The sequence below is a fragment of the Streptomyces sp. MBT65 genome (genome assembly GCF_016612545.1).
Lineage (GTDB): Bacteria > Actinomycetota > Actinomycetes > Streptomycetales > Streptomycetaceae > Streptomyces.
In genome coordinates this window covers 1-57,401 of the sequence record NZ_JAENRY010000008.1, presented here as the reverse complement: position 1 = coordinate 57,401, position 57,401 = coordinate 1, and the positions used below count along the sequence as shown (strand labels likewise).

The window sequence follows — 57,401 nt, the reverse complement described above, 5'->3', positions numbered from 1 at the left end:
AGGACAGACAAGGAAGTTGAGGCCACCGAGCCTGAGCCCGGGTCGATACCAGAGCCCGAGTCGGCGCCAGACCTCGAGCCCGAGCCGGTGCGAGCCCCTGAGTCAGAGTCCGAGCCGGTGCCGGACCCGGAGTCCGAGCCCGACCCCAAGCCGCTGCCGTTGCCAGAGCCAGCCCCCGAGCCGGTGCCAGTGCCGGACCCCGCCCCCGAGGTGAGACCGGGCGGACCTCGGCGTCCATCCCCCGCTCCGACGGGTTCCTCCGCATCTACGGCTCCCCCACGCGGCATCGCCCACCGGTCACTGGCCCGCCACCGCCACCCGGCCTCACCGGGTCCCAGTGCACCGCCGCCGGCGCTTCCGCGGGTAGCCACCACCCGCTTCCGATCCGATTCCGACGCCGCTGGGCATGGCTCAGGGCATCGGCGGGTTCGGCGGCTGCCACTCCCGAATCTCGGCCTCCGCCCCCGCCACCTCGGCGTCCGCCTCCGGCACACCACCGAGAGCCACGACAGGCACCTCCGTCACCAGCAGCTTGCCGCGCCAGAGACTGAGCCCCGTCAACTGCCGTACGACCTTGGCGACATCGAGCACCTGGGCACCGGGATCGATGACGAGCTCACCGCCGCCAAGGCGAGTCCCGAGCGCCCCAACCGCCCTCCCCAGCAGGCGACAACAGCCCTTGGCAACGGCCCCCACCCCCTGTCACGATCAAGCCATGGTCGACTTTTCGACAGTCATGCGGCGTCTGGACCTCCTCCTTGACCTGATGGGGCCGGTGGTGGGTGTCCTGCTGCTGGTGATGGGGGTCCAGACCTATCGCGAGGGGGGCTCCGTCGGCTGGCCTGTCGCGGGAGGGGCGGTGCTGCTGGTCAACCTCTATGTGGCGGGGCGCCGGTTCGCCCGGCATCGGAAATCGGCGTCGGCACCTACGTCGTCCACGCCCACGCCTGAATGACGCGAATGGCGATGCCCCGCTTATTTCTTGTCATTACGTAGATAGGGGATGTGACCGGGCGAGAGGATGAGCGCTCGGCGCAGTTCATACGCACTCTCGGGGGGAAGAGCACCCATGGCGAACCAATACCCCGGCCCACCGCCGGAACAGCCGCCCGGACAGAACCCGTACAGCGGGCCGTCCAGCGGTCCCTACGCCGAGGGTGGGTACGGTTACCCGCAGGCCGTGCCGCCTCAGCCGCAGTCGTATCCGCAGGCCCAAGTTCCTTACAGCGCCCCGATGTTGACCCTTGGGGACATCGCGATCAACGGTGACACCATCGTGAGTCCGGCCGGGCCGATGCCGCTCAGAGGGGCGGTGTGGACGGCTACCGACATGTCGCGTACCGAGGAACGGATTCCGCCGCACGCGATCGTGCTCGCGGTGGTCTTCTTCCTGCTCTGCTTCGTCGGGCTGCTGTTTCTTCTCATGAAGGAACGCGTCACCACCGGCTTCGTGCAGGTCAGCGTCAACAGCGGTGGCCGGCACCACTCCACGATGATCCCGGTGCAGTCCCGCGAGCAGGTCGTGTACGTGCTGAACCAGGTCACGTACGCCCAGTCGATCAGCATGTGAGGACGACGGTGAACACGCGGACGGCCCAGGTGCGCGAGCACCCGGGCCGTCGAACGCGTGCCGCGTCAGCGATACCTCAGCGTCGCCAACTCGCCTTCGCCAGCGCCGGAACGAACCGCAGCGCGTCCACCGTGCCCACGCCCGTCGCCATGTCGTAGCCGTTGACCGCCGTGTAACCGGTCACGCCCGCGTACGTGTTGTTCGTGCCGTCGTTCACATCCACGATGCCGTTGCTCTTGGCGCCGTGCCGAGCGAGCGCGTACAGCGCCGAGTTGATGTTGCCCACCCGGTGTCCCGCCGCCTGGTCCGCGAGGGCGATGATGCCCGAGAAGAGCGGGCTGGCCTCGCTCGTGCCGCCGTAGACGTCCCAGCCGATCGCCGTCGGGTCGAAGCTGGAGTACGTCCACGCACCGCCGTTGACCGCCGCGGCCATCGACACGTCGGGCGTGGCGCGCTGGGTGCCGACGACGCTCTTCACGCCGTTCTGGAAGGACGGGCGCGCGAACACGTGGGACTGGCCGCCGCCGCCCGCGCCGTAGTCGTTGTAGACGCTGTCCGGCGTGACCCGGTCGCCCTTGTCGTTCAGGTGGAGCTGCGTGCCGCCGATCGACGTCACCAACGGGTCGGAGGAAGGCCAGGAGTTGACCGGCTTGTCGTAGAAGGCCGAGCCGTCCAGGTTGTAGTCGGTGGCGCCGCCGTCGCCGGAGGAGGCGAGGACGGTGACGTGCTTGCGGTTGGCGTCCTCGAAGGCGTAGCGGAGCTTCTTGATGCTGGAGAAGTCGCCCTGGTCGAAGCCGGGGAAGGTGTTCTCCGTGGCGCCGAAGCTCTGCGTGATGACGTCGCCGACACCGTGGTCGATCAGGTGCTTCTCGGCGTCCATCATCTCCGGCAGACCGGTCACGCCCTCGGTCTCGGCGACCGCCGTCTCCACCAGCACGATCTTCGCGTCGGGCGCGACCGCGTGGGCCATCTCGACGTCCAGCGTTGTCTCGCCGGCCCAGCCGGTCATGTCCGCGTTGGTGGGGTCGAAGACGGGGACGTTGCCCCACTTGACCACGTTGACCTTGGCGCTCTTCAGGCCGAACTGCTTGCTGTAGACGTCGAGATCGTGCTGGATCGTCGGCGACCCGAACGAGTCGACGATGACGATCGTCCGCCCCTTGCCCGTAATGCCCTTCTTGTAAAGCGAGTTGAGGTTGTACGCGGTGCGGTACTGCAACGGGTTGTAGCACGCGATCTGCCACTTGGCCTCGCACTGCTCGCTGGTGAGCGGGCTGGGCACGTCACGCGCGAGGGTGTGCCCGGTGATGGCCGGGATCACCTTCGTCTGCGGTACGGCGGCGGGCGCGGCGGCGCTGATGCCGGCCAGCGGCGCGGTCGCCAGCGCGGCGGCGGCGAGGGCGGCGATGGCGGCCGTAGAAGCCGCTATGGCACGTCTGTTGTGGGCTGTGCGCATGAATGCCCCCTGGGTGGTCACGAGTTGCACGCAATGGTCTGCGTGCATCTCACCCAGTGAGACATGCACAGGACAAGACAGTTGAACTGCCGATGCCGAACCCTTTGCCCAAACAGCACTCAATGCACGAACGGCCCTGACGATCGGCCCTCTTGACTCAGACGGCGGACCCGGCGAGGCGCTGGAACGCCTCCGTGGTGCGGGGGTGCGCGATCTCGTCCAGCACGTGCCGCCACTCGGGGTCGCCCGCGGCGGGGTGCGCCAGGTCCCACGCGGCCAGCAGCGGCGCGAGGGCGTTCTCGCCGGGGACCGTGGTGGAGTCCGCGTTCGTGAACTGCGTTGATTCCATGGGACGTTCCTTCCGGACGAGGGCCCCTGGGGGACCGGCTTCCTTCTACGATGCCGTCGCGCGCCTCGAGGAACCATGGAGCGCCCCACCCGGTCGGGGGTGGGGCTGGCCGGTGGTCAGATCGAGTACGGCACCGCGTGCACCTCGTCCGCCCGGTGTCCCGCACGTTCATGGACGCGCTGGACCGCCTCGGGCGACGGCGCCTCCGACAGGCAGTAGACGGTTCCGCTCTCCGGGTCCGCCCAGGCCCGCTCGAAGTGGACCCCCTCGTCCCGCTCCACGGCGAGATCCGCCTTGTGGGCCGCCATCAGCTCGTCGGCCGTGATGCCCTTCATTCCATGGTGTACGTCCATGTACTGAGCCATGACCGCGCACCTCCTTCCGTTCCTTCCATGCTGCGCCCGTACGGCGCTCGCGGCGACCGAGCACGACGAAGGGGCCCCCGGTGCCGTGAAGCACCAGGAGCCCCTTCGACGGAATCAAGGGCTCTGCACGTCGGTCAGCCGCACTGGCACGGATTGCCGGACTGGCACCCGCACCCGCAGCCCGAGCCGCAGCCGCAGGCGCCGAAGAGCGGGAGGCTCTTGATCTCGGCGGGCTGCTGCGTCTCGCGCTCCTGCGTCGGGTCCGGCGTGGTGGCGGGGGATTCGGCCATGGGTCCTCCTAGAGGCTGGTGCCTGTGCCCATTGGATGCCCGCTCCGCTGGGCGCATCAACGGCGCATTGAGGCTTCCGCCCCGACCGGCCTGTCTCCGCCCCGCACCCGGCACCCTCCAGAGGCTGGGGTCGGATCTAACCAGTCACGGACGGTGACAGCGGTTAGAACCGACCCCACAGCTTCCGACCCCCCTGGTCGGCAGGCTTACGCCCCCTCCGCCCCCGTCACCGGCTGGATGTCCGGCTGGATCTCGTCCGCGTGCTCACCCGTCACCAGGAACACCACGCGCTTCGCCACCGACACCGCGTGGTCCGCGAAACGCTCGTAGTAGCGGCCGAGCAGTGTCACGTCGACCGCGGTCTCGATGCCGTGCTTCCACTTGTCGTCCAGCAGGTGCTGGAAGAGCGTGCGGTGCAGCAGGTCCATCGCGTCGTCGTCCTGCTCCAGCTGGAGCGCCAGGTCGACGTCCTTCGTGATGATGACCTCGGCCGCCTTCGCCATCAGACGCTGCGCGAGCTGGCCCATCTCCAGGATGGTCGCGTGCAGGTCGTGCGGCACCGCGCGCTCCGGGAAGCGCAGCCGGGCCAGCTTCGCCACGTGCTGGGCGAGGTCGCCGGAGCGCTCCAGGTCGGCCGACATGCGCAGGGACGTGACGACGATGCGCAGGTCCGTCGCCACCGGCTGCTGCCGGGCCAGCAGGGCTATGGCCCGTGCTTCCAGGTCGTGCTGGAGGTCGTCGACCTTCTTGTCGGCCTCGATGACGCTCTCGGCCAGCTTCAGGTCGGAGTCCAGGATCGCCGTCGTGGCGCGTCCGATCGCCGACCCGGTCAGCCGGGCCATCTCCACCAGACCGTCACCGATCGAGTCAAGTTCCTCGTGGTACGCGTCCCGCATCAGGGTTCCCTCTCCTACGTTCGCTTCGGGGGCTCAGGGGCCCCGGGCCCGTCAGACTGTGACTAAAAACCGGCCCTTCCACCCCACGCTCCCACGTTCCCGCTCCTACGCGACGGTTTCCGCCACCCCAAATGAACCAATACTGGCTCCAAGGTGAACTCTGGGCGACGAGTGTTCGAGGTCGCACTCCGATGGCTGTGGCCAGGAGGTATCCCATGCCTAACCTGGGGGCATGGACGTGAACGCGGCGGTCGCCGCAGCGGCAGCGATCGCCGGGGTGCTCACCGGCGTCATCGCCATGCTGGCGTTCCGCTGGAGCGAACGCGACCAGAAACGACCGACCAGGACCTCCCTGCACACGGACCCGGTGCTTCCGCCGGGTGTGGACACCGTGCTCTCGGTGCTCCGCTCCTCGGCCGTCGTCCTCGACGAAGCGGACGCCGTGGTCAAGGCCAGCTCGGCGGCGTACGCCCTCGGACTGGTCCGCGGCGGGAAACTCTCCGTCGACCCGATGCTCCAAATGGCCCGGGACACCCGGCGCGACGGCGAGATACGCCAGGTCGAGCTGGATCTGCCCCGGCGCGGCACCGGCCGCGGGGAGGCCCTCGCGGTCTCCGCCCGGGTGGCGCCGCTCGGCTCCCGGCTCGTCCTGCTCCTCGTGGAGGACCTCACCGAGGCCCGCCGTATCGAGGCCGTACGACGAGACTTCGTGGCGAATGTCAGCCACGAACTGAAGACCCCCGTCGGCGCGCTCTCCCTCCTGTCGGAGGCGGTCATGGACGCCTCCGACGATCCTGAGGCGGTGGAGCGTTTCGCCGGCCGGATGCAGATCGAGGCCACGCGCCTGACCAATCTCGTGCAGGAGCTCATCGACCTGTCGCGGGTCCAGAACGACGACCCCCTCGAAGACGCCGAACCCGTCCGCGTCGACGAACTCGTCGCCGAGGCCATCGACCGCTGCCGGCACCAGGCCGGCACCAAGCAGATCACCATGGCCGCCGGCGGCACCGCCGACCTGCATGTCTACGGGAACCGGGGCCAGCTGGCCGCCGCCCTCGGAAACCTGGTCGAGAACGCCGTCAACTACTCGCCCGCCCGTACCCGCGTCGGCATAGCCGCCCGCCGGGTCAGCGCGGGCGGCGGCGACCACATCGAGGTCGCCGTCACCGACCAGGGCATCGGCATCTCCGAGAAGGACAAGGAGCGCGTGTTCGAGCGCTTCTACCGTGTCGACCCGGCCCGCTCGCGGGCCACCGGCGGTACGGGTCTCGGACTGGCGATCGTCAAGCACGTGGCCGCCTCGCACGGCGGGGAGGTCACGGTGTGGAGCTCCGAGGGACAGGGCTCCACGTTCACCCTGAGGCTGCCGGAGGCGGGTGCGGCCCGCGACCGTGCCCACCAGCACCCCGACCTCGACGACGAGGTCGAGGGGTCCCCTGAACCATCCCCGTACGAACCGCTTCCCGCCCCGGAGGTCCTTCCGTGACCCGAGTGCTCGTCGTCGAGGACGAGGAGTCCTTCTCCGACGCCCTGTCGTACATGCTCCGCAAAGAGGGCTTCGAGGTCGCCATCGCGACCACCGGGCCCGACGGGCTCGACGAGTTCGAGCGCAACGGCGCCGACCTCGTCCTGCTCGACCTGATGCTGCCGGGGCTGCCCGGCACGGAGGTCTGCCGCCAGTTGCGCGGCCGCTCCAACGTTCCCGTCATCATGGTGACCGCCAAGGACAGCGAGATCGACAAGGTCGTAGGCCTGGAAATAGGAGCCGATGACTACGTCACCAAGCCCTTCTCGTCCCGCGAACTGGTCGCCCGTATCCGGGCCGTCCTGCGCCGCCGCGGCGAGCCCGAGGAGGTCACCCCGGCCGCCCTCGAGGCAGGTCCGGTCCGCATGGACGTGGATCGCCACGTGGTCACGGTCTCCGGCTCCAAGGTCGACCTGCCCCTCAAGGAGTTCGACCTGCTGGAGATGCTCCTGCGCAACGCGGGCCGCGTACTGACCCGCATGCAGCTCATCGACAGAGTCTGGGGCGCCGACTACGTGGGCGACACCAAGACCCTGGACGTCCACGTCAAGCGCCTCCGCGCAAAGATCGAGCCGGACCCGGGCGCGCCGCGGTACCTGGTGACGGTGCGTGGCCTCGGCTACAAGTTCGAGCCGTAAACCGCGAGCACACGCTCAGTGGTGCTACGACGATGGGCGGGACCTCTGCGCAGAGGTCCCGCCCATCGTCGTAGCCGTACGACTGTCGCTCAGCCGGTGGTGGCCGACTCCGAGGACGTCGCGCTCGCGGAGGCCGAGTCGGTCGGGGTGGCCGACGTGCTCTTGCCCGGCTTCGGGGAGGCGGAGGTGGTCGCGGAGGCGCCCGGGGCGGCCGTGGGGATCGCGGTCGGGCCCCACTTGGTGAAGTAGCTGTCGGCCGGGACGACGAAGGCGCTCAGGCCCACCCCGCCGGTCGAGCTGAGGGTGAAGGTGACCTTCTGGGCGTTGCCGTCCAGGAGGCTGTCGCCGGGGGTGGCCAGCGCCGCGGAGGCGTTGCCCTTGCCGCCCAGGATCAGCGAGCCGCCGGCCGGGACGACCAGCTTGCCCTTGCCCTTCGCGGGGGTGAGCGTGGCGCTGCCGGCACCGTCGACGCTGACGGAGTCCAGGGTCTGGTCCTTGACGCCGGTGTTGAACAGGGTCGCGGAGATCACCGCCGGGCCCGCGCCCTCGGTGCCGGACCCGGTGAGGGGCTGGGTGATGACGAGCGCGTTCTGCACCTTGATGTCGCCCACGGAGGCCGCCGCGTTGTCCGGCTTGACCTCCAGCGTCTGGGCGTCGTTGCCGGCACCGCACGCGGCGAGCGAGGCGATCGAGAACGCGATGGTGGCGGCGGCGAGGGCGCCGCGTCGAAGGCTGCTGCTCACGGCGGCGGCTACTCCTTGAACGTGGGCGGAGCAGGGCGACTCCCGAATAAAGCCGCCCTAAGTGTCTGTCAGCGGCCTTAGGTTACCGAGCCGTTCCCGCCCCACCGCACCCGACCCTCCCTCAACCGGGTACCCGTGTGCCCCAAGTGACTCGCGGGTCACTTGTGCCCGGTGCTCGTCCGGCATTCACATAAGCAGCTCAGCCGTCCGTCGGCGGATTTTCCGTGAAGAATGCACGGCACCTCGGAGAATTGATCAACGACATCTCGGCGGGCCCCGGTGATCAATTCCGGATTCGTCCCGTACCGCGCTCCGCCCACCGAACGGAGTAGCGGAAGTCGGGCACTTCGAACCAGACATTTGGGGACGTTAGACCGCTTGGAGGCGCCTCCGGATGTGTGTAACGTACGCGTTTCACCTCGCCCGGAGAGCTGCTCCGACCTGCGAATACCCTCTTCCGCTCGGCGTCCGCAGCACGTTCCTGTTGCTGTTGTCAAGCCCCGAGATATGCCCTGACCTGCGAAAACGCCATTCAGAACCCGCAGTTTCCGTGTTACCCTGGATAGCCACGGAAGGGGTACCTGTCACATGACGTTCAAGGTTGGCGACACCGTGGTCTATCCCCATCACGGGGCCGCGCTGATCGAGGCTATCGAAACTCGCCAGATCAAAGGCGTGGACAAGACCTACTTGGTGCTGAAGGTCGCTCAGGGTGACCTGACGGTGCGTGTGCCAGCGGACAATGCGGAGTTCGTCGGCGTACGTGATGTGGTCGGTCAGGACGGGCTGGACCGGGTCTTCGAGGTGCTGCGCGCTCCGTATGCCGAGGAGCCCACGAACTGGTCGCGTCGTTACAAGGCAAATCTCGAGAAGCTCGCCTCCGGCGATGTCATCAAGGTCGCGGAAGTCGTCCGTGACCTGTGGCGTCGTGAGCGCGAGCGCGGACTGTCCGCAGGTGAGAAGCGCATGCTCGCCAAGGCTCGCCAGATCCTGGTGAGTGAGCTCGCGCTCGCGGAGAACACGAACGAGGACAAGGCCGAGGCCCTGCTCGACGAGGTTCTCGCGTCCTGACGCAGGCGACTGGTACGCCCTGCTCAGCACACTGAAATGCCGTGGTGCCCGATGACAGTCCCCCTGTCGCCGGGCGCTTCGGCATGTTCGGGGGCAGTTCAGGGCTACGTCGAGAAACCCCCGATAATGGTGTGCCGGGCCCGGGCAGCAGGCTCGACCGGTGTCACGGAAGGGTCCGGTCAAGGCGTCGCGCCCGGCACTCCTGAGGCCATACCCACGTAGGTCGAGCACACAAACCTGACAGGAACCGATGTCTGACGATTCGCGCTCTTCGCAGGCGCAGTCCTCCGTCGCCGCCGTGATCCCGGCCGCCGGACGGGGCGTACGCCTCGGCCCGGGCGCCCCCAAAGCGCTACGCGCGCTGAACGGCACCCCCATGCTCATCCACGCGATCCGCGCCCTGGCCGCCTCCCGCGCGGTCTCCCTGGTCGTCGTCGTGGCCCCGCCCGACGGCGCCGCCGAGGTCAAGACCCTCCTCGACGCGCACGCGCTGCCCGAGCGCACCGACTTCCTGGTCGTCCCCGGCGGCGACTCCCGCCAGGAGTCCGTGAAGCTCGGCCTGGACGCGCTGCCCCCCGGCCACGACATCGTCCTGGTCCACGACGCGGCCCGCCCGCTCGTCCCGGTCGACACGGTCGACGCGGTCATCGAGGCCGTACGGGACGGAGCCCCCGCCGTCGTACCGGCCCTGCCGCTGGCCGACACCGTCAAGGAGGTCGAGCCGGCCGCGCGCCCCGGCGACCCGGAGCCGGTGGTCGCCACCCCCGAGCGGGCCCGGCTGCGCGCCGTACAGACCCCACAGGGCTTCGACCGCGCCACGCTCGTCCGCGCGCACGAGACGGTCACCGAGAACGTCACCGACGACGCGAGCATGGTCGAGCAGCTCGGCCTGACGGTCGTGGTCGTCCCCGGCCACGAGGAGGCCTTCAAGGTGACCCGCCCCCTGGACCTCGTCCTCGCGGAGGCGGTCCTGGCCCGCAGGAGGCTGAACGATGGCTTCTGAGCCGTACCCCCTGCCCCAGGTCGGCATCGGCACCGACATCCACGCCTTCGAGGAGGGCCGCGAGCTGTGGTGCGCGGGCCTGAAGTGGGAGGGCGAGGGCCCGGGCCTGGCCGGCCACTCCGACGCGGACGTCGTCGCCCACGCGGCCTGCAACGCCCTCTTCTCGGCGGCGGGCCTCGGCGACCTGGGTCAGCACTTCGGCACGGGCCGCCCCGAGTGGTCGGGCGCGTCCGGCGTCACCTTGCTGACGGAGGCGGCCCGCATCGTCCGCGAGGCGGGCTTCACCATCGGCAACGTCGCGGTCCAGGTCGTAGGACCGCGTCCGAAGATCGGCAAGCGACGGGACGAGGCGCAGAAGCTGCTGTCCGAGGCGGCGGGAGCTCCGGTGTCGGTGTCGGGTGCCACGACGGACGGCCTGGGCTTCCCGGGCAGGGGCGAGGGCCTGATGGCGGTGGCGACGGCGCTGGTCGTGAGACGCGGTTGAGCGGTCCGGCCTCGGCTTTCGGGGGAGCGGGGAACTGAGCGACCAGCCCCCACCGGCCGGTACCCGACATACGGTCCCGCGCACCCCGTACCGCCCACTACCCTTGTACCGTGACCATTCGTCTGTACGACACCAGCGCCCGGCAGATTCGCGACTTCACCCCGCTCACCGCGGGCTGTGTCTCGATCTACCTGTGTGGTGCCACCGTGCAGGCCGCCCCGCACATCGGCCACATCCGTTCGGGGCTGAACTTCGACATCCTCCGCCGCTGGTTCGAACACCGCGGCTACGACGTCACGTTCATCCGCAACGTCACCGACATCGACGACAAGATCATCGCCAAGTCCCGTGACCAGGGCCGCCCTTGGTGGTCCATCGGCTACGAGAACGAGCGCGCGTTCAACGACGGCTACCAGGCACTCGGCTGCCTCCCGCCGACGTACGAACCGCGGGCGACCGGCCATGTCCCCGAGATGATCGAGATGATGCGCGGGCTGATCGAGCGCGGTCACGCGTACGAGGCCGACGGCAGCGTCTACTTCGACGTGCGCTCGTACCCGGACTACCTCCAGCTGTCCAACCAGGACATCGACGACCTCCGCCAGCCCTCCGAGGACGGCATCACCGGCAAGCGCGACCCGCGCGACTTCGCGATGTGGAAGGCGACCAAGCCGGGCGAGCCCGACTGGGAGACCCCGTGGGGCCGCGGCCGCCCCGGCTGGCACCTGGAGTGCTCGGCGATGGCGCACAAGTACCTGGGCCCCGTCTTCGACATCCACGGCGGCGGCCTCGACCTGATCTTCCCGCACCACGAGAACGAGATCGCCCAGGCCAAGGCCTACGGCGACGACTTCGCGCAGTACTGGGTGCACAACGCCTGGGTCACCATGAGCGGCGAGAAGATGTCGAAGTCGCTCGGCAACAGCGTGCTGGTGAGCGAGATGGTCAAGCAGTGGCGGCCCATCGTCCTGCGCTACTACCTCGGCACCCCGCACTACCGCTCGATGATCGAGTACAGCGAGGAGGCCCTGCGCGAGGCCGAGTCCGCGTTCGCGCGGATCGAGGGCTTCGTGCAGCGGGTGGTGGAGAAGGCCGGGGGAGTCGTCGAGCCCGCGGCCGAGGTGCCGCCCGCGTTCGCCGAGGCGATGGACGACGACCTGGGCGTGCCGCAGGCCCTGGCCGTCGTGCACACCACGGTCCGGCAGGGGAACTCCGCGCTGGCCGCCGACGACAAGGAAGCCGCGGTGGCCCGCCTCGCCGAGGTGCGCGCGATGCTCGGCGTCCTCGGCCTGGACCCGCTGGACCCGCAGTGGGCCGGCGAGACCGACCGCGGCGAGGACCTGCACGGCGTCGTCGACACCCTGGTCCGCATGGTCCTCGACCAGCGCGAGGCCGCCCGGGGCCGTAAGGACTGGGGCACCGCGGACGCCATCCGCGACCAGCTCAACCAGTCGGGCCTGGTCATCGAGGACGGCCCGCAGGGCCCGCGCTGGACCCTCGGCCCACGCTGAACCCGTCCCGGTCAACGAAGATCGACTGTGCCGCCCGGCCCTCCGGGCGGCACACTGCATAGACGTACGTCCACACGCTTCTGAAAAGACTCTGAACAGACAGGTAGGTCATGGCAGCCAACAACCGCCGCATGTCCGGCAAGAAGGGCGCGCAGGTCGGCAGTGGCGGCCAGCGGCGCAGGGGCCTCGAAGGCAAGGGCCCCACCCCGCCCGCCGAGGCGCGCAAGGGCCACAAGAAGAACCGCGTCGCCAACGCCAAGGCCAAGCAGGTCCAGCGCCGCCCGGTCGCGCGCGGGCGCGGCGGCAAGGGCACGTCCGAGATGGTCGTCGGCCGCAACCCGGTCGTGGAGGCGCTGCGCGAGGGCGTCCCGGCGGTCACGCTCTACGTCCAGCAGTTCATCGACAACGACGAGCGGGTGCGCGAGGCGCTCCAGCTCGTCGCCGACCGCGGTGGCGTCCACCTCATGGAGGCCCCGCGCCCCGAGCTGGACCGCATGACCAACGGCCTCAACCACCAGGGCCTGGTCCTCCAGGTCCCGGCGTACGAGTACGCGCACGCCGAGGACCTCGCCAACGCGGCCTACGACAAGGGCGAGGACCCGCTGATCGTCGCCCTCGACGGGATCACCGACCCGCGCAACCTCGGCGCGATCGTCCGCTCCGTCTCCGCGTTCGGCGGCCACGGCGTCCTCGTCCCCGAGCGTCGCGCGGCCGGCATGACCGCCGGTGCGTGGAAGACGTCGGCCGGTACGGCGGCCCGTACGCCCGTCGCCCGCGCGACGAACCTGACGCGTGCGCTGGAGGCGTACAAGAAGGCGGGTCTCGCGATCGTCGGTCTCGCGGCCGACGGTGAGCACGAGGTCGGTGAACTCGCCGCGCTGGAAGGCCCGGTGGTCATCGTCGTCGGCAGCGAGGGCAAGGGCCTGTCCCGACTCGTGGGCGAGACCTGTGACTTCAGGGTCCGCATCCCGATGCCGGGCGGCGCGGAGTCCCTCAACGCCGGTGTGGCGGCCGGGGTCGTGCTCTACGAGGCGGCCCGCAAGCGTTCCTGAACGGGCGTTCGGCACCGTCCCCCACTCGGGGCAATCTGGGCGCGGGGCACCCGCTTGACGCGGTCCGGACACTTCCGGCGAGTCAAAGCAGTGTCCTAAACACACGTCACTCGGTTAGATGAGTGTGGACACCAGAACACCCCGCACACCCACGGGGGACGGCCCGTCGGGCTTCGACGACGCTCCCGCGCTGAGCATGGTGAAGGTGCCGAGCGATCCGGCGCAGATCATCGTCAATCATGCGAGCTTCCGCGTGCAGTTGGGCGCCTCGACGCGTTCCCCGTCGCCGCGGATCGCACGGCACTTGAGCGCCACCGATGCCTCCGGCCGGATCCCCGCCGCCACCGGCGCGCGCCGCCGGCCCGTCGTCTGGAGCGGCAAGTCCGCCCCCGACGACACCGGCGCCCACCGGCTGCTCCAGGCCGTGCGCGGCACGGGCGTCCGGCACGGCGACGAACCGGGCGGCGACGCCGGAGCCACGCAGGTCATCCCCCGTATCGACAGCGGCGGTTACGACGGCGACCTGACCGCGCAGACCATCGAGACCCCGGTGGTCGGCGCCCAGCGCGGCGGCGATCACGACACCGGCGAGACCCGACTCCTGCCGCCCATGCGGACGGTGGGCAGCGCCTACGACGAACCCGCCTACGGGGAAGGGGAGTTCGAGGACTTCGACGAGGCGGAACGCGCCTGCCGCACCCGGCGGAACCCCAACGAGCCGGTACGGCACGCCTATTACCCCGGCCGCCGAATGAACCTCGGGGTCGTCCTCCTCCCGCTCCGCATCTTCCTCGGCTTCATCTCCATCTACGCCGGCATGGGCAAGCTGTGCGACCCCGTCTACTTCGACGGCGGCAAGCGCGGCTCGATGGTGAAGTGGCTCAACACCCTGCACCCGTGGGAAGTCGCCGAGCCACTACGGCAGTTCGCGCTCCAGCACCCCGTCGGCTCCGGGCTCGTCATCGCCTTCGCCCAGGTCATCGTGGGCGTCCTCACGATCCTGGGCCTGTGGCAGCGGGTCGCCGCGGTCTTCGGCGCGCTGCTCTCGGCGGCACTGATCGTCACGGTCAGCTGGAAGACCGTCCCGGCCTACGACGCGCCCGACATCATCTATCTGGCCGCGTGGTCCCCGCTGATCATCGCGGGTGCCCCGGTGTACTCCGTCGACGGCCGTCTCGCGGGCAGTGCCTGGCGCCGCCTCGGACCCCGCGCGGAGATCTGGGAGTTGCGCCGTTACGTCCTGCGCCGCGGTGCGCTCGTCACGGCCGTCGCCATCGGACTCACCCTGCTCGTCGGCTCGTTGCTCGGCGGCGCGGTCCGCGACTCCAGCCGTGTGGTCGTCCCCGGCCCCGGCGAGGCCCCGCGCAACGAACTGCCGGGCGCCCCGCTCCCCGGAGAGCCGACGAAGAGCCACAGCAGCAGCCCCAAGGCCTCCAAGTCGCCGTCCCGTCCCGCGACTTCGGCCAAGCCGTCCGGGGCCGCGACGACGCCGGGTGCGACCCGCTCCTCCTCCACCGGTACGGCCACCGGCGGCGCCCCCAGCCAGACCCAGGGCACCGCGGGCCGCACCCAGCCCCAGCAGTCCTCCCCGGCCGGCCAGGCCCCCAGCACCACCTCCGGGCCCACGTCCGGCGGCGGTACCAGCGGCGGCACCGGCTCCAACGGCGGCTCCAGCACCGGGGGTTCGTCCTCCTCCGGCCAGCCGGGCCTGGTGGGCGGCCTGTTGGGGTAACTGGGCCGGTGGGTGGCTTGTTGACCCGGCCACCCACCGGCTGACTCGGCTGACTCATAGGAAGAGGGCCCGCACCTTTCGGTGCGGGCCCTCTTCGGTTCTGTCTTTCAGGGGCGCGGGGCTGTGTCGATCGCCGTGTGTCATTCCGGTGTGCGGCGCCGCCGCGTGGGCGCGCTCAGCCACACAGGGCCGGCGCTCAACGACCCAGCGCGGCAAGCTCCTTGGCGGCCTCGGTCAGGTCCTTGGCGGTGTCGATGGCCCGCCAGTAGGCCCCTTGAGGAATCGGGAACCCGGCGAGCCTCAACTCCCGCGCAAGGTGCGGAAACGTCGTCCGCTCGTGGTCCCCCCGCTCCGGCAACAACCCCGCGAACTCGGGCGAGAAGACGTACACCCCCGCATTGATCGCGTACTGCGTCGGGGGCGACTCGATGAAGTCCGTGACATGCCCGAACCCGTCCGTCTGCACGGCCCCCCAGGGGATCCGAGGCCGGGCCAGGGCGAGTGTGGCGACCGCGTCGCGCTCGGTGTGGAAGTCCGCCATGTCGCGCAGCGAGAAGCGCGTCCAGATGTCGCCGTTGGTGGCGTACCACGCCTTGTCCGGCCGGGGCAGACGCGCGGCGGCGTACTTGAGGCCGCCGCCGCGGCCCAGCGGCTCCGTCTCGACGACCGTGGTCACGTCGACCGGCAGATCGGCGGTTTTCAGCCAGTCCTGCAGCACCTCGGCGAGATGTCCGCAGCTGACCACCACGTCGGTCACGCCTTCTTCGGCGAGCCAGACGAGCTGATGGCCGATGATCGGCGTCCCCGTGCCGGGGATCTCGACCATCGGCTTGGGCCGGTCGTCGGTGTACGGGCGCAGCCGGGATCCCTGGCCACCGGCCAGGATCACGGCTTGGGTGGGGCGCGGCGCGGCGTTCGGATCGGTCATGACCCGAACTGTACGTGGCGGCCCCACCGTGTCTTTCGGCTGCAACCGTTCCTTAATCAGCCGTTACCGACCTCCTACTCCGGGCGCCGGCTCCGGGTCAGCTGTGCGCGGCCATGACCCCGGAGGCGAACGCGGTGTCGCACACGGGGCGGGCGTAGGACTGGGCGCGTGCGGCGCCGTAGATACGGACTGCTGCGCGGCCCAGTGCGCGGGCGATGGAGGTGCAGTGGCCGGCGAGCGAGGGTTGGCCGTTCACCGCCTCCTGGAGGTGGGTCAGGACGACGCCGGGGTTCTTGTCCTGGAGCTCGGTCAGGAGCTGGTCGCGCAGGATGTCCTGCGGGGCGCGTGCGGCGGCCCGTGAGGAGGCCCCGCGCGCCGCCGTGACGTCCGTCGCGGTGAGCATCGAGCTGGAGGGGCTCCCCGACCAGTTGACCCGGGTGACCGCGAGGGTCCCGGAGAGCACCATGACGACGGGCAGGACGAGGGCGAGCGTGCGGCCGACCCGGCGGGCGGGGCCCCGGCCGCGTCGCGGCTGTTGGTTATTGGAGTGCTTCACGCGTGTGAGGGTAGCGCCCGGTAATGATTTGGCGACATTTAGTCACCAATTTGGGGGATGGATTGGTGCCTCGAATTGGGTAGGGCGTTGACGAACACTGCTCGAAATGACCGGTCTGCCGGGGTATTTGTCGACACGGTCGGCCGACTCCGGGCAACGGGAAGGGCCCCGCGGCGAACCGCGGGGCCCTTCCTGGGAACGTTTGACCAGTCGGTGAGACCGGCGCGGTGGATGAGACCGGCTCGGTGCATGAGACCGACCGGCGGGTGGGCCGGCCGGTCGGCGATCGGACCGGTCAGTCGGTGAGGCGCTCGCCCGTGGAGGTCGAGAACACGTGGATCTCGCCCGGACGCGGGACCACGTGGAGCGTGGCGCCCTTGTCCGGCACGGCGCGGCCGCTGACGCGGACGACGAGGTCCTTGAGGTCGTCGCCGACCTTGGCGCTGCCGTAGACGTAACCGTCGGCGCCCAGCTCCTCGACGACGTTCACGGAGACGGCGAGACCGGCCGGGGCGTCCTCGGAGTCCTTGGTGAGGGACTTCGCGGCCTCGCCGTTGTGCTCCTCGATGTCGAAGTGCTCGGGGCGGACGCCGACGGTGACCGTGCGGTCGCCCTTGTCGGAGGCGGCCTTGAGGGCCTCGCGGTTGACCGGGACGACCGAGTTGCCGAACTTCACGCCGCCGTCGGTGATCGGGACCTCGATCAGGTTCATGGCGGGGGAGCCGATGAAGCCGGCCACGAAGAGGTTCTTGGGGCGGTCGTACATGTTGCGGGGGCTGTCGACCTGCTGGAGCAGACCGTCCTTGAGCACGGCCACCCGGTCGCCCATCGTCATGGCCTCGACCTGGTCGTGGGTGACGTAGACGGTGGTGATGCCGAGGCGGCGCTGCAGCGAGGCGATCTGCGTACGGGTGGAGACACGGAGCTTGGCGTCGAGGTTCGACAGCGGCTCGTCCATGAGGAAGACCTGGGGCTCACGCACGATGGCGCGACCCATCGCGACGCGCTGGCGCTGACCGCCGGACAGGGCCTTCGGCTTGCGGCCCAGGTAGTCGGTCAGGTCGAGGATCTTCGCCGCGTCCTCCACTTTCTGGCGGATCTCGGCCTTGTTGACGCCGGCGATCTTGAGCGCGAAGCCCATGTTGTCGGCGACCGTCATGTGCGGGTACAGCGCGTAGTTCTGGAACACCATGGCGATGTCCCGGTCCTTCGGCGGCAGGTGCGTGACGTCGCGGTCACCGATGCGGATGGCGCCGGCGTTGACGTCCTCGAGCCCCGCGAGCATGCGGAGCGAGGTGGACTTGCCACAGCCGGACGGACCGACGAGGACGAGGAACTCGCCGTCCCCGACCTCGATCTCCAGACCATCGACGGCGGGCTTCTCGGTGCCCGGGTAGATCCGGGTCGCCTTGTCGAACGAAACAGTGGCCATGGTGAAGGCCCCCTTCTACCGGCAGGAACGTGCCGGACGATCCGTTGTAGGAAGGTGGTGGTGTAGTCCACGCGAGTGAACTGGGACGGACGGTACCTGGCGTTTGACTGGTCTGTCAGTACCTGAGGGCATGTGAACTTCGCGGAAATTTTCGACAGGGCGCGACGGGGACCTGGGTACACTGCACCAGGCACGTGATCGCGCCCGCCTCACGGGCGTCCCGCACACGGGCAGGCCTCCTTAGCTCAGTTGGCCAGAGCAACGCACTTGTAATGCGTAGGTCGTCGGTTCGAATCCGACAGGGGGCTCATCCTGAAGACCAGCTCAGACCCTGTCTGAGCTGGTCTTTTTCGTTCAGCGGATGCGGCGGCGGGCACGGGAGGGGGCCGTGCGGCGGTCCCCGGTCCCAGTTCCGGTCTCAGTTGCGGGTGCAGGGGCAGGTTCCGGGGTGGCCATGTCCCTCGCCCACGCGGCCCTGGTTGCGGCCGGCGACTCCGCTTTTCCGGAACGTTGCCCTGCGAGTGAGTCAATAACTGTGTTTGTGAGGTGAGGGTTTGCCGGACCATGCAGCGAGAGTTTTTGTCGCAATGAGCGGAGTGGAATTAGTTAACCGACGGGGCCGTGGTGGCGTGCTACTGTTGATCTCAGTTGCAGTTTTGGTTCCCGAAACTTCAAGTGCTCCACTCGGCTTCGGCCGGGGAGAGCGCTTTTGTATTTCCGGTCGTTTTCCGGGCGGGGTAATCATTGCGGCGACACGGTGTCCGCACAGTGTGGATTCCGATGTACTGCCCCGAAGGAGATATGACATGGCTACTGGCACCGTGAAGTGGTTCAACGCGGAAAAGGGCTTCGGCTTCATCGAGCAGGATGGTGGCGGCGCTGACGTGTTCGCCCACTACTCGAACATTGCCGCCCAGGGTTTCCGCGAGCTGCTGGAAGGCCAGAAGGTGAGCTTCGACATCGCGCAGGGCCAGAAGGGCCCGACGGCCGAGAACATCGTTCCGGCCTGACGCTGACGAGCACTCTGTAGCTGGGGCCCGCATCCTTCGGGGTGCGGGCCCCAGCTGCACGCGTTTCCCGTGACTGTTTCATCAGCGGGACGGCTCGGAGGAATCCGCGGCCTTGCCAGGCACGACTCATCCTTCAGAGATGCACCCCGTCCTGAAGAGCCGCACCGCGGTCGACACCCCGATTGCCCGTCCCTGTCACGTCACCCATTTCAGCACCTGCGCCCGCGTGGATTTCCGTCGGCCAGATCTGCTTTCTTTTGTATTTTGCTTTTGCCGTCGGTCCATACTTGTGGTTCTCCATGCTGCTCAACGCTGCGGGAATTCCTTGATATGTGCCACATCGAGGAAGGTTCCGCATGAACCGCACACGTACGAACGACCGCTTTGCCCGCACCCGTAATGGCAGTGCCGACGCAGGGAGGGGCGGCAGCCGCTACGGCTCGTCGGCACCGCGCCGTTCCGGCGGGCCTGTGCGTTCCGGCGGTTACGGCCGCCGACCCGCCGCGGTGCAGGGTGAGTTCGCGCTCCCTGAGACGATCACCCCCGCGCTGCCTGCCGTTGAGGGTTTCGCCGATCTCGACATGCCCGAGCAACTGCTGGCCGAACTCGGCAGGCAGGGTGTGAGTGCACCGTTCCCGATCCAGGGCGCGACGCTGCCGAACACTCTGGCGGGCCGTGACGTCCTGGGCCGTGGGCGCACCGGTTCCGGCAAGACTCTCGCCTTCGGCCTCGCCCTGCTCGCCCGCACGGCCGGACAGCGTGCCGAGCCCCGCCAGCCGCTGGGACTGATCCTCGTACCGACGCGTGAGCTGGCGCAGCAGGTGACCGACGCGCTCACTCCGTACGCCCGCTCCGTCAGGCTGCGGCTCGCCACTGTGGTGGGCGGGATGTCGATCGGCAGGCAGGTCAGCGTGCTGCGAGGCGGTGCCGAGGTCGTCGTCGCGACCCCGGGCCGGCTCAAGGACCTCATCGACCGCGGCGACTGCCGTCTGAACCAGGTGGGCATCACGGTGCTGGACGAGGCCGACCAGATGGCCGACATGGGCTTCATGCCGCAGGTCACCGCACTGCTCGACCAGGTGCGCCCGGAGGGGCAGCGGATGCTGTTCTCCGCCACCTTGGACCGAAACGTCGACCTGCTGGTGCGCCGCTATCTCACCGACCCCGTCGTGCACTCGGTCGACCCGTCGGCCGGTGCGGTCACGACGATGGAGCACCACGTCCTGCACGTCCACGGCGCCGACAAGCACGCCGCCACGACCGAGATCGCCGCCCGCGAGGGCCGGGTGATCATGTTCCTGGACACCAAGCACGCCGTGGACCGCCTGACTCAGGACCTCCTCAACAGCGGGGTCCGGGCCGCCGCGCTGCACGGCGGCAAGTCGCAGCCGCAGCGCACCCGCACACTCGCCCAGTTCAAGACGGGGCACGTCAGCGTGCTGGTGGCGACCAATGTGGCGGCGCGAGGCATTCACGTCGACAACCTCGACCTGGTCGTCAACGTCGACCCGCCGACCGACCACAAGGACTACCTCCACCGCGGTGGCCGTACCGCCCGCGCCGGCGAGTCCGGCAGCGTCGTCACCCTCGTGACACCCGGCCAGCGACGCGGCATGGCCCGCCTCATGTCGGACGCCGGGATCCGGCCGCAGATCACCGAGGTCCGCTCCGGCGAGGCCGAACTGAACCGCATCACCGGTGCCCAGACTCCCTCCGGCATCCCGGTCGTCATCACCGCACCCGTAGCCGAACGCCCCAAGCGCAGCGCCTCCAGGGGGCGTCGCCGCCCCTCCTCGGGAGCCCGGCGCGGGCCCGTGCGCCAGTCCGTCGCCGGTGCGGCGGCCTAGCACCTTCGTGATCAGGAAGCTGACCCATCTCTGCAGGAGGCATCTTTTGACGTTGGTTGAGACGCAGCCCCGCCCGGTGAACGCCGGCCCTGTGCACAGGACGCCGGCTGAGGTCATGGAGGCGGCTGGACCGCAGGTCTGGGACGACATGAGCGTCGAGGTGGCGCTGTCCGTCATGACCGCGGCCTGCACGGGCCGACTGGTCGTCTGCGACCAGGACGGCCAGTGCACCGGCCTGGTCACCCGGACCGAACTCACCGCCGTGCGCGACAACTCCGCTTACACGGACCGCGTCCGCCTGCGCGACATCCTCGGCGACCACCGGTCGTTCACGTCACCCGTGATGACGATGGCCGAAGCCGAGCACGCGATGCGTTCCCGTCGGCGGCTCGGTGCCCTGCCTGGGGCCGACGGGCAGGGCGGCGCTCTGGGCGTCCTCGCCCTCTCCCGCTGATCCGCCTCACCCCGGTCGGACCGTTCTCCCCTTCTCCCTGTGAGGCCCCATGCGCTGCGTCATCGCCCGTTTCCCCTTCGAGCTCACCAAGAGCGGTGTGCTGGAATCGATGAAGGGCATCAAGCCCGAGCAGGTCATGGGTGAGTCCGTGATCATCGGCCGCCGTCACTACCCCGTCAAGCAGGTCGGCCAGGTCATCACCCGCCAGGACCGCCGCGACTTCAGCGCCGACGAAGTCCGCCGGGCGATGACCAAGCTCGGCTTCACCTGCCGCGCCCTCCCCGAGGCCGCACCCGTAGGCATCCTCGGCTCGCTCCGGCAGGCTTCCGCGATGCTCGGCACTCCTATGTCTGCCTGACCGACGCGACAGGCACGCGCCGACACCTGAACAGCAGTGGGCCCGGCCGACGCGAGTCGGCCGGGCCCACACTGCGTGCGACGGGTTCCCGTCGCCGTGGTTCCTCGGCGGCCGGAATATCAGTGGTCGGAATAGCTGAAGTCGCCCACGGTCCAGGCGCTGACGTCGTCGATCGCGACCCGGTACATCCCGCCCGTCTCCGGGATCCCCACCGTGCCCTGAAGAATTCGGGCGACGTGGAAGTGCAGATGAGTGGGTGGCCCGTCCTCCTTTGCGGGGGTGTCGAACACGGCGGAGAACTCTCCCAGGCGGGCGGAATCCGTCAGAACCTCCGACACCCTCCGCCTCCACACGGCTTCGGGAGCCAGCCGGCCGGTGATGACAGCGCCGCCGGTGACCACGGTCAGGGACATCTGGTTGCTCTGCCCGGACTCCACCACGGTGGCGACGTCAACGAGCAGCTCGTCATGCTTCGACATGGGTCAGATTGTATTTGCCGGCCATCGGGCTGCTTCAGCGGTGGCGTCACCGGGCGACGGGCGCGTTCACGGTCTTGCCGCCGGCCGCCCGGCGGGTGACCGCGGTGGTGCGTGCGAGGCGGTTGACCATGGGCCAGCCGACGCTTCCGGTGCCGTCGTTCCGGTCGGGGGTGCGCATGCTCTGCGCCTGCGGGCTGCGGTCGTGCACGGCCACCTCGATGCTGTCGGGGTGTGCGGTCAGGTCCAGGGTGCAGGTGCCGCCGCCGTGGCGCACGGCGTTGGTGACGCGTTCCGGGACGACCAGGACCACGATGTCGGCGTCCTAGCTGCGATCGGACGTTGGAGACTTCCGAGGAAAAATCGCACGCTTTCGCGTGCGCGGGGCGACGGTTGTGGCGCTGACAGCCACTCCTCCTGCTCCGGTCACTGTTCGAGGCCGATTCCCTCTCTGTCGAATGCACGGAAATCTGTGTTTGTTGGAGTAGACATTGGAGCGGGGTCGTGGTTATGGTTCTCTCGTAGCCCAGAGAGACAGCAGGGCCTGGCAGACACGAACTGCCGGGCAGCGCAGTATCCGCAGGTGCAGTTGGCAGGACGGTGCGGTGGTGGAGTCGCGAAGCCAGAGCGGTTGCAGGACGGTGACGCGACTGACGACCGGACCGGGTGGCCCGCAGTGATCAGGGGCTGCCGTGAGCAGGACCGCAGTGGCAGTACCTGTAAGTGCAGTTCGCAGGACCCGGCAGTGAAGTGAGTGAGCAGCACCTCGGTGAAGGCGTCGGCTGCGGACGCGCGCACCGGGAGGTTCGGCAGTGGGGTTCCAAGCCAGAGCAGACGCAGGACGGGCGACGGGGCTGGCTGCCGAAGAGCGGCGCTGTCACAGGCCGCTGAGCAGTTCGTATCACCAGCAGTGCGCAGTACCCCACTTGTAAGCAGTTGATCCCAGAGGGAGAACGGAGGAGCCGAGCGCCATCAGGATCGCCCGGGCCGACATCTTGAACCCGGGTACCGCAGGACATCGATAGTGAGGTGGTCTCCGGTCAAGCAACCGCGATCCCAGCAGCCCCGACGGTATTCCGGTCGGGTCTGCGGAAACAGAGGGCCGACGCAGTACGAAGGCCGGCAGATGGTGTAGCAGTTCCTTCGGGGCCTTGGTGCCAAATGGCACCAAGGCCCCTCGACGCGTTCCACAGAGAGGTGCAAATGACAGCAGACGACTCGTTCGGCCGTATCGACGACGACGACTACCCCGCCTACACGATGGGCCGGGCCGCCGAACTCCTCGGCACCACCCAGGGCTTCCTCCGCGCCATCGGCGAAGCCCGCCTCATCACCCCGCTCCGCTCCGCCGGCGGCCACCGCCGCTACTCCCGCTACCAGCTGCGCATCGCCGCCCGCGCCCGGGAACTCGTCGACCACGGCACCTCTGTCGAGGCCGCCTGCCGCATCATCATCCTCGAAGACCAGCTCGAAGAAGCCCAGCGCATCAACGCCGAATACCGCCGCGCCGCCGAATCGGCGGACCCGACGACCACCGCCTGAGACGGGGGCCCGCCGACATCGGCGGGCACCCCCGTACGCCCCGTCCTGGTGTGCGGCGTGATCGCTTTCTCTGGTGACGCGGTGTGTGGGCGTGTAGCGTCTGCGTCAGCTGTCGTGGTTCGGAATTCTCCAGCCCATGCTCCCGGCATGGGCGTTTTGCTGTGCTGTGCCGCAGGGACCAGGGCGATCACCTCCGCTTTCCCCATGGAGGGGGAGGCGTTCATCGACTGGAAGGCATGAGACATGGCTACAGGAACTGTGAAGTGGTTCAACGCGGAGAAGGGCTTCGGCTTCATCGCCCAGGACGGCGGCGGCCCGGACGTCTTCGCGCACTACTCGGCGATCAACTCCTCCGGCTTCCGTGAACTTCAGGAGGGCCAGGTCGTGACGTTCGACGTCACCCAGGGCCAGAAGGGCCCCCAGGCCGAAAACATCAACCCGGCCTGACCCCGCAACCCTGCCCGAAGGATTGCGCACGCCGCGTCCCTGACTGCCGTCGGCCGCGCGCCGTGCTCTCACCCGGACACGGGACCGGCTCTGGTGCCGGGCGTCGACATGATCTGTGGTGCAGGGGATCAGGGCCGCGCAGCAACGGCCGCGCGGCCCTGATCTGTTGAAATGAATCCCGGTCCGACGCAACCTCGGCCGCAGACTTCCTGAGCGGCTGTCGTACGGCTTGGAGACGGAGACGTTCAGACGTTCGTCGGGGCATCTGATCGCGGGCCGAGAGGAGCTGGCGGGCCAGGGGGCGGTTCCCTCTCCGGTCACCGAACGCTGCACAAGGGCCTTGATGTTGGCGGGCAGCAGATACGCGGTACCCGAGGACCTCCACAGTTCCGCCCGGAAGCGTTCTCCAGCCGCCAGGCCCAACCGATGCTCCAACTGGCTTGCGAGGGGGGCGGATACGTGGGGGCGGACCTCAGGAAGCAGCGACGCTCCTTGCGCGTAGGCGGGCGGAATGCCCGTTCGGAAGTCCTGATCGTTCCCATGACCAGCCGGTCTACTCGGCTTCGGCTGGCCCAGTTGACGGCAGTATCAACGAGGGTGGAGTGGGAACGGCTGCGGAACACCATGCCTGCGACTGGGCGTGGTGTTCGAGACCGGCCTCCCGGAATGGCGTGGAGTGCCGTCTTTTAGCATGGCCCCGTGATCACTGGTGGCGCCCAGGAGTCCGAGGGAGGACGAGAAGCTGTGTCCCGCGACGCTGCTGAAGCCGAATACGTTCACGTCGCCTCATGGAGTGCAGAGAATCCTCAAGACCGGCCGCCCGTCGGATCAGAGGAGGATAAAGCGGAAAGGAAAGGTCATACGGTTGCCGCTCTCGTGGAGCGGGCAGCCGAACCGGTCAAGCCGAGGCTGCGTGGCTGGCTCCATGCCGCGATGGTCCCGGCCTCGCTGATCGCAGGCATCGTTCTCGTCTGTCGGGCCCGCACTCCGCAGGCGGCCCTGGCCTGCGTCGTGTATGCGGTCACCGCCGGCATGCTGTTCGCAACGAGCGCGATCTACCACCGTGGCACCTGGGGGCGGCTCGGCGAGGCACTCCTGCGACGTCTCGACCACGCCAACATCTTCCTCATCATCGCCGGCACCTGCACACCCCTGGCGGTGCTTCTCCTTCCGCCGGACCAGCGGTCCCTGCTGCTGTGGATCGTGTGGGCGGGCGCATTGGCCGGTATCGCGTTCCGGGTCTTCTGGGTCGGAGCTCCGCGCTGGCTGTACACCCCGTGTTACCTCGCGCTGGGGTGGGCACCGGTGCGTTACCTGCCCGACTTCCTGCACGCCGGGGGAGCGGCCGTACTCATCCTCATAGTGGTCGGCGGGCTTCTCTACAGCGCCGGCGCGGTGGTCTACGCCCTCCAGCGCCCCGACCCCTCACCCCGCTGGTTCGGCTTCCACGAGGTGTTCCACGCCCTGACCGTGGCGGCCTTCACCGCGCACTACATCGCCATCTTCCTGGCCGCCTACTGACCGCGACAGTTTCCGATCGCGCCGCTCATCGCCCGAGCTGCCGGGCGATGGACCGCGAAGGGCCGGGCTGTCGCAGAGGCATCGCGCCGCGCGTGAAAGCCGTCCGCCGTCCGGCCTACAAGCGGGCCGCTCTGAAGGGTGTGACGCTCCGTGGACAGGTAAGGAGGGAGGAGAACGTGACGCCAGCGGTCTTCAGCTGACCTGCGACAGAGGGGCTGCCGTGTTCGAGGCGCAAGACATCAGGGAATGGCGGGGCCACGACGTGGTCGACCATGAGCAGCACAAGATCGGCGTCCTGGAGGCGGTCTACGTGGACACGGCCACAGACCAGCCCGCGTTCGCAACGGTCAGGGTCGGCCTGCCGACCCGGCACCGGCTGGTGTTCGTCCCTCTGGGCGATGCGACGGTCGGTCCCGGCTATCTGAAGGTTGCCTACGACAAGAAGCAGGTCAAGGAAGCACCCTCGATCGGCACGGACGGCGAACTGCTCGCGGAGGACGAGAAGACGGTTTTCGCCCACTACGCCCTCGCCTACAGAATGGGCGAGGGTGGCGAACGTCGCCTCGCCCGCCGCTGATGCCCCCACCAATGTGCTCCACGATGAGGTGACACCGATGGCTCTCTTTCTCCTACTGGTCCTTGTGGCCATCGTGCTCGGCATCATCGGTGTGGCGGCGAAGGGCCTCTTCTACCTGCTGGTCATCGGTGTGGTGGTTCTGGTCGCCGACTTCGTCCTCCTTGGCCTGCGCCTGGGCCGCCGTCGCAGGCGTCTCCCGCGGTGACGCGGTCAGCCAGGCAGGTGCCCGGGCCGCCTCGCCTGGGGACCGGACGCAGCGGGATGCGGGAGCAGGCGTCGCGTCATTGCGCGGAATTCATCCGCCTTGTTCGTGACGGTGCGGAGGCGTCGGTGAGGTCGGCGCCGGTGTTGGCGTCCCGCTCCGACTGGTCGACGCCGTGCCAGTCCAGGCACATGACGGTCGCGTCGTCCTGCAGGTGGCCGTGGTTGGCGTCGACGATCGCCCCGATGAGAGTGCGGGCGGCCTCACGGGGGTGCAGTGCGCTGGTGCGCACGATCAGGTGCGACAGATCGAGGCTGTTGGCGTTGCGCTCCAGCATGCCGTCGGTCAGCATCACCAGCCGGTCGCCCGGCTGCAGGTCCAGCGACTGGACCCGGTAGGTGTGAGGGGTGAGGAAGCCGAACGGCATATCGATCTTCGGAGTGATCTCCTGCACTTCGCCGTTCCGCATGCGCAGCGGCCAGGGGTGCCCGGCGTTGATGAACTCGGTCGTGCCGTCGATCAGGCTGATGCGCAGAAGCTGACCGGTGACGTAGCTGTGACGGCCGTGCTCACGCATGGCCCGGTCGGCCTGGCGAGCCTGTTCGGCGAGGTCGGCACCGGCCCGCCGCGCCCGGCGCAGGGCGCCCACCAGGAGGGTGGCCAGCAGCGCGGCGTCGACATCGTGGCCCATGGCGTCGGTGACGGAGAGCTGGACGGTGTCCCGGTCGATGACGTAGTCGAAGGTGTCGCCCCCGACGTGGTCGGCCGGCTCCAGCGCCCCGGCCACGGCGAACTGCGCGGCCTCGCACGCCAGCGAAGCCGGGAGCAGCCGGTGCTGGATCTCCGCGGCCAGGCTCAGCGGAGTGGTACGGCGGCCCCACTGGTACACGTCGGTGAAGGACCGGTTCGCGATGACGATGTACGCCAGGGCGTGTGCGGTCTCGCCGACCTCCCGCATGGTCTCCGCGTCGGGTACCGCGGGCAGGAACAGTTCGAGGAGCCCGATGGCGTCCCCGCGGTTGGTCACCGGCGCGACGACCCGCACCAGCGCGCCCTCGCCCTTGTCCTCCACGCTCGGCCGCTGGGTGCGGATCACGTCGTCGTACAGGGTGCCCCGCAGGGTGATGCGCCGGGCGGGTTCATCGGTATCGACGCTGCCCGCCGCACCCAGCCGCACCACCGAGCCGCCGGTGAAGTCGGTGATGAGGAACGACACCGACGCGGCCCCGAGGTGCTCCTTGAGCATCCGCGCGACCACGTCGAGCGACTCCACGGGTGCCGCTGTCTCCGCTGCCGCCAGTGTCCCCGCCAGGGTCATCACCCTGCCCTGGCCACCCTGGTTCACGGGAGTGGGAACGGTCGGCCCACCGGGCCCTTCATGCCCGCGTACGGTCATGGCGACTCCTCGCTGCTCGCTGGTCCTCAGGACTCTGGCCCGGGTACGCGAGAGGCTGGCGCCGAGCCCGCTGTCAGGTAGGTGCCAGTGCACCACAGAGTGCCTGAACGGATGCGCCTTATCGGCCAGCCACCCGTCGAGCGGTCAGGCCACTGGTCATGTCCGGGGACTGAGATGCACCGCGCTGGATTGCGCACGGCCCTCGCGACCCGGCCGAGCACTCGGCCTCCTCACGACCGGCCGCCTTGGCTGTCGGTGTCGCTCCGGTGGTTGCTATGAAGCCCCTGCTCGGCGGCACGTGATGCGTGAGCGATGCGTGAGCGGACGAGGTGGCAGAGACCATCACTGCGTGGACTGAGCCCCGCGCGGTACCTGTCCTGACCTGGTGGTTTCGGACACCGAAGGAGCGTCCGGAACCAGCCGGCAAGATCCTTCCCGGACTTGTAATGCGTAGGTCGTCGGTTCGAATCCGACAGGGGGCTCCGTGGTTAACCCCAGGTCAGGCCTCTGACCTGGGGTTCCTTGTTTTGGTTGACCTTGGAATCAGGGCTGATCGGGCACCTGTGGGCTACGCATCCCGATGCGTAGGTCCGAGATTGACAGCCGGTCGTGATTTCGTTGTGCCAGCCCGTGAACTGTTTTTTGTTCCCTGCTGTTGATCCGCCTCGATCTGTTCGGAGCGGTGCGGTGGCCATTTGGTGGCCGAGCGTGCGGCCACCGTGCAGATCGGATCCTGGTCAACCGCGTAAGCGGACGTGCACGCGAGGGCGATTGTTGTGGCACCCCGACGATTACGCGGTCAGCCTGCTGCTCGCTTCCCCTGTGGGGGCCGCGCCCAAGGGCGAGGCCCGTGCCCGGGCAGAGTGTCGTCTTCTGCCCAACAGGAGGTACGACTGCAGCTCATCGGTGCCTCATACCTCACCCGATTTGTGAGACGACCACGCTGTTGCCGGGTGCCGTCGCGTCCGCCGGGGGCAGCGCCGTCGGGTAGAGGCGGACGTCGCTGAGGCGGCCGTTCGCGTACTCGGCGTAGGTGCCCTGGAAGAGGCGGCGGCCGAACTGGACGGGGCCGACGGCGTTCCAGTCGGTGCCGGTGTAGGACTTGGTGGCGGACAGGTGGCCGTTCACGTAGAGAAGCAGTTGGCCGGCGACGGCGTCGTAGACACCGACGAGGTGGGTCCATTTCGAGGCCGCGGCCTTCGCGCCGTAGACCGCGGTGAAGGCGGTGCTGGTGCTGTCGTCGTCGTGGCGGCCGAAAGCCCAGACCTGGCTGGCCGAGGAGTAGTAGAGCTGGAAGCCGTTGGCCGCGCCGACGGCCGGGTCGTCGGACTGCGACACGAACGTCGAGTTGGTGCTTGACAGAGAGTTCAGCTTCACCCAGGCCGAGACCGTGAAGCTGCCGGCGGTGTTCACGCCGGTAGCGGTGGTCGCGGCGTACGAGGTGCTGCCGTTGAGGTTCAGGACTGTGCCCCGGTCGGTGTCGGAGGTCCAGGCGGCACCGCCGGTCAGCGTGGCGGGGGCGTTGCCCGTCGGGTCGGCCGCGGTCGTGCCCGTACCGTCGGCGAGGTTCCAGCGGTGGGTGGCCGTGTCGGTGACGGTGCCGAGTGATGCGGGGTCGGCGAAGGTGGCGGTTGTGCCGGACGGCGTAGCGCCCGCGTATTCGGTCAGCTGGCCCGCGGTGTCCGTGGTGTACAGGTCGGGCTTGCCGTCGGGGCCGCCGGTCGCGCTGTTGACGTCACCGGGAGAGGCGACCGTCGGGTAGTCGCGCTTGCGCAGGATCATGGAGAGGGCCGTGGCGGGGTGGGTGTTCCAACCCGCGGCGGCGCTGCTCGTCCGGTTCTGGGCGGCGGAGGCGTTGCAGGTGTACAGGCGGACCTGGGTGCCGTTGGTCGTGGCCGCGCCCGGATTGTCCACGCACTTGCCGGACTGCGGGTTGACCAGGCTGCCGGAGGCGCTCGCCGTCCACTTCTGGGACCCCGCGCCGTTGCACGTGTAGAGCTGGAGCAGGGTGCCGTTGTCCGTGCCGCCGTCAGTGGCGTCGAGGCACTTGCCCAGGACGCGCAGTGAGCCGTCGTCGTGCAGGACCCACTGCTGGGTGGGGCTGCCGTTGCAGGTATAGATCTGGATTTTGGTGTGGTCGGCGGTGTGTCCGCCCGCGTCGTCCAGGCAGACCGTGCCGCCGGAGGACGTCTTCACGGCGGAGACCAGCGGGGTGCGCACCGGGGCGTGCAGCAGCTTCGGCAGGAGAGTGCCGCTGTCCACGTCGATCGGGAACGTGTAGACGGTGCCGGAGACGTCATCGCGGGCCCACAGCGTGGGCGTGCCGCCGGTGACCTTGCCGTTGCCGCCACCGTCCACCGAGAAGGTGCCGCCGACCCGGCCGGGGGCGATCAGCGTCAGGCCGGACCAGTCGCCGTCGCCGAGCAGCAGCGGATGGCCGAGGTGGTTGACGCCGTATGTCTGGTACAGCCACAGCTTGTTGTTCTCCACCGTGAGCACGGCGGGGTGGTCGGCGTTGCCGTACACGTCTCCGTCGACGACCAGTTGGGAGATGTCCCAGGGCTTCGCGGGATCGTAGCCCGCGTTCGTGCAGCGGTCGGCGGGGACGGTGTCGGTGGCCTCGCAGTCGTCCTTGGTGACGACGTCGTAGCGGCGTCCGACGAAGCCGGGGAAGGTGGAGTAGGGCGTGCGTGGGAAGGCGCCGTCCTCCTTCGGATCGAGGTCGTTCTTCACCACGTACAACTGCTGGGTCTTGGTGTTGTACGCGAACAGGTCGTCGTGCGTGTCACCGTGCAGATTGCCGCGGTGGGCGATCAGGTAGTCGCTCCACGTACCGGTGGGCGCGCCCTTCGGCGTCGAGACGATCACCGGGCCGGTGATCGCGGGCGGGTTGCTGCCGACGGGGCCGTCCTGCGCCGCCACGGGCGCCTGGGCGGGGTCGCTGTCGCCGGGGACCAATTCCAGGTCGCCGCTGCTTGTGGTGGCGAGCAGGTCGGGGCTGCCGTCGCCAGTGATGTCCCCGGGAGCGATCTTGGTCTTCGGGTCCCAGGGCGCGGTGAAGGTGTAACTCACCGGATTCTGGGAGAGGTTGCCGGCCCGGTCGACCGCGCCGACGTACAGGGTGTGCACGCCCCAGTCGGTGACATTGATCGTGACGGTCCCGGAGGCGGTGGCGCCGCTGGTGGACGTCACCTTGGCGGGTTGGCCGGTGGCGATGGTGGGCTGGCTGTCGAGCTGCCACAGGAAGTGGTCGATGCCGCTGGCCTGGCAGGCGGCCGGGGCGCAGGTGTCGGCCGGGGTGTTGTCGGCCGCGGAGACGGCGAAGTCCGCGTGGACGTCGCTGCCCGCGTAGGTGTCGCCGGTTCCGCTGCCGACCGGCGGGAAGTGCGGGTTGTCGGCGATCGTCGGTGTCTGTGGCGGCGTGAAGTCGGTGTTGAACCAGCAGTGGTCGCTGATCGGCGATGTCATCTTGATCGAGGAGTTGTCCTGGGCGTAGACGTCCCAGCCGTACCCGTGACCGTCCTTGAGGGTGAAGCCGATCGGTGCGTCCGCGTCCGCACCCGAGGCGACCATGCCGCTGTCCGGCGTGCCCTTGTCCGCGGCGTTTCCGTCGGCGTCGAGGTCGGAGCGGTCCCAGACGTGGTAATGAGCTTCGGCGTGCTCGCCGGAGATGTGGGTGGTGACGGTGGAGTGCAACTGGATGTTGCTGCCCGCGCCGCTGTACGTCGTCGCGCCGATCCAGCCGGCCGCGCTGCCGGTGACGCAGTCGCCGTCCGCGCCCAGCGGCGGCGGTGTGGTGTGCACCTTGGTGGGGATGTCCGGGGGGATGTCGAAGTTGGTGGTCAGGGCGAGTGTCTGGGACATGCGCAGGTAGTCGAGATTGGAACTGGTCCTGGACTCGTTGCCGAACAGGCCGATCGTCCAGGTGCCCTTGTTGCCGTCGGCGATCTTCTGGACCTGGTCGTCGACGCGGAAGGAGGCGGTGCTGTTGCTGCAACTGCTGTTGCCGTTCGCCCCGCTCGGCACGGTCGTCTTCACGGCCGGGTAGCCGTTGTCGTCGAGAGTTCCGGGCTGATTGCCCCAGTCGGTGTTCTCGTTGATCGTGCCCGTGGTGTGCAGGGTGATGGGCTGGTTGTGGGAGCAGTCGACGCTGGCCGCGTACCTGGTGCTGACCTTCACCTCGGCCTTGATGACCTTCATGGACGGGTCGAGGCCGGAGGTGTCGATCGCGTAGTACGACCGTTCGAGGCCGTCCCCGCAGGCGCCGCCCCACTGCTGGTAGCCGACACCCTCGCCGTTGGTCTGCGGCTTGTTGTACTGCGGGGCGTCGGAGCAGGCCGAGCTGGAGTACACCTCGTCGAAGGCGCCGGACTTGCTGGTCACCGGGTTCTCGAAGGGGTCGATGTAGACGGGGTAGTGCGTGTCCGGACCGTCGAGCACCGAGGCGTCGGGTGCCAGCGTGATGGCGTCGGAAGTGGTGGTCATCGGGACCTGGCCGACCTGGGCGCCGGAGCCGGGGCCGGCCGCCGAGGAGGAGGTGGCAGGAGCCGTCGGTTCATCATCGGCGGCGGAGAGCCCCGCGAAGGAGGCAGGTTTGAGGACTGCGGCAGAGCGCGGCGTGGTCGCCGTGGACGTGGTGGCCGGCGTGCTGGAATCCCACATCAGCGGCGGCGGACTCGTGTACGACACCGAGCCGTCGGGGGCGGTCACCGTCATGCCGCCTGCCCCGGTGGCGGACAGATCCAGGCCGTCGGTGTCCGTGGATACAGCGAGCCGTCGGACCCGTGGGTCGGCCGCCGCCTGCGCGTCGTGGACGATCAGCACGTCGCTGAAGCCGCCCTGGTCCGTGACCGACACCGACAGGTCGACCCCGGGCAGCACGGACGCGTAGAGCGCTGTGTCACCGCTGACCTGCGGGGCGGGTAGGGCGAAGGGCATGGTCAGGCTCATGCTGTGCCCGGCGGGGTCGGTGAGCGTGGCCAGCGGGCCGGTGCCTCCACCGGACAGGCGTACGCCGCTGGGTGTGGCCCTGGGGGAGTAAGCGCCATCGGCGCCGGCGGTGAGCGTGGCATCCACCGGAACCCAGGCGCCGTCCTGCCGCACGCGGACCGGCAGGACGGCCGAGGTCGTCGTGAACGAACCGTCCGGATTGGCCACCACCGTGTCTGTCTGACTGGTCAGCGCGTCGACCGGTACGGAGGTGCCGTCGGAGACCGCCTGGGCCTGTGCGGCGAGCAACGGGTCGGCGGTGTCGGCGGGTTCGCCGTCGGCGAGCGCTGCCGTCGGAACGGCCAGCGCCGTGAGCAGCAGTGCGCCGAGCGCCGGGAACAGCGCCAGTCTTCGGGCGGATGACGGCAGCACGGAACAACTCCTTCGCACGACGGACAGGGCAGACACGAGATCTGCGACCATCCGCGCCAGTGAACGGCTCGCCGGACGACGGGTCAGGACGTCGGCGACGGCGTGCGGCAGTGATGTTCGCTCCCCCGGCACAAAACGTACACAGGAAACGTCAAGGGAAATCACAACATTGTCATGGCATCGGCAAAAAGTGTTGAGATTCGGTCAAGGTCGTTCTTAACCTCCCAACCTGGATCACGCCGACCACGTGACCTTTCAGTCAACGGGCCACCAAGGCCGTTTCATTCGGGGGTAGGTCACACGTGGGTGTGCGAAGAACGCTGACGCTCGTCTCCGCTCTGCTGGCCGTGATGGCGCTCTTGGTGACGGGCGCGGTCGCGCAGAACGGCGTCGGGCCTTACGTCTTCGACGGTGACATCTGGAAGCCGAAGCCGCTGCCGGCGACACCCGCCGTGGGTGACCACGAACTGACCCGCCCGACGATCGCTCACCCCCGTGGCTACCGTGCGCTGACTCGCTACCAGGCGGTCAAGGCCGCCTCGCCACAGGCTGGTTCACATACCGTCGCCCTCAAGGCCGAGCCGGCCAGGGCGGGTTCGCTGCCCGTGTGGGTGGCGTCGTCCGGAAAGGCGAAGTCTCCGCAGGCGAAGTCCGAGCAGGTCCGCGTCCGACTCGCCTCCCGCACCCAGGCGTTGCGGGCCGGAGCCGACACCGGCCTCTTGGTCGGACTGGACAGGGCCACGTCCGATACCGCCAAGGTCAGCGTGGTCGTCGACTACTCGTCCGTGGCCAAGGCCTACGGCGGCGGCTACGGAGCCCGACTCACCCTCACCCGCCTCCCCGCCTGTGCCCTGACGACTCCGCAGCGCGCCGAATGCCGCACCCGCACACCTCTGAAGTCCGTCAACCGTGCCACCGCGAACCAGCTCACCGCGACCACCACCGCGGACTCGGCGATCGCCGTCACCTCCGGCAGCCGGGGTTCGCAGGGCGACTACTCGGCGACCTCGCTGACTCCGGCGGGTAGTTGGCAGGCCTCCGGCACAGGCGCCTACTCGTACTCCTACCCCATCGACCTGCCGGCCGGGGTCGGGGACACCGGCCCCTCGGTGGAGCTGTCGTACGACTCGCAGTCCGTGGACGGTGAGACCTCGGCCCGCAACTCGCAGGCGTCGTGGATCGGTGACGGCTGGAGCTACCAGCCGGGTTTCGTGGAGCGGTCGTACCGCTCCTGCGGTTCACTCCTCGATTCCGACGGCAAGGAGATCCTCAAGGGCTCCGGTGACGAGTGTTGGGGCGGCGCCAACGCGACCGTCTCCTTCGGCTCGCACTCCGGTGTCCTGGTCCCGACCACCTCCTCTGGACTGCCCGGTGAGATAAGGGAGTTCAAGCTCCAGGGCGACGACGGCACTGTCGTACAGGAACTGTCCGGGGCCGCCAACGGCCTGTACGACGGAACCTACTTCCGCGTCCTGACCACTGACGGCACCGCCGCCTACTTCGGTGCCGACCACTCACCGACCGGCCCCGGCACCAAGGGGCTCGCCTCGTCGGACTCCGGCGACGACTCCACGCACGCGGCCTGGGGCGTCCCCGTCCTGCACCCGCGGTCCTCCGACCCGTGCCACAGCGACGCCGACGGCAAGAAGTCCCGCTGCGACAAGCCCGAGGGCTGGCGCTGGAACCTGGACTTCGTCGTCTCCCCGAACGGCTTTGTCCAGCGCTACGACTACTCGACCGAGACCGGCTACTACGACCTCGGCGGTGGCCAGGCGGCCGCGACCGACGACACGGACGACACCGGCACCCTCACCTCGTACACTCACGGCGGCACGCTCACCTCGATCTCCTACGGCTACACCCTCGATGACGAGCAGGCCGGCCGTACCCCGTCCGCGCAGGTGGCCTTCGCCTCCAAGCAGCGCTGCCAGACGACGTCCGCCTTCACCGACTGCTCGGCCGGGAATCTGGACGACAACACCGCACCGCACTGGCCGGACGTCCCCTGGGACCTGCACTGCGACGCGACCGACAAGACCAAACTGCCCGACGACGCCACCAAGGTGCCGACGGATGTCTGCGTCGTCTCCTCGCCGACGTTCTGGTCGACCACACGCCTGGACAACATCACCACCAAGGTCCACGTCAAGGACAGCGACACCGACAAGCCGGTCCCGGTCGACAGCTACGACCTGGGGCAGGTGTACTCCGACGCGGGCGGCGCCGTCGACCCGGTCAGCGGCACCACTGTCGACCCCAAGGACGCCGGCTCGCTCCAGGCCGTTCTGTGGCTCCAGTCCATCCGGCACACCGGCAAGGGCACCTACGGCAACGGCAACAGCGACCTCGCGCTGAACCAGGTCTCCTTCACCGGCACCGAGATCGACAACCGGGTCGACGACGACTCCCCGTCCGCCCCACCGCTGTACCGGCCGCGGATCTCCAACGTGCAGACGGAGACCGGCGAGTCGATCACCGTCGAGTACAACCAGAACCCGTGCGCGGGCAAGTCGCTCGACATCAAGTCGGCCGACTCCAACACCAACTCCTGCTATCCCGCGTACTGGACGGTGCCCGGCGCCTCCAAGCCGATCGCCGACTGGTTCAACAAGACGACCGTCCACAGCGTCACCGTCGCCGACCTCACCATCGCCGGCCAGTACACCCCCGACGCCTCGAAGATCCCGGCCGGCTCCGAGGCACACGTCTCCACATACGCCTACTCGGGCGCCGCATGGCATCGCGACGACTCCGACCTGACCGACGACCAGTACCGCACCTGGGATGAGTTCCGCGGCTTCCGCACGGTCACCGTGCGCACCGGCAAGGCACCCGAGCCGGTCACCCAGCAGACCACCACCTATCTGCAGGGCATGGACGGCGACTACAAGGCCGACGGCACCCGCCACTCGGTCACCGTGGACGCCAAGGTCGGCGGCAACACCGTGCTGAGCGTCACCGACGCCGACCAACTCGCGGGCACCGCACTGCAGTCGGACACGTACACCGCCTCCGGCGGCACGGTGAACGCCTCCACCGTCAACGGACCGTTCACCTTCACCACCACGGCACACACCGGCCGCACCTCGTGGACGGCCTGGACCCAGGAGGACCACCCGGGGGAGACCGCGCCGGACAAGGCCACCCTGCCCGACCTCGCCGCCCGCCGGATCAAGTCCACCCAGTCGCATGGCTATTCCCTGCTCGCCGACGGCACCTGGCGGCACACCCGCACCGACACCGGCTACGACGACCAGGGCCGGGTGCAGTCCGTCGACGCGCACGGCGACGTCTCCGTGGCGGCGCAGGAGAAATGTGCCACCACGGATTACGCGGCGCCTTCCTCGTCGGCCGACAACACCATGCTGCTCGCCTACCCGGACCGCATCACCGCGGTCTCCGGCCCCTGCGGCACCAAGCCCGGCACCGATACCCTGCTCTCCGACAAGAAGGTCTACTACGACGGCGACGGTTCCGTCAGCGCCCTCGGCGCCTATGGCACGGTCACCCACCCGCGCGTCACCGGCACCCAGGTCGGCACCGGCTTCGCCACCGACGGCACCGAGAACTGGCGCACCACCAGCGGCATTTCCTACGACGCCGCGGGCCGCGTCACCGACTCCCTCGACACGACGGGCCAGGGCACCCACACCGACTACCTGCCCAAGTGGAACAGTGCGGGCGGCAACACCAACCCGACGAGCATCGTCTCCACCAACCAGCAGCAGTGGAAAGTCACGTCCACCCTCGACCTGCTGCGTGGGGTGCCCGTCGAGAACGTCGACGCCAACAACCGCGTCACGGACATCACTTACGACGCCCTCGGCCGCCGCACCGCGGTCTGGCTGCCCGGACGCGACAAGGCGACACAGAGCGCGGACATGACGTTCGCGTACTCCGTGAACCCCGGTGCGGTCCCCGCCCCCGGCGGCACGATCACCCAGCCCGGCGACCCGTCGTCCGTCACCACCCGCACCCTGCGCGAGGACGGCACCTACTCGACGTCGACCAGCATCTACGACGGGATGCTCCAGCCCCGTCAGGTCCAGACGACCGCGGACGGCGACTCCGACACCGGCCGGATCATCTCCGACACGTTCTACGACTCCCACGGCCGGCCGAGCGCCTCGTACGCCCCCTACTCGGAGCCGGACCACTCCCCGTCCGCCACCCTGTACGCGGCCAACGAGAACGAGATCCCCGCCGAGACCACGACGACGTACGACGGCCAGGGCCGCGCCACCGGGAGCACCCTGTGGCACCAGGCCGTCAAGCAGTGGGGCACGAGCACGGCCTACCCCGGCGCCGACGAGACGGACACGACCCCGCCGGCCGGCGCCTCCTCGACCGCGTCCTACACCAACGCACTCGGCCAGACCGTGAAGTCGGTGGTGAAGAACACCGGCGCCACGGTCACGCTCAAGGGCGGCAGCATCATCCCGTCGGGCACCTCGCTGACCTCCAACAGCGTGCGCCTGACCATGCAGGCCGACGGCAATCTGGTCCTCACGGCGCTCGGCAGCGGCAAGACCCTCTGGTCCAGCAGCACGAGCGGAAACCCGGGCGCATACGCCCAGTTCGGTACCGACGGCAACCTCGCCGTCCTCACCGCAGCCGGCGCCTCGAAGTGGAACAGCGGCCTGACCGCGACCACGGGTGCGACGCTCCAGGTCCGCGCCGACTCGACGCTCGCCGTCGTCGGCGGCGACGGCAGCACGGTCCTGTGGAAGCAGGGCACGGCAGGCGCGGTCCCGGCCGCCGACGCCGCCACCCGTTACACCTACACGCCCGCCGGCCAGCTCGACACGGTCAACGACAGCGCGGGCAACACCTGGTCCTACCACTACGACCTGATGGGCGAGCCGACCTCCCAGACCGACCCCAACACCGGCACGACGACGTTCGACAAGTACGACGTGCTCGGCAACCTGCTCCAGACCACCGACCCGCGCGGCCAGGTGCTGTCGTACGCGTACGACTGGGACAGCCGCGTCACGGCGGAGTACGCGGCCCCCTGGTCGGCCACGCCCGACCCGGCCAAGCAACAGACCTCCCGGGTCTACGACACGCTCGCCAAGGGCTACCCGACCTCCTCGACCCGCTATGTCGGTGGCGCAAGCGGCAGCGCGTACACCGAGGCGATCACCGGCTACAACACGGCCTACCAGCCGCTCGGTTCGACTCTCACGGTCCCGTCCGCCGACGGTTTCCCCGGCAGGGCGGGCAGCGCGGGCGGCACGATCACGTACTCGCTGTCGTCGACGTACACGCCGAACACCGGTCTGCTGGCCACCACCCAGTACCAGGCGGACGGCGGCCTCCCGGCCGAGCGCGTCGGCTACGGCTACACCCTGCAGGGCGCGTTGGACGGCTTCGGCGGCTACATCAACGCGGCCAACACGCCCTCGTACCTGGACGGCACGGTCCACGACCCCTTCGGCCGGGTCCTGCAGACCAACTACGGCTCCACGGGCAAGGAGCTCGCGACCTTCGCCCAGTACGACGCGACGACCGGCGCCACCACGCAGACCAGCAGCATGGTGCAGACGTCGACCACGGCCCTGGACGTCGTCAACTACCGCTACAACCAGGCCGGCGAGCTCACCGCGACGGACGACCTCCAGGACAACACCACCCACGACACCCAGTGCTTCGCCTACGACTCCTTCCAGCGGCTGACCGCAGCCTGGACCGACACCGCCGGCATCACCGACTCCGGCACCGCACCGGTGGGCGCCGTGGGCGGATGCAACTCGGCCTCCGTGCAGACCAGCGCGGCCCCGGTGAAGACGAAGACGGTGGGCGGACCCGCGCCGTACTGGCAGACGTACACCTACGACCTGCTCGGAGACCGCACCGGCACGGTGAACCACGACACCACCGGAAACGCACTCGCGGACACGACCCAGTCGACCTCGTACGCGGGTGCGGACGGAACCGCCTCCGCCGCCCACCCCGACCAGGCGGGCGCGACCACGATCAGCAACCCGGGCACGGGTACGGCCACGCAGACCCCGTCGTACACGGACACGGCCGGGAAGAACGCGGGCAACACGGTCAGCCGGGCCACGAAGACCACGGGCCCGCTGACGACCGGCTTCACCCTCACCGGCGGCGGAAAGCTGTGCGTGGAGGAGACGGGCTCGGGCGTCAAGGTCGAGGTGAACACGTGCAGTTCGACGGCAGCGGCACAGAAGTGGACGGTCAACACCGATGGCACGGTGACCGCGGCGAACCTGTGCCTGGACACCGCGGGCAACGCGACGGCCTCCGGCACGGGCGTGGTGATGGACACCTGCTCGACCGACGCGACCCAGAAGTGGCGTGTGACGTCGACCGGCACACTGGTCAACGCGGCCAAGAGCACCCTGTGCCTGACCGACCCGAGCGCCAGCGCCACCAAGGGCACCCAACTGACCCTGACCACCTGCGGTGGCAAGGGCCAGACCTGGTCGACGATCACGTCCGGCGCGCTGCCGGCCGGCCAGACGCAGACCTTCACATACGACGCCGAGGGCCGGACGGCGACGGTCTCGACCCCGTCCGGGACGACAAGCCGTACGAGTAAGTACCTCTACGACGCCGACGGCAACCTGCTGGAACAGACGGCGACCATCGGTGGCACCGACAAGACCCGCGTCCTCTATCTCTTCGGCGGCGCCGAGCAGTTGACGCTGGACGTGGCGGCGAAGACATGCACGGCCCTGCGCTATTACGCCGGGCCGGACGGCACCCAGGTCACCCGCTCCAGCAGCGGCAGCGTCACCTACCAGGTAGCCACCTCACAGGGCACGGCGACCACGGCCGTCGACGCGACCACCCTCGCGGTGACCCGCCGGTACTACGACCCGTACGGCAATCCGCGCGGCACGGCTCCGTCGACGTGGGTGGCGGGGGACGAGAACCACGGCTTCCTGGGGAAACCGAGCGATTCGGTGACCGGGCTGGATCTGCTGGGGGCGCGGAACTACGACCCGACGCTGGGGCGGTTCCTCACCGCCGACCCGCTCTTCCAGGCGGGCGATCCGAACCAGATGGGCGGATATACCTACGCGGCGGACAATCCGGCGAGCGGTTCGGATCCGACGGGGTACGACGACTGGGCGAATTCACCGTCCAATACGTGCGCGGCGGGATTCACCTGCAAGTCCAAGTCCAAGTCCAAGCCCAAGACTCCGTCGCCGTCACCGGGGTCTCCGCCGACCACCACCTCCAGCGGTGACACGGATTCCTCCTCGACCGTCGCGGCGGCACAGCAACTGCCCCAAGCGAACCAGGACGACAAGGTCTCCCCGAACCTGCTGGACTCCGTCCTGCTGGTGCCCTTCGACTTCGCCAACTGCGAGTTCTGGATCAGCGGAGGTGGCCCGTCGCACGAGGCGTCCTGCGCTGTGGCCGGCGGCGTGTATTCGGGCGGCGAGTCCGGAGGCGGTGCCGCCGGGCTCACGGAGAGGGGAGTGGAGGGCGGTGCGGGAGACCTCAGGGGCGCGGCCGAGGGCGCTGTCGGCGGCGACGCGGCCGCTGCGGCGGGGGCGGGCGCCGAGGCGACGGAAAACGCGGCGGCCGACATCGCGGACATGGCGGCGATCAAGCGGGCGAACGCTCAGGCGCACTCTGAGGAGGCCGAGGCGGCAGCCGCCAAGCCGAGTTCACCGAGCACCGGGGCTTCGGGGACCAAGCCGTCGGCACGGGACTCACGCGCGCCCGTCCGGAACGGCCCCATCGGTTCCAAGGCGTCGTCGGCAGCGACTGTCAACAAGAGCCGTCTGCCACGGGGTACGACCCTTGAGGATGGTCTCGCAGGGGCCCGGAACATGCGGGACCGGGTGGCGGACCGGACGCTATTCCCCGATCGCGATGGGATACCCGTCAACCGGAGCACCCTGCTGAAGACATGGACCGCAGGCTACAACGCGGAAACAGGTGAAATCGCTGTAGCTTCCTCAGGCTGCGGCTACTGTGCAGAGGGAAATGTGATCAATGCGCTCGGTGGCGACGCGAACCTGGTGATGCTGACACGGGCGTTGTACTGGAATCCGAAGGTGGGAGGCTGGGACGAGAAGCCGATTTGCCCGAACTGCCAGACCTTCCTCACGCCCGAAGACGTTGAGCCCGGTGCCTGGTACGACAGCCCAGGCCCATGGGACAAGAGGTGATCGTCGTGGCTCGTATACTCCACAGCGTCACGGTGAGGAAAGTAGTCCCCGGGGGGCACGCGTGAGTAACAGGCCGTCTTTGATCCAGGCCGAGCGCGTTGACTGGTCGTCCCTGCGGTGCGGGTGCAGCAAGACGGGTGCCCACATACCCGAGACGTTCGCCAGGCTACTGGAGGCTGGTACACCGAGCGAGATCGCGGAAGCCACGCTTGAGGGGCATATCAACATCCAGTCGCTCCTGTTCGAAGTGGCGGTCCCCGTAACTTCGATGATCATTGCTGCCTTGCAGGAGGACCTTTCCGAGCCTGTGCGTCTGGAACTGCTCGAACACCTTCTTGCATGTGTTGCGGGGGAGTCCCACTGGACCGAGGCGGAGGCCGGTGCGCCTGAAATCGACATCGACTGTCAGATCGCGGCCCGCGAGGGCATTTGGACGCTCTACCAGGAGTACGCGACCGGTCATGCGATGTTGGCTCGCTACATTCTCGAAGGAGTGGACAACGACCAGGAGCGATTTGCCTACTTCGACGCCAAGTTGATCGACCGGGTTAGGAAGAAGGCGAAGCGTCGCTGACCGGCCGAGAGCGCCACCCGACAACTCCTGGAGCAAGATCCCTTCGGGCCGGAAGAGCTGTTCGACGGAATCGATCCGACTACTTTCGCGGCCGTCCTGCTGGCGACAGCGTCAAATCACTCCCGTGCGCACGCGATTCTTATTCCGCGCGAGGCCGCACAAATCGGCGGCGATGGATGTTGCCTCACTGCCGACTCCGCAGAACGGCCGAGATGTGACGTGTCGGAAATCTGATTTCGCCCTCAGGGACTATGCCTCCGAGGAGTAGCGGCTACGGTCTGGCGAAGCGGAGCGAGTGGGCCTTTCCCAACCTCGGCCTGAGAGGGTGGTATGCGAGTTGGTAGGTGATTTGTCGTCACCTGATTGTGTGGTGCTGCGGTATCCCGGCCGGTCGGCGGGCTCGGGCGTGCTGGGCTGAATGCTGTGAGCGAGCGCAAGCCCTACAAGACCGACCTGTCCGACGAGCAGTGGGCGCTGGTTGAGCCGGTGATCGCAGCGTGGAAGGCCGCGCACCGCTCGGTGAGCGGCCATCAGGGCCGGTACGAGATGCGGGAGATCGTCAACGCGCTCCTCTAACAGGGCCGCACCGGATGTCAGTGGGACCTGCTTCCGCACGACCTGCCGCCGCGCGGCGCGGTGATGTACTACTTCACTAAGTGGCACGACGACGGCACCGACCAGACCATTCACGACCTGCTGCGCTGGCAGGTGCGGGAGAAGGCGCGGCGGAAGGCGGACCCGAGCCTGGTGGTGCTCGACACCCAGAGCGTGCATGCCGCGGCCGGGGTGCCCGCGGAGTCGACGGGGCGTGATGCGGCAAAAAAAGTGCCGGGGCGCAAGCGCGGCCTGGCCGTTGACGTGTTGGGCCTGGTGATCGCGGTGGTGGTGCTCGCCGCGTCCGTGCACGACAACGCCGCCGGCATCGCGCTGCTGGACAAGGTCGCCGCCGACACCGACATCGTCCAGAAGGCCCTGGTCGACCAGGGCTTCAAGAACGCCGTCGTCGCCCACGGCCAGACGGTGGGCATCGAGGTGGAGATCGTCGGGCGCAACCCGGGCCAGACCGGGTTCGTGCCGATCCCCAAGCGGTGGATCGTGGAGCGCGCCTACGGGATCTTGATGCTGCACCGCGGGCTGGTGCGCGACTACGAGCACCTGCCGCGCAGTTCGGAGTCGCGGGTGTACTGGGCGATGACCGCGGTGATACTGCGCCGGCTGACCGGGGTCACCACTGCGGCCTGGCGCAGCACATGACCGGCGGAGAGCAGCCCCTCGGGGCGGTGCTGGTGCGGCTGGAGGAGCGGGAACGGGAGATCACCGCGCAAGCCGACGCGACGAGGGAGCAGATCGCGCAGCTGACCGCACGGCTGGACGAACTCTGCAGAGCCACCGAGGAAGTCCGGATCACCCGCAAGACGCTGCTGGAACTGCCCGATCCGCAGCCGCCCGCGCCGCCGGCACCAAAGCTGCCGGACCATCCGGCCTACCAGCAGATCCTGGCGGTGTTCGCCGCGGCCGATGCCCCGCTGCGGGCGCGGGCGGTGTGCGAAGCGATAGACGTGGAGATCGCGCCCAGCAACATCAACAACGTCCGTCTGAAGCTCAAGCGGCTCGCCGACCGTGGAATCCTCGCCGAGATCGAGCAGGGGCTGTTCACCCTGCCGCGACCGTAGCCTCCTCGTGGACGCCGAGCATCAGCTCGCGCGCGGTCCTGTCAGCGGGTCCCAGTACGACTTGGACTGGAGCTGAAAAGGTGGAGCCATGTCGCCGAACGACTTGCCGAAGGTTTGCGGCGACCGCGCCAGTTCCATCAGCACCTGGTTCGCTGTGTCGTCGTCGGCAAGGCCGGGCGTTAGGGCCGCACAGACCCGAACGCCCGCATGCGGATCAGTCAGCCAGGGCCGCGTGTCGCCGCCGAGGTGGCCGATGGCGATCAAGAACGTCGCCAGGTCGTATGAGGAATCGGCAGCTTGGGCCATCGACGTCATCTGTTTCAGCAGCTCCCGACGCTGCGCGGCGGCTGCGGGATGCCGCGCCAGTGACCCGACAGCTGCTGCGGCGCATGTCCTGCGCCTGGCGCGTTCCGAGGCGAGGTACGGCAGTGCTCGCCGCAGGAGCTCGGGAACCAGGTCGAAGCAGGCAAGCGCCGCTTGATCGAGGACGAGTTCGCCCAGCCCCGTGCCGTCCTGCCATTTCCGGGCCCTGCCGTCCGCATCGGCCGACAGGTATTCGGCAGTCCAGCCCTGCAGCTCCGGTTCGCAGTCCTGGACTTGCGCACGGATCTGCACAGCCCGGTCGCCGAGGTCGGCGGCGACGCCGACCTCGTATAGATAGGCGAGCATGGCATCGCGCAGCGAGGGATCGTCCGGCCCCAGCAGCGGATTGTCCAGGAGTTCGGCGACAAGCAGAGCGGTGGGCGCCGTCGCAGGCCAGGCCTTCCCCTCGCGACGAAGCGTCGCCGACCACAGGTGCGAATACCCGTCGACGAAAGCCCGCGCATCGTCGCCGAGGAGAGCGGCCAGATGCCGCGGCGTGTCGGCGGCGGGACCCGCGGCATGGAATATGCCGGACCAATCCACATCATGCGTACGGTCATCCACAACCGGGATGGTGCCACAACGCCTCGACGGGCTTGCCGCCCGGACTCACTCCGGATCGGCGGGCATGTTCGACCGGCTCGGCCCCTGCCCCCCGACGCGAACACCCGACCCGCCAACCTCACTCAACCCGCAGTCCCGAACCGGACATCAACTCGCGTACCGCCCTCTAAGGAGACTTGGAGCTGCTGCTGTCACGGTCGATGACGCTTCCCTGCAAGTTTCGTAGGCCGAGCGCCGGAGGGCGCATCCTCCGAGACTTGTGGGCCCGCCACAACTGACGTGGCGGGTACGGGAATGCGGCAGTGCTCGCGACAGTTGCGCTCGCGGTGGCCGCCCGGTGGCCGGTCGCCTTCGGACGACGTGAAACGAGGCGGCACAGGACAACCGGCCGTACATGCTCTGATCAGGCTGAACATCACTCGGCAGCATGGCGCGGCACTGGAGAGCATGACCGCTCATGGTCTTGTAATGCGTCGTCGGTTCGAATCCGACAGGGGGCTCAGTCAAGGTCCAGGTCGGACACCATCTGACCTGGGTCTTTTTCTATTCCAAAACCTTGTTTCCATGGGTGCGTCAGCCCAGTGGCCTTGCCCCGTCGATCAGAACAGCTCGACACTGCCCGCCACCAGCAGCACCCAAGCCGCAGCCTCGTACAGCACCACGGTGAGCGCCGACGGCGCCCGGTACCTGCACGTGCGGGCCAAGGACAAAGCCGGCAACTGGTCCGGTTCCGCCGCCCATTACGCGTTCACCGTCGACTCGACACTGGCGCTGTTGCCGACGGTCACGTCCACCACCCACCCCGACCAGTCCGCCGCCTACAAGGCGACCGGCTTCAAGGCCGCCTGGACGACCTCCGCCACCGCGTCCGGTTACAGCTGCATCGTGGACTCCACCGCCACCACCGTCCCGGACACCGTCTCGGACAGCACCACTGCGAGCTACAGCGGCACATTCACGGAAGGCACCTGGTACCTGCACGTGCGGGCGGTCAACTCCGCCGGGACCTGGGGACCCACGGCCCACTACCGCGTCACCGTCGACACCACCGCGCCCGCAACACCCACCGTGTCCTCGCCGGACTTCCCCGACGACTCCTGGGCGGGCGACGCGGGCGACACAGGGGAGTTCACGCTGACGTTCACGGACAAGGGCCTGGCCGGCTTCGCCTACTCCCTCGACGGGGCGACGGCCACCACGGTCACCGCGTCCGGAGCGGCGACAGCGATCGACCTGACCCCGACGAGCGAGGGCAGCCACAAGCTGACCGTCACCGCCACCGACAAGGCGGGCAACACCTCCGCCGCCACCGGCTACACCTTCCACGTGGGCAGCGCCGGGCTCACCGCACCGCTCAACGGCGAGGAGGTCGGCCACGCCGTCACCCTCACAGCCGCCGGGCCCGCCGACCTGACGGGTGCCACCTTCCAGTACCGGCGCAGCGAGAGCGGCACGTGGTCGGACATCCCCGCCTCCGCCGTCACCCTGAGCTCCGACAGCAGCGCGGTCACCTGGCCGGTCGCCCTGACCGGCGGCGTCACACCGGAACTCACCTGGGACGCCGGCGCTCTGACCGACGACGGAGACCTCCAGCTGCGGGCAACCTTCACGGGCGCCAACTCACCGGCACCCTCGGACTCCGTCACCGTCCAGCTGAACCGGGTCGAGGTCACCACCGAGGGAACCGACCTGGACAGCCTGTCCTCGCCGACCACGGTGCAGTCGTACGCCCTGGAGGCGGCCGAGGAGCGCGCCGAGACGTCACCCGACGAGCTCGCTCCGCCCTACCTCGACCAGGACACCGGCAAGATCGTCGCCCCCCGTCACGGACACGGACGCGAAGACCGACGCGACGGCGGCCATCTCCCTGACGGATGTTCCCGTCGGCCAGGGCAGTGACGGCGGCGCCACGGAGGACACGACGGAGGCCGCCGACGGCACCACCACGACCAAGGGCGACGTGGCGGACACCATCACGACCACCGACGCCACCGTGGTCCCCACCACCGAGGTCGTCAGCCACAGTCAGGCGGAACTCGACTCCATCGCCGACGAGATCCTCCTCCTCGACGAGGACGACATCACCGGCGCCACAGCTCTCGCCACGGCGGAAGTCGACGCCGAGACCAACAAGGTCGTGGTCGAGATCGCGGCTCAGGACGACGGCCTCGCGGACCGGCTCGGTCAGCGGTACGGCACCGACGCGGTCACGGTCCGGGTCAACCCCGGGGTCACGCAGCTCGAGGCGACGGCGGACCGGTGGAGCGACAAGAACCCCTTCAAGGGGGAGCCGGCTATGAGTCCCACTGGCCCGCCGGTGACGCGGCCAACAAGATCAAGGCGTGCACCACCGGCTTCGCCTGGACGTACAGGGGCAACCCGTACATCGTCAGTGCCGGGCACTGCACGTATGCCGACGGATACATGAACAGCTGGGACAAAACGGGTGCCGACAACACGGTCACCGTGGGGTTCGTCGACCACGACAACTGGGGGAACGGCAGGGGCTCGACCAAGCTCTCGGGGCAGAACTACTACTCAGGAGACCTGTCACTGATCGAGGTCATCGCCAACAAGTACGACGTGTCGGCGCGCATCTACAAGAAGGAAAGCGTTTTGAGGCGGGTCGCGAACCGGTGGACCACGCGCTCGAAGAAGGGCGAGAAGTTCTGCACCGGAGGCGCCCGCTCCTCCGAGGTCTGTGGCTGGAAGGTCACCGAGACGAAGAAGCGGGTCAAGTACGGCGACGGAACGGTCGCCCAGAACATGACCGTGGCCCAGAAGAACTCCGGGAGCTGCGTGATCAGCGCGGACTCCGGAGGCCCGGTCTACACCGTGAAGTCGAACGGCTCCGTGTACGCGAAGGGGACCATCTCGGCCGGGGGTTGCGCTACCCGCACCGACGACGGCGAGTGCAGCGATGCCTGGGACGGCAAGTGCACCGTAGTCTTCGCCGACATCGCGCTGGCCGAGAAGGCGCTTCCGGGAGGTGTCAAGAAATGGTGAGGCCTGTGATGCGACTGCGCGTGCTCGTCGGCGTGTCCGCCCTGCTCGCGGCCGTGTCCGCCTGCGGCAGCCCGACGCCCTGCGCCGGCGTCGGCGTCGTGTCCGGTGTCGGTGTGATGTTCCTGCACGAGGGCTACGACGGCCTCGCGGGCGCTTCCTACGAGCTGTGCACGCGGGGCAAGTGCGCGAAGGGCGAGCTGGAGGAGGAGGAGATCACAAAGGTGAACCTCCCGCTGCCGGACGACGTGGACCCGGACGCCTCCCAGCTCCGCTTCCGAGTCACCCGGAAGGGCACCGACAGCCCCCTCATCGACGCCACCACCGACGTGAAGCTCTCGCGCCAGTCCGACGGGTGTGGCGGCGGTGCGTACAACCGGGGGCTCGCGTTCACCAAGGACGGAGGCCTGACGACGAAGGTCCCGGCGAGCGTTTCGGCGGCCTGGGTCAAGCACGTCAGGGAACTTGCCACAGCGTCACCTTCTACCGCGGCGACGGCTGAGTCGCGCTGAACCACCCGTGGTCGTCCCCACCCCCGATCAGGGGTTGGGGGCGGCCGCGACCGGACTGGCGGTGCGGCGACAACGACGAGCTTGCCCTGAAGGCCGACGAGCATGGTGACCCACTCGGTCAATTGCGGGTCCCGCCGCCGTTGTGCCGAGGTCCGGTAGTTGTCACCGGCATGGCCGGATGACGTGGTGATGGGGGGCCGGTCGAAGAGGTCCGGCCGGCATCAGTGAGGCAGACGGCTTTTTCGTTCAGTGGATGCGGTGGCGGCGCCGAGCGCGCGCCTCCTCCTTCATGGCCTCCCGTGCCACGCAGACACCTCGCGGTCAGTCTTCTAACAAAATTATCATCGAAATTGTTAACAATTCCGGGCCTCGACCGACAGTCTGGGACGCGACCGAGCCGCACAACCCAACCTGCCCGCGCGGAGTCGCCAACGCGGTGGGGTGTGTACGGCTGTGACCACGCAACCAGCAGTACAAGGAGGTCCACGGGTGGACATCAACCGTAGAACGGTCATCCGGAGTGCCACGGGCGTCGCGGCCATGACCGCGTTCGGAGTCGCCGAGGGCGCGGCGGGCACGGCTTTCGCCGGTACCTCGTCGGCGGGCGGGGCGTCGGGCAGTTCGGTGGGCTCGGCCTCGGCGTACTCGCTGGAGTTCGATTCCACCGCCTGGTCGTACGACGCGACCAACGACGTGTACTACCAACTCGGCAAGGTGTACGTCGCGAACCCGGCCGCGGCGGACTACGAGAACCTGTCGATCTACGTCCCGGGCGCCTATCTGACGGCCGCCGCGAACAGCGACGGGACCACGTACACCGCGAAGCTCAACCGGAAGGGCACCGTCGGGCAGTACTCGGGACGCACGGCGCCGATCGTGATCCCGGTCAACACCCCCGGCTACGCCCAGCAGGCGCCGGCCACGTCGTACAGCTACAGCAGCGTGTCCCAGTACCTCGCGGCCGGGCTCGTCTACGTGTGGCCGGGCCTGCGCGGCCGGGACAGCTCGACCAGCACCCGTTCCGACGCTGCGCCCTGGGGCGTGACCGACCTGAAGGCCGCGGTCCGCTTCCTCCGGTACAACGAGAGCGTCCTGCCCGGCAGTACGGACGACATCGTCCTGTTCGGCATGAGCGGCGGCGGCGCCCAGGACACCGTGGCGGGCACGTCCGGCGACAGCCCCCTGTACCACCCCTACCTGCGCACGATCGGCGCCGCGATGGAGGACGCCCAGGGGCGCCCCCTCAGCGACGCGGTCGCCGGCGTCATGGCCTGGTGCCCGATCACCAACCTGCACGAGGCCAACCTGTCCTACGAGTGGAACATGGGCCAGTTCGCCTCGACCGGCACGCGCGCGTCCACCACGTGGACCAGCGCCTACTCGGCGGACCTCGCCAAGGCCTGGCCCGCGTACGTCAACCGCCTGGGTCTGCGCGACGAGCACGGCAGGCGTCTGGAGCTCACCGAGTCCGGCAACGGCGTTCATCTGGCGGGCAGTTACTACGACCACCTGATCGAGGTGATCACCACCTCGCTGAACCACTTCCTGTCGGACAACACCTTCCCGTACACCATCACCACCCAGGGCGGTCCGCCCGGATCGGGCCAGACGGGGACCTCGACGACGTACGAGACGGTCGCCGACTACATCGCCTACCTCAACTCCGGCAGCACGTGGGTCACTTACGACGCCACGACCAACACCGCCACGGTCTCCGGCCTCGAAGGCTTCGTCAACAGCCAGAAGAACGCGAACAAGCCGGTCGGCGCGTTCGACGGGTACTCCCGCGGGCAGGGCGAGAACAGCGTCTTCGCGATGGGGCTGGGCGTCCCCTCGCACTTCGCGCCGCTCACCCGTGATGTCGTCAAGGCGAACGAGACGACGTACGCCACGTACTCCGACTGGAACTCCGCCTACGGCGCCGCCGCGTACGACAGCGACTTCGCCAAGAAGGACAGCGTCGGCAAGGACATGGCGTGGCGGGCCGAGGCGTACAACCCGCTGTACTTCCTCTCGCCCGCCTTCTCCGGCTACCGGCGGTCGAAGGTGGCGCGGCACTGGCGCATCCGCACCGGCATCATGCAGGGCGACACGGCCAACACCACTGAGATCAACCTGCAGTTGGCCCTGCGGAACTACGGCATCCGCGACGTCGACTTCGCCACCGTGTGGGCCCAGGCGCACACCATGGCCGAGCGCACCGGCACCGCGACGACGAACTTCATCAGCTGGGTGGAGTCCGTCGTCAAGAAGTGACCGTCGGCCGGGACCGTCCGGGTGCCTGACCGACGAACCTCGATCAGGCACCCGGCACCCGGCGCGCGCACCACATTCGGGTGCCGCCGCCGGAAGCTACCTGACGTGACGCGCAGGCCGGGTCGCCCTGTGCAGCAGGTACTCCAGCGGCCCGCGCCTGAAGCGACGCCTCCACACCGTGGCCAGCAGCATCGCGGTCGCGATAAAGGCGAGCAGCACCGGCAGCCCGGCCATCGTCTCGTCCTCGACGACGGCCACGTACCGGACATCGGTCAGGAGCCAGAGGGCGACGATGTGCAGGACGTAGACGGTCAGGGCCATCGTGCCGACCGCGGAGACGGGTGCCAGTGACCGGGTGAGGCGGGGCGTCCGCTCGGCGACCGTCAGGCACAGGGCGAGCACCACGAACGCGACGCCCGTGTTGCCGAGGACGGAGAAGGTCGTCTGGCTGTGCGGGGCGGCCACCAGGAGCCAGGCGAGCGGGGTGCCGTTCTCGGGCGTGCCGACCGTGTCGGACCACCAGGCCGACGACGCCGAACTGCCGCCCGTGGCCGCCGAGATGACGCTCAGCGCGTGCGGGACGAGGCGCAGGGCCAGCCAGGAGCCGCCGTAGCCGAGCACGGCGAGCGCGCCGCCGGTCAGGGCGAGCCGGGTCCGGATCCCGGGCCGGGTGAGGTCGAGCCGGGCCACCGCCATGCCCGCGATCAGGAACGGCGCCCAGGTCAGGGCCGGGTAGTCGCCGGTGAACAGCAGCTCTACGACCCCGTCCGTGCCGCTGATCCGGGCCAGCGGGTCCGCCTGGATGACGGCGTCCGACCAGGTGCCCGCCTCGATGGACTTCCGTACGGCGTAGAGGAGTTGGGGCAGGGCCAGTGCTCCGGTGGCGGCGATGAGCGCGAGCGTGGCGGCGCGTAGCCGGTGCAGTGGGAGCACGGTCAGGAAGAGCAGGCCGTAGCAGCTGAGGATCACGTCGACCTCGGTGCCCAGGGCGGTCAGCGCGTAGCCGAGCGTCAGCAGGACTACGGCGCGGATCGCGACCCGGGTCATCGCCCGGCGCCCGGCGCGGCCGGTCCGGGGGTGGGGGCGGCCGGTGATGATGATCAGCGAGAACCCGGCGAGTACGGCGAACAGGGCGGAGGAGCGGCCTCGGGCGGTCTCCAGCAGGAAGCCGACGGGTCCGCCGACCGTGACGTCGGGGCCGACGTGCGCGGAGTACATGCCGAGGACGGCGAGTCCGCGCGCCAGGTCGACACCGATCAGCCGTCCGGTCGTTGGAGCGTCGAAGGGGACCGGCTGCCGCTCGGGTAACGCGGCGGCCGGCGCGGCCGGCGATGCGTCGTGTGTCATGCCCTCAGGATTCGCGGGCCGCGTGCAGCAGAACACCCGGCAACCTTCCGGAGCGGGTCCGCCGACCGGCCGGAACCGCACCGGCCGACCGGACGGTCCGTGTCGACGACGGACCGGAGCCGAACCGGTTCCGGGGGCGCGGGCGCCGTTCGGCGTGCTACCCCTCGGACGCAGGGCAGTTACGGCGCAAGGCAGTTGAGGAGCGGAGCGCGCATGATCCGTGTACTGGTGGTCGACGACGAGGCTCTCGTCCGCACCGGCTTCACCCACATCCTCAACGCCTCGGACGGCATCGGAGCCGTCGCGGCGGTTCCCGGCGGCCAAGCCCTCCAGGCCGTACGGGAGTTGAGCCCCGATGTCGTCCTGCTCGACATCCGGATGCCCGACGTGGACGGACTGACCGTCCTGGCCGAACTCCGCCGACTGCCGGACCCTCCCGTGGTGGCCATGCTGACGACGTTCGACACCGACGAGTACGTCGAGGCGGCGCTGCGTTCCGGCGCCGCGGGTTTCCTCCTCAAGGACACCGACCCCGAGCAACTGCCCTATCTGATCCGCACCTTGGCCGAGGGGGGAACCGTCCTGTCGTCTCAGGTCATACGCACCGTGGTGGACAGCTTCCTCGACCAGGGCGGGCGCGAGCCCTACGCCGTCCGGCTCGTCGACCGGCTGAGCGGGCGCGAGCGTGCCGTCCTCGCGCTGATGGCCGAGGGCCTCTCCAACACCGACATCGGCGACCGGCTCCATCTGAGCACCGGCACCGTCAAGGGCCATGTCAGCGTCGTCCTGGAGAAGTTGCGGGTCGACAACCGGGTGCAGGCCGCGCTGGTCGCCGAACGGGCCGGACTGCTCAGGCCGCCCGAGGACGGAGCCGACCGATGAACCCGCATCCGAATCCCCGGCCGAACTCCCGCCGCCCGCCTGCCCTGTTGCTGGACGCGCTGCTGGTCTGCGCCGCGCTGCTGGACCTGTGGGTGAACCTCGACAGCGACAACCACCCCGCCACCGCCTACGGCCTCCTCGCCGCCCTGGCCCTCACGCTGCGCCGCCACCGCCCGCTGCCGGCCTTCGTCCTCACGCTCCCCTCCGCCCTGATCGGCGACGCGGCGTTCGCCACGATGGCCGCGCTGTACACCCTCTCCTCGCTCTGCCGGCACCGCGCGCTGCTCGCGGTCTGCGCTCTGGCCTTCGCCACCGTCGACTTCATGCCCTGGCCGTGGACGTCCCTCGATGTCGACGAACTCGACGAGACCTACAGCCTGGTCCACCTCACCTACACCCTCGCCACGGCCGCCGCTCCGGTCTTCCTCGGTCAACTCGTCCAGGCGCGGCGGGAGTTGACGCTTCGGCTTGCCGAGATCTCGGAGGCCCGTGAGCAGGAGCAACTGCTCAGCGCCCAGGCCGTGTTGGCGAAGGAGCGGGCCCAACTCGCCCGCGAGATGCACGACGTGGTCTCCCACCAGGTCAGCCTCATCGCCGTGACCGCCGGCGCACTCCAGGTCGGCAGCCCGGACGCCGAGGCGCGAGCGGCCGGGGCCACGATCCGCCGGCTGAGCGTGCAGACCCTGGAGGAGCTACGGCACATGGTCGGCGTCCTGCGCGCCGCCGGCAGCCGTCCCACCGAACTCACGCCCCAGCCGTCCCTCGCCGATCTGCACCAGCTGATCGACGCCAGCGGCATCGAGACCCACCTGGAGACGGACCTGCCGGACGGACTCCCGCCCACCCTCCAGCGCGCCGTCTACCGCACGGTCCAGGAGGCGCTCACCAACGTCCGCAAACACGCCCCCGGCGCCACCGCGACCGTCCGCATCCACCACCGGGACGGCGCCCTGCGCACCACCATCACCAACACCGCCGCCACCCGCTCCGCACTCCCGCTGCCCGGAGCCCACCACGGTCTCGTCGGCCTGCGCCAGCGCGCCGAACTCCTCGGCGGCACCATCACCTCCGGTCCGACGACCGACGGCGGCTACGAACTCCACCTGGAACTACAGGCCGACGACTCCGCCTGACCTCAGTGCACTGCGGAGCGGTCAGAGGCCGGAGACGGTGGTTCCGGTGGTGCGGGGGGTGACCACGACCGTGACGGCGGCGGTGCTGTGCAGGCCGTTGCTCCAGGTGATGTCCACGGTCGTGGAGGCGAGGGGCGGGGCGACGAGGCAGCTCACGTCGGTGGTGTGGTCGACGGCGATGTCGGCCGAAGTGACCGCGGGGCCGTAGCTCTGCCGCGCGGTACCCAGGCAGGTCACCAGGGCCGCCGAGTCCGCCCGCGCGACACCGGCCAGGGCGGGGCTGCCGACGAGGGAAACCGAAGCCGAACAGGACCTGGACCTGGACCAGGGCCGGCTCCCGGGCCGACCCCGGTCCGCGCCGTTCTCTTGCACCTTCGCCCTCGGTTCCGGCAGGAACCGACCAGGAACGACACCTTCGATCACTCTCGGGCGTACCTGGCGAGAGTCGGCGGGCCGACCCCTCCGCGGCAGTACTGTCGTCCTACGGTCCGCCCCAGACCCCGGCCCTCTCCGTACGTGCCGTTCCGCGCAACAGAGGCCCTGCGCATGGCGAAAGCCCCCCGGTGGCAGAGGAGTTGGGTCGTATGGGCCCGCATTCCGACCTGTTCGACGAATTGCGTGTGGTCATGGCCGACGGCGAGTTGGACCTGACGACCGCGCCCGCTTTCGCGCGTGATCTGGTGGACGCCCGGCACGGCAGCGGGCGGCTGCTTCTCATCGTGGATCTGCGCGGTGTCACGTTCATGGACGGCAGCGTCCTGGATCCGCTGTGCGCGGCGTGGAAGGAGTGCTGCGAGCGGCTCGGATGGCTGCGGGTCGTGCATGACCGGCCAGGCGCGAGTCTCGTGTTCCGGGCCGCCGGTCTGCAGGACCGTTTCCCGCGGTACGCGAGCACCCAGGACGCCTGGCAGGACATACCCGCGGACCGTGCGACGGCAGACCGGGCCCCGTAGCGTACGGCGCAAGCCAGGCGACGCCTCCCCCCCCCGAAATGCCCCGGCCGGGGTCACGGGCTGCCCCGGGGGAGGAAACGCGAGGGCAGGACGCCGGGGCCGGACACCGTACGTCAAGAGCCCTCGGTTGCTCCACCGCACTTCCGCGCACTCCCGAACGAGCCGGGCCGTGCGGAGCGCGGAGTACGGTGGACAGTACCGAGGGCACTTCGCACACCGGCTTCCGCACCGGGTCGTCCTCGGCGAGAGATGAAACCCGTGCTGCCGTAGAGGCGGCCCGGAGACGGGTCCGCATCATGTCGGCGACCTTGCTGTCCACCCTGCCGCAGCCCGAGCCCGTCGCGGCCCCGGCCGCCCGGCTCGCCCTGAAGAGCGACGGTGCCACCCACGGACTCCTGGACGGTGCCTGGTGGCCCCGCTCCCGGGATCTGCTGAGCGAACTGCCCGCGCTGACCGCCGTGTTGGACCCCTTGTGGGGCCGCATCACCCGCGTCGCCGTCAACGCGATGTACTGGCCGGACATCCCCCACAAGATTCCCGTGGACGGTCACGTCGTCAAGGCCGGCTGGTTCACCGAATTCGACCCGCACAAGCTGCTGCTGCTCTCCTACGGCACCGGACGCTGGGACCTGCTGATCATCCCGCCGGAGACCGGGGCGGAGTCGGCGGCCCGGCTGATGGCCGCCGCGTCCGGCCACGACGGCACGTCGCTGACCGCGAGCGCGCTGATCGCCGCGGACGAGGCCGGAGTGTCGGCTGTCGTCCCGGAACAGCCCGGTCCGTCCAGTCGTCCGGCGGTCGGCAGGTGAGGCGACCGCCACGAACGCCCGCCGTCCACGGGTGAGTTGAGTCGAGCCGAGGTCGACACCGCGTTGCCTGCCCTTGGCAGGGGCAGGCTGTGCGGTGTTCCGTCGGCGGATACTCGGGGCCATGGACAGGAAGCCGCGGTTGCGGGAGTTCCTCAGGACGCGTCGGGCCCAGTTGCGGCCGGCGGATGTGGGGATCCCGGAGTACGGAGAGCGGCGTCGGGTGCCCGGGCTGCGTCGGGACGAGTTGGCGCGGCTCGCCGGAGTGGGCCTGTCCTACTACACCCGGCTTGAACAGGGCAGCTCGCTCAACGCGTCCCCCGAGGTCCTGGACGCGCTGGCCCGTGCCCTCGGTCTCGACGAGGTGGAGCGTGCCCATCTGCACGATCTGGCCGGCGCGGCGCGCCGCGTCACCACCCGGCGCAGGCCCGCGCCGGAGCGGACCGGTGAGGCGACCCGGCAACTCCTCGCCGCGTTCGGCGACGCACCCGCGATCGTCCTCGGCCGCCGTAGCGACGTACTGGCCTGGAACCGCGCCGGACACGCCCTGTTCGCCGGGCACTTGGAGGCGCGGATACCCGAACAGGCCGACCGGCGGCCGAACATGGCGCGGCTGGTGTTCCTGGACGCGCACACCCGGGACCTGTTCGTGGACTGGCCGAAGAAGGCCAGGAACGTGGTCGGCAAGCTCCGGCTCGCCGCCGGGCAGCACCCCGACGATCCCCGGCTGGCCTCGCTCATCGGTGAACTGACCATGAGGAGCGAGGAGTTCGCCACGATGTGGGCCGAGCACGGGGTCAGGAAGTGGGCCCTCGCCGCCTATCGCATGCACCACCCGGTCGTCGGCCGCATGGAGCTCAACCTGCAGTCCCTGGGCGTCCCCCAGGACGAGGGCCAACGCATCGTCGTGGCCACGGCGGGCGCCGACAGCGCGTCCGCGGCGGCGCGGCCGTCCCCATCGCCGCCCCGCCCGCCGTCGGCCGGAGTGCCCGCGTCGCCAACACGTGCTGAGCGACGCCGAGTTCAGTCCTCGTCCGGACTGAACTGCCGTATGCCGTCGGGAAGTTCGCGGAGTGCCGGGTCCGTGACGCGGGCGAGCAGGGCCTTCGTGAAGCGTTCGGCGTGCAGGACCCGGAACGGTCTGGAGTGGTACGGGCGGGTGGCCGGGTCGACGCGGTCGGTCAGGTCGAGTTGGTTGTGGATGCCCGCCACCGCTTCGTAGGCGTAGGCCAGATGCTTCTCGCGGGTGTGCCAGTCCGTGGCGGCGAGGGCGGCCGTGAGGACCGGGGTGAGACGGTGACCGGCGGTCGTGCGGGCGAAGGCACTGCCCAGCCATTTGTCGTACGGCGGGTAGCGGCGGTCCATGAGGAGGCACAGGCGCATCAGCTGGCGGGTCTGGTGGGCCGCGATCATCGCGGAGCCCAGCTCGTCGCCGACCTCGCCGCAGCGGCCGACGAAGGCTTCCCGTTCGGCGATGCGCTGCCACTGGCGGGCCATGACGTGCAGCCAGATGTCGCGGGGATACCAGCGCAAGGTGTGGCGCAGCGGGCCGAGTTGGTGCAGGCCGTCGTGGAAGACGGCGCCCGCGGTGACTTCGGCGAGGAGTTGGGCGGGTGTGGTCAGCCAGTCCGCCGGGGTGATGCCCTGCGCCGGGTCGAAGCCGAGGGTCGCGGTGAACCAGGCCGTGGTGTGGGTGACTTCGACCCGGTGGTGGACCGGGCCGTCGGTCGCGCGCATGACGCGGACGTCGCCGTCGCCGGTGGCGGCGAAGTGGGTCGGATAGCCGTGGAAGGTCTTCGGGAGGTGCTCGGCGAGGTGGTGTCTGATCCGGCCCGCGTGCCGGGGGACGTCCCGGGGGCGGAGGAAGAGCTGGAGCCGCGGGCCCCACTCGTGGTCGCGCGAGCGCGGGGTGTCGTAGCCGAGGACCTCGGAGCCGCCGCCGATGCGCGCGGCGGAGTGGGGGAGATCGGGGGCGGTCTCCTCGAGGAGGGGGCGGACGGCTTCCGTGTAGAAACGGCGGGAGAGTTCGAGGCCCGGTAAGAAAGGTGGCATGTTCGTGAAGCTCATGCGGGGACCCTGCCCGGTCCGGGCATGATCGTGCGCGCGAATTTCCGACGCGGATCGTCAACTCCGGGGCGGGGGTGGGCTGTCGGGCCGTGTGTTGTGCTCCGTGGGCCTGTGGGTCGGGTTCACGGTGATGCCGCGTCGGTCGGTTCGTCGGCGGGGGAGTCCCTCGGCGCGGGCCACGAACAGGCGCTCCACCGGCGCGAGTTGGGCGCGCCCGTCGGCGCGGTCGGCGAACAGCCCTGATGCCACGCCGAGTCGGCCGAAGGGGATGGGCTCCGAACACCCGCCGCCCCTCCCCGGCCGTCGCTCACCGCAGGCTC

The 57,401-nt window shown here is 69.3% G+C and carries 50 protein-coding genes, 1 tRNA gene and 3 pseudogenes; 34 read left to right on the top strand and 20 right to left on the bottom strand.

Annotated elements, in window-relative coordinates:
• Positions 1 to 411: 411 nt before the first annotated feature.
• Positions 412 to 591, bottom strand: coding sequence for a hypothetical protein (locus tag JHN63_RS04005; RefSeq protein WP_307781807.1), 180 nt, complete (start codon positions 589 to 591; stop codon positions 412 to 414).
• A gap of 124 nt (positions 592 to 715) precedes the next feature.
• On the opposite strand from JHN63_RS04005, the gene JHN63_RS04000 reads away from it, so the two are divergent.
• Positions 716 to 955, top strand: a complete 240-nt coding sequence (locus JHN63_RS04000; protein ID WP_200677259.1) for a hypothetical protein — start codon at positions 716 to 718, stop codon at positions 953 to 955.
• Positions 956 to 1,069: 114 nt separating this feature from the next.
• Positions 1,070 to 1,570: a hypothetical protein gene (locus JHN63_RS03995; RefSeq protein ID WP_200677258.1), complete on the top strand. Its 501-nt coding sequence runs from the start codon at positions 1,070 to 1,072 to the stop codon at positions 1,568 to 1,570.
• Positions 1,571 to 1,646: 76 nt separating this feature from the next.
• On the opposite strand, the gene JHN63_RS03990 is transcribed toward JHN63_RS03995, so the two are convergent.
• The 5 genes from JHN63_RS03990 to phoU all read right to left on the bottom strand — a co-directional run bounded on the left by JHN63_RS03990 (position 1,647) and on the right by phoU (position 4,926).
• On the bottom strand, positions 1,647 to 3,026 hold the full coding sequence (locus JHN63_RS03990) for a S8 family serine peptidase (protein ID WP_200677257.1): 1,380 nt from the start codon (positions 3,024 to 3,026) through the stop codon (positions 1,647 to 1,649).
• 157 nt (positions 3,027 to 3,183) lie between these two features.
• Entirely contained in the window at positions 3,184 to 3,375 is a 192-nt protein-coding gene (locus JHN63_RS03985) for a hypothetical protein (RefSeq protein WP_200677256.1), read from the bottom strand.
• 116 nt (positions 3,376 to 3,491) lie between these two features.
• Positions 3,492 to 3,740, bottom strand: coding sequence for an SCO4226 family nickel-binding protein (locus tag JHN63_RS03980; RefSeq protein WP_200677255.1), 249 nt, complete (start codon positions 3,738 to 3,740; stop codon positions 3,492 to 3,494).
• Positions 3,741 to 3,874: 134 nt separating this feature from the next.
• Positions 3,875 to 4,030: a hypothetical protein gene (locus JHN63_RS03975; RefSeq protein ID WP_019062518.1), complete on the bottom strand. Its 156-nt coding sequence runs from the start codon at positions 4,028 to 4,030 to the stop codon at positions 3,875 to 3,877.
• Positions 4,031 to 4,236: 206 nt separating this feature from the next.
• Entirely contained in the window at positions 4,237 to 4,926 is a 690-nt protein-coding gene (gene phoU / locus JHN63_RS03970) for a phosphate signaling complex protein PhoU (RefSeq protein ID WP_200677254.1), read from the bottom strand.
• Between the two features lie 232 nt (positions 4,927 to 5,158).
• Between phoU and JHN63_RS03965 the strand changes: the two genes are divergently transcribed.
• On the top strand, positions 5,159 to 6,412 hold the full coding sequence (locus tag JHN63_RS03965; RefSeq protein ID WP_033281263.1) for a cell wall metabolism sensor histidine kinase WalK: 1,254 nt from the start codon (positions 5,159 to 5,161) through the stop codon (positions 6,410 to 6,412).
• Entirely contained in the window at positions 6,409 to 7,089 is a 681-nt protein-coding gene (locus JHN63_RS03960) for a response regulator transcription factor (RefSeq protein ID WP_009340348.1), read from the top strand. The genes JHN63_RS03965 and JHN63_RS03960 overlap by 4 nt, the downstream gene beginning before the upstream one ends.
• An 89-nt stretch (positions 7,090 to 7,178) precedes the next feature.
• On the opposite strand, the gene JHN63_RS03955 is transcribed toward JHN63_RS03960, so the two are convergent.
• Positions 7,179 to 7,832: a DUF461 domain-containing protein gene (locus JHN63_RS03955; RefSeq protein ID WP_200677253.1), complete on the bottom strand. Its 654-nt coding sequence runs from the start codon at positions 7,830 to 7,832 to the stop codon at positions 7,179 to 7,181.
• Positions 7,833 to 8,420: 588 nt separating this feature from the next.
• On the opposite strand from JHN63_RS03955, the gene JHN63_RS03950 reads away from it, so the two are divergent.
• From JHN63_RS03950 to JHN63_RS03925, 6 genes are all read left to right on the top strand, one after another.
• A complete protein-coding gene (locus tag JHN63_RS03950; protein WP_003953493.1) occupies positions 8,421 to 8,903 on the top strand; it encodes a CarD family transcriptional regulator in 483 nt (160 codons plus the stop codon).
• Between the two features lie 250 nt (positions 8,904 to 9,153).
• On the top strand, positions 9,154 to 9,906 hold the full coding sequence (gene ispD / locus JHN63_RS03945; RefSeq protein WP_200677252.1) for a 2-C-methyl-D-erythritol 4-phosphate cytidylyltransferase: 753 nt from the start codon (positions 9,154 to 9,156) through the stop codon (positions 9,904 to 9,906).
• Complete coding sequence (gene ispF / locus JHN63_RS03940) at positions 9,896 to 10,390, top strand: 2-C-methyl-D-erythritol 2,4-cyclodiphosphate synthase (protein WP_200677251.1); 495 nt, start codon at positions 9,896 to 9,898, stop codon at positions 10,388 to 10,390. Before ispD ends, ispF begins: the two co-directional genes overlap by 11 nt.
• A 110-nt stretch (positions 10,391 to 10,500) precedes the next feature.
• Entirely contained in the window at positions 10,501 to 11,901 is a 1,401-nt protein-coding gene (cysS, locus tag JHN63_RS03935) for a cysteine--tRNA ligase (RefSeq protein ID WP_200677250.1), read from the top strand.
• A 110-nt stretch (positions 11,902 to 12,011) separates the two neighbouring features.
• A complete protein-coding gene (gene rlmB / locus JHN63_RS03930; protein ID WP_200677249.1) occupies positions 12,012 to 12,953 on the top strand; it encodes a 23S rRNA (guanosine(2251)-2'-O)-methyltransferase RlmB in 942 nt (313 codons plus the stop codon).
• Positions 12,954 to 13,071: 118 nt separating this feature from the next.
• Positions 13,072 to 14,685, top strand: a complete 1,614-nt coding sequence (locus JHN63_RS03925; RefSeq protein WP_200677248.1) for a DoxX family protein — start codon at positions 13,072 to 13,074, stop codon at positions 14,683 to 14,685.
• A 196-nt stretch (positions 14,686 to 14,881) separates the two neighbouring features.
• Here JHN63_RS03925 and JHN63_RS03920 read toward each other — a convergent pair whose 3' ends face one another.
• The 3 genes from JHN63_RS03920 to JHN63_RS03910 all read right to left on the bottom strand — a co-directional run bounded on the left by JHN63_RS03920 (position 14,882) and on the right by JHN63_RS03910 (position 17,601).
• Positions 14,882 to 15,613, bottom strand: coding sequence for a nucleotidyltransferase family protein (locus JHN63_RS03920; protein WP_200677247.1), 732 nt, complete (start codon positions 15,611 to 15,613; stop codon positions 14,882 to 14,884).
• 97 nt (positions 15,614 to 15,710) lie between these two features.
• The gene (locus JHN63_RS03915) at positions 15,711 to 16,169 is read right to left on the bottom strand and encodes a hypothetical protein (protein WP_200677246.1); all 459 of its coding nucleotides are present in this window, start codon (positions 16,167 to 16,169) and stop codon (positions 15,711 to 15,713) included.
• A gap of 295 nt (positions 16,170 to 16,464) precedes the next feature.
• Positions 16,465 to 17,601, bottom strand: coding sequence for an ABC transporter ATP-binding protein (locus JHN63_RS03910; RefSeq protein WP_200677245.1), 1,137 nt, complete (start codon positions 17,599 to 17,601; stop codon positions 16,465 to 16,467).
• Between the two features lie 234 nt (positions 17,602 to 17,835).
• Between JHN63_RS03910 and JHN63_RS03905 the strand changes: the two genes are divergently transcribed.
• Positions 17,836 to 17,909: transfer RNA gene (locus JHN63_RS03905), tRNA-Thr, on the top strand.
• 498 nt (positions 17,910 to 18,407) lie between these two features.
• Positions 18,408 to 18,611, top strand: coding sequence for a cold-shock protein (locus JHN63_RS03900; RefSeq protein WP_004986771.1), 204 nt, complete (start codon positions 18,408 to 18,410; stop codon positions 18,609 to 18,611).
• Between the two features lie 133 nt (positions 18,612 to 18,744).
• Here JHN63_RS03900 and JHN63_RS03895 read toward each other — a convergent pair whose 3' ends face one another.
• Positions 18,745 to 18,921 carry a hypothetical protein gene (locus tag JHN63_RS03895; RefSeq protein ID WP_200677244.1) on the bottom strand — a complete coding sequence of 59 codons (177 nt, stop codon included), beginning with the start codon at positions 18,919 to 18,921 and terminating at the stop codon, positions 18,745 to 18,747.
• 46 nt (positions 18,922 to 18,967) lie between these two features.
• Between JHN63_RS03895 and JHN63_RS03890 the strand changes: the two genes are divergently transcribed.
• From JHN63_RS03890 to JHN63_RS03880, 3 genes are read left to right on the top strand one after another with little or no spacing between them, the layout of a single operon-like run.
• The gene (locus tag JHN63_RS03890) at positions 18,968 to 20,458 is read left to right on the top strand and encodes a DEAD/DEAH box helicase (RefSeq protein ID WP_200677243.1); all 1,491 of its coding nucleotides are present in this window, start codon (positions 18,968 to 18,970) and stop codon (positions 20,456 to 20,458) included.
• Positions 20,459 to 20,504: 46 nt separating this feature from the next.
• Positions 20,505 to 20,912 (top strand): CBS domain-containing protein, encoded by a 408-nt coding sequence (locus JHN63_RS03885; protein ID WP_200677242.1) that lies wholly within the window; start codon positions 20,505 to 20,507, stop codon positions 20,910 to 20,912.
• Between the two features lie 49 nt (positions 20,913 to 20,961).
• Entirely contained in the window at positions 20,962 to 21,270 is a 309-nt protein-coding gene (locus JHN63_RS03880; RefSeq protein ID WP_200677241.1) for an SCO5918 family protein, read from the top strand.
• Positions 21,271 to 21,389: 119 nt separating this feature from the next.
• Here the strand turns inward: JHN63_RS03880 and JHN63_RS03875 are convergent, their stop codons facing one another.
• Both JHN63_RS03875 and JHN63_RS03870 read right to left on the bottom strand, forming a co-directional pair.
• Positions 21,390 to 21,749, bottom strand: a complete 360-nt coding sequence (locus JHN63_RS03875) for a hypothetical protein (protein ID WP_200677240.1) — start codon at positions 21,747 to 21,749, stop codon at positions 21,390 to 21,392.
• A 46-nt stretch (positions 21,750 to 21,795) separates the two neighbouring features.
• Positions 21,796 to 22,154, bottom strand: a pseudogene (locus JHN63_RS03870) (ATP-binding protein).
• A 795-nt stretch (positions 22,155 to 22,949) separates the two neighbouring features.
• Here JHN63_RS03870 and JHN63_RS03865 point away from each other — a divergent pair.
• The 5 genes from JHN63_RS03865 to JHN63_RS03845 all read left to right on the top strand — a co-directional run bounded on the left by JHN63_RS03865 (position 22,950) and on the right by JHN63_RS03845 (position 26,038).
• On the top strand, positions 22,950 to 23,288 hold the full coding sequence (locus tag JHN63_RS03865) for a MerR family transcriptional regulator (RefSeq protein WP_200677239.1): 339 nt from the start codon (positions 22,950 to 22,952) through the stop codon (positions 23,286 to 23,288).
• 243 nt (positions 23,289 to 23,531) lie between these two features.
• Positions 23,532 to 23,735, top strand: coding sequence for a cold-shock protein (locus JHN63_RS03860; RefSeq protein WP_008735947.1), 204 nt, complete (start codon positions 23,532 to 23,534; stop codon positions 23,733 to 23,735).
• An 876-nt stretch (positions 23,736 to 24,611) separates the two neighbouring features.
• Positions 24,612 to 25,256 (top strand): hemolysin III family protein, encoded by a 645-nt coding sequence (locus JHN63_RS03855; RefSeq protein WP_200677238.1) that lies wholly within the window; start codon positions 24,612 to 24,614, stop codon positions 25,254 to 25,256.
• A gap of 220 nt (positions 25,257 to 25,476) precedes the next feature.
• The gene (locus JHN63_RS03850; protein WP_200677237.1) at positions 25,477 to 25,833 is read left to right on the top strand and encodes a PRC-barrel domain-containing protein; all 357 of its coding nucleotides are present in this window, start codon (positions 25,477 to 25,479) and stop codon (positions 25,831 to 25,833) included.
• Positions 25,834 to 25,870: 37 nt separating this feature from the next.
• A complete protein-coding gene (locus JHN63_RS03845; protein ID WP_200677236.1) occupies positions 25,871 to 26,038 on the top strand; it encodes a hypothetical protein in 168 nt (55 codons plus the stop codon).
• Positions 26,039 to 26,114: 76 nt separating this feature from the next.
• Here JHN63_RS03845 and JHN63_RS03840 read toward each other — a convergent pair whose 3' ends face one another.
• Both JHN63_RS03840 and JHN63_RS03835 read right to left on the bottom strand, forming a co-directional pair.
• On the bottom strand, positions 26,115 to 27,353 hold the full coding sequence (locus JHN63_RS03840; protein WP_200677265.1) for a PP2C family protein-serine/threonine phosphatase: 1,239 nt from the start codon (positions 27,351 to 27,353) through the stop codon (positions 26,115 to 26,117).
• Positions 27,354 to 28,349: 996 nt separating this feature from the next.
• On the bottom strand, positions 28,350 to 32,792 hold the full coding sequence (locus tag JHN63_RS03835) for a LamG domain-containing protein (protein WP_200677235.1): 4,443 nt from the start codon (positions 32,790 to 32,792) through the stop codon (positions 28,350 to 28,352).
• 302 nt (positions 32,793 to 33,094) lie between these two features.
• On the opposite strand from JHN63_RS03835, the gene JHN63_RS54195 reads away from it, so the two are divergent.
• From JHN63_RS54195 to JHN63_RS03815, 4 genes and pseudogenes are all read left to right on the top strand, one after another.
• Entirely contained in the window at positions 33,095 to 40,948 is a 7,854-nt protein-coding gene (locus tag JHN63_RS54195; protein WP_200677234.1) for a ricin-type beta-trefoil lectin domain protein, read from the top strand.
• Positions 40,949 to 41,009: 61 nt separating this feature from the next.
• Positions 41,010 to 41,522, top strand: a complete 513-nt coding sequence (locus JHN63_RS03825; RefSeq protein ID WP_200677233.1) for a hypothetical protein — start codon at positions 41,010 to 41,012, stop codon at positions 41,520 to 41,522.
• A 423-nt stretch (positions 41,523 to 41,945) separates the two neighbouring features.
• Positions 41,946 to 42,776: pseudogene (locus JHN63_RS03820) on the top strand (IS5 family transposase).
• A complete protein-coding gene (locus tag JHN63_RS03815) occupies positions 42,773 to 43,195 on the top strand; it encodes a hypothetical protein (RefSeq protein ID WP_200677232.1) in 423 nt (140 codons plus the stop codon). Before JHN63_RS03820 ends, JHN63_RS03815 begins: the two are co-directional and overlap by 4 nt.
• Before the next feature lie 21 nt (positions 43,196 to 43,216).
• Here the strand turns inward: JHN63_RS03815 and JHN63_RS03810 are convergent, their stop codons facing one another.
• Positions 43,217 to 44,122, bottom strand: coding sequence for a hypothetical protein (locus tag JHN63_RS03810; protein ID WP_200677231.1), 906 nt, complete (start codon positions 44,120 to 44,122; stop codon positions 43,217 to 43,219).
• Positions 44,123 to 44,686: 564 nt separating this feature from the next.
• On the opposite strand from JHN63_RS03810, the gene JHN63_RS03805 reads away from it, so the two are divergent.
• The 5 genes from JHN63_RS03805 (at position 44,687) to JHN63_RS03785 (ending at position 49,893) form a co-directional block, all read left to right on the top strand.
• Positions 44,687 to 46,021 (top strand): hypothetical protein, encoded by a 1,335-nt coding sequence (locus tag JHN63_RS03805; protein ID WP_200677230.1) that lies wholly within the window; start codon positions 44,687 to 44,689, stop codon positions 46,019 to 46,021.
• 61 nt (positions 46,022 to 46,082) lie between these two features.
• Complete coding sequence (locus JHN63_RS03800) at positions 46,083 to 46,550, top strand: hypothetical protein (protein ID WP_200677229.1); 468 nt, start codon at positions 46,083 to 46,085, stop codon at positions 46,548 to 46,550.
• The gene (locus JHN63_RS03795) at positions 46,547 to 47,128 is read left to right on the top strand and encodes a hypothetical protein (RefSeq protein ID WP_200677228.1); all 582 of its coding nucleotides are present in this window, start codon (positions 46,547 to 46,549) and stop codon (positions 47,126 to 47,128) included. Before JHN63_RS03800 ends, JHN63_RS03795 begins: the two co-directional genes overlap by 4 nt.
• An 8-nt stretch (positions 47,129 to 47,136) precedes the next feature.
• Positions 47,137 to 47,637, top strand: a complete 501-nt coding sequence (locus JHN63_RS03790; protein ID WP_234476100.1) for a hypothetical protein — start codon at positions 47,137 to 47,139, stop codon at positions 47,635 to 47,637.
• Between the two features lie 489 nt (positions 47,638 to 48,126).
• Positions 48,127 to 49,893: an esterase gene (locus tag JHN63_RS03785; RefSeq protein WP_200677226.1), complete on the top strand. Its 1,767-nt coding sequence runs from the start codon at positions 48,127 to 48,129 to the stop codon at positions 49,891 to 49,893.
• Between the two features lie 96 nt (positions 49,894 to 49,989).
• Here JHN63_RS03785 and JHN63_RS03780 read toward each other — a convergent pair whose 3' ends face one another.
• A complete protein-coding gene (locus JHN63_RS03780; RefSeq protein ID WP_200677225.1) occupies positions 49,990 to 51,240 on the bottom strand; it encodes a DUF418 domain-containing protein in 1,251 nt (416 codons plus the stop codon).
• Between the two features lie 213 nt (positions 51,241 to 51,453).
• Here JHN63_RS03780 and JHN63_RS03775 point away from each other — a divergent pair, with 213 nt between their 5' ends.
• A complete protein-coding gene (locus JHN63_RS03775) occupies positions 51,454 to 52,122 on the top strand; it encodes a response regulator transcription factor (protein WP_200677224.1) in 669 nt (222 codons plus the stop codon).
• A complete protein-coding gene (locus JHN63_RS03770; RefSeq protein ID WP_200677223.1) occupies positions 52,119 to 53,255 on the top strand; it encodes a sensor histidine kinase in 1,137 nt (378 codons plus the stop codon). Before JHN63_RS03775 ends, JHN63_RS03770 begins: the two co-directional genes overlap by 4 nt.
• Positions 53,256 to 53,276: 21 nt before the next feature.
• On the opposite strand, the gene JHN63_RS03765 is transcribed toward JHN63_RS03770, so the two are convergent.
• Entirely contained in the window at positions 53,277 to 53,492 is a 216-nt protein-coding gene (locus tag JHN63_RS03765; RefSeq protein ID WP_200677222.1) for a hypothetical protein, read from the bottom strand.
• 347 nt (positions 53,493 to 53,839) lie between these two features.
• Between JHN63_RS03765 and JHN63_RS03760 the strand changes: the two genes are divergently transcribed.
• From JHN63_RS03760 to JHN63_RS03750, 3 genes and pseudogenes are all read left to right on the top strand, one after another.
• Positions 53,840 to 54,208 (top strand): STAS domain-containing protein, encoded by a 369-nt coding sequence (locus JHN63_RS03760; RefSeq protein WP_200677221.1) that lies wholly within the window; start codon positions 53,840 to 53,842, stop codon positions 54,206 to 54,208.
• Between the two features lie 296 nt (positions 54,209 to 54,504).
• A complete protein-coding gene (locus JHN63_RS03755) occupies positions 54,505 to 55,017 on the top strand; it encodes a DUF5994 family protein (protein WP_234476099.1) in 513 nt (170 codons plus the stop codon).
• A 121-nt stretch (positions 55,018 to 55,138) separates the two neighbouring features.
• Positions 55,139 to 56,020: pseudogene (locus JHN63_RS03750) on the top strand (helix-turn-helix transcriptional regulator); the annotation flags it as partial.
• A gap of 17 nt (positions 56,021 to 56,037) precedes the next feature.
• Here the strand turns inward: JHN63_RS03750 and JHN63_RS03745 are convergent.
• Positions 56,038 to 57,066 (bottom strand): DUF4037 domain-containing protein, encoded by a 1,029-nt coding sequence (locus JHN63_RS03745; RefSeq protein ID WP_200677264.1) that lies wholly within the window; start codon positions 57,064 to 57,066, stop codon positions 56,038 to 56,040.
• A 72-nt stretch (positions 57,067 to 57,138) separates the two neighbouring features.
• Positions 57,139 to 57,401: hypothetical protein (locus JHN63_RS52365; RefSeq protein WP_234476098.1), on the bottom strand; the 263-nt coding region annotated here is incomplete at its 5' end.

Coding starts and splice junctions, on each gene's coding strand:
- JHN63_RS03865 (WP_200677239.1), top strand. CDS start 22,950: ATGACAGCAGACGACTCGTTCGGCCGTATCGACGACGACGACTACCCC.
- JHN63_RS03965 (WP_033281263.1), top strand. CDS start 5,159: ATGGACGTGAACGCGGCGGTCGCCGCAGCGGCAGCGATCGCCGGGGTG.
- JHN63_RS03840 (WP_200677265.1), bottom strand. CDS start 27,353: ATGACCCTGGCGGGGACACTGGCGGCAGCGGAGACAGCGGCACCCGTG.
- rlmB (WP_200677249.1), top strand. CDS start 12,012: ATGGCAGCCAACAACCGCCGCATGTCCGGCAAGAAGGGCGCGCAGGTC.
- JHN63_RS03925 (WP_200677248.1), top strand. CDS start 13,072: ATGAGTGTGGACACCAGAACACCCCGCACACCCACGGGGGACGGCCCG.
- JHN63_RS03920 (WP_200677247.1), bottom strand. CDS start 15,613: ATGACCGATCCGAACGCCGCGCCGCGCCCCACCCAAGCCGTGATCCTG.
- ispF (WP_200677251.1), top strand. CDS start 9,896: ATGGCTTCTGAGCCGTACCCCCTGCCCCAGGTCGGCATCGGCACCGAC.
- JHN63_RS03790 (WP_234476100.1), top strand. CDS start 47,137: ATGCGACTGCGCGTGCTCGTCGGCGTGTCCGCCCTGCTCGCGGCCGTG.
- JHN63_RS03875 (WP_200677240.1), bottom strand. CDS start 21,749: ATGTCGAAGCATGACGAGCTGCTCGTTGACGTCGCCACCGTGGTGGAG.
- JHN63_RS03980 (WP_200677255.1), bottom strand. CDS start 3,740: ATGGCTCAGTACATGGACGTACACCATGGAATGAAGGGCATCACGGCC.
- JHN63_RS03845 (WP_200677236.1), top strand. CDS start 25,871: ATGGCTCTCTTTCTCCTACTGGTCCTTGTGGCCATCGTGCTCGGCATC.
- JHN63_RS03990 (WP_200677257.1), bottom strand. CDS start 3,026: ATGCGCACAGCCCACAACAGACGTGCCATAGCGGCTTCTACGGCCGCC.
- JHN63_RS03890 (WP_200677243.1), top strand. CDS start 18,968: ATGAACCGCACACGTACGAACGACCGCTTTGCCCGCACCCGTAATGGC.
- JHN63_RS03900 (WP_004986771.1), top strand. CDS start 18,408: ATGGCTACTGGCACCGTGAAGTGGTTCAACGCGGAAAAGGGCTTCGGC.
- JHN63_RS03985 (WP_200677256.1), bottom strand. CDS start 3,375: ATGGAATCAACGCAGTTCACGAACGCGGACTCCACCACGGTCCCCGGC.
- JHN63_RS03775 (WP_200677224.1), top strand. CDS start 51,454: ATGATCCGTGTACTGGTGGTCGACGACGAGGCTCTCGTCCGCACCGGC.
- JHN63_RS03795 (WP_200677228.1), top strand. CDS start 46,547: ATGAACAGCTGGGACAAAACGGGTGCCGACAACACGGTCACCGTGGGG.
- JHN63_RS03910 (WP_200677245.1), bottom strand. CDS start 17,601: ATGGCCACTGTTTCGTTCGACAAGGCGACCCGGATCTACCCGGGCACC.
- JHN63_RS03880 (WP_200677241.1), top strand. CDS start 20,962: ATGCGCTGCGTCATCGCCCGTTTCCCCTTCGAGCTCACCAAGAGCGGT.
- JHN63_RS03780 (WP_200677225.1), bottom strand. CDS start 51,240: ATGACACACGACGCATCGCCGGCCGCGCCGGCCGCCGCGTTACCCGAG.
- JHN63_RS03755 (WP_234476099.1), top strand. CDS start 54,505: ATGTCGGCGACCTTGCTGTCCACCCTGCCGCAGCCCGAGCCCGTCGCG.
- JHN63_RS03950 (WP_003953493.1), top strand. CDS start 8,421: ATGACGTTCAAGGTTGGCGACACCGTGGTCTATCCCCATCACGGGGCC.
- JHN63_RS04000 (WP_200677259.1), top strand. CDS start 716: ATGGTCGACTTTTCGACAGTCATGCGGCGTCTGGACCTCCTCCTTGAC.
- JHN63_RS03995 (WP_200677258.1), top strand. CDS start 1,070: ATGGCGAACCAATACCCCGGCCCACCGCCGGAACAGCCGCCCGGACAG.
- JHN63_RS03975 (WP_019062518.1), bottom strand. CDS start 4,030: ATGGCCGAATCCCCCGCCACCACGCCGGACCCGACGCAGGAGCGCGAG.
- JHN63_RS03760 (WP_200677221.1), top strand. CDS start 53,840: ATGGGCCCGCATTCCGACCTGTTCGACGAATTGCGTGTGGTCATGGCC.
- JHN63_RS03805 (WP_200677230.1), top strand. CDS start 44,687: ATGGGTGCGTCAGCCCAGTGGCCTTGCCCCGTCGATCAGAACAGCTCG.
- JHN63_RS03815 (WP_200677232.1), top strand. CDS start 42,773: ATGACCGGCGGAGAGCAGCCCCTCGGGGCGGTGCTGGTGCGGCTGGAG.
- ispD (WP_200677252.1), top strand. CDS start 9,154: ATGTCTGACGATTCGCGCTCTTCGCAGGCGCAGTCCTCCGTCGCCGCC.
- JHN63_RS03770 (WP_200677223.1), top strand. CDS start 52,119: ATGAACCCGCATCCGAATCCCCGGCCGAACTCCCGCCGCCCGCCTGCC.
- phoU (WP_200677254.1), bottom strand. CDS start 4,926: ATGCGGGACGCGTACCACGAGGAACTTGACTCGATCGGTGACGGTCTG.
- JHN63_RS03745 (WP_200677264.1), bottom strand. CDS start 57,066: ATGCCACCTTTCTTACCGGGCCTCGAACTCTCCCGCCGTTTCTACACG.
- JHN63_RS03860 (WP_008735947.1), top strand. CDS start 23,532: ATGGCTACAGGAACTGTGAAGTGGTTCAACGCGGAGAAGGGCTTCGGC.